The sequence below is a fragment of the Streptococcus mitis genome (assembly GCF_009496285.1).
Classification (GTDB): Bacteria; Bacillota; Bacilli; order Lactobacillales; family Streptococcaceae; genus Streptococcus; species Streptococcus mitis_BP.
In genome coordinates this window covers 1-57671 of the sequence record NZ_WIJK01000007.1, presented here as the reverse complement: position 1 = coordinate 57671, position 57671 = coordinate 1, and the positions used below count along the sequence as shown (strand labels likewise).

Genomic DNA, 57671 nt, shown 5'->3' with positions numbered 1-57671 from the left:
GCCCATCCGTGTTAAAACCTTGGGTCAAAAGCTTTATGTGGATAGTGTCAAGCAACACGATGTGACCTTTGGGATTGGGCCGGCAGGAACAGGTAAGACTTTCTTAGCAGTGACTTTGGCCGTAACAGCCCTCAAGCGTGGACAAGTCAAGCGAATCATACTGACACGTCCAGCAGTGGAAGCAGGAGAGAGCTTAGGATTTCTTCCAGGGGATCTCAAGGAAAAGGTAGATCCTTATCTTCGTCCAGTTTATGATGCCTTGTACCAGATTCTTGGGAAGGATCAAACAACCCGTCTCATGGAACGTGAAATTATTGAAATTGCTCCTCTAGCCTATATGCGTGGGCGTACCTTGGATGATGCCTTTGTCATTCTCGATGAGGCGCAAAATACGACTATCATGCAGATGAAGATGTTCTTGACACGCCTTGGATTTAATTCTAAGATGATTGTCAATGGGGATATTAGTCAGATTGACCTACCTCGGAACGTCAAGTCAGGTTTGATTGATGCTCAAGAAAAACTCAAGAATATTCATCAGATTGACTTTGTTCATTTCTCAGCCAAGGATGTGGTTCGCCACCCAGTTGTAGCTCAAATTATCAGAGCCTATGAACCTCTACCTGTCAAAGCTGAAGAAAGTGAAGAAGAAAGAGAATAAGGAAAAAGGACCTAGGTAAAAACTAGCTTCTAAATAAAACCACACAGTGATTCCAGTCTTGAATATAATCAAGCTGAAAGAAACACTGTGTGGTTTTTGAATAGTGGATGTTTTAGAGGCTAGATTCTTGGCCAACTTGGTGAGATTCATGCTCATAAAGATGAATCCTATCTCTGTTGCGACAGCTTGTTTACCTCTGACACGCACTCTGCGCACGCCAAAAACACTCTTCAATCTACCAAAAATGGGTTCAACATCGATTTTCTGTTTTGCATAGATTCGAGAGCCTTCTTCACTATGTAATGTTTGCTTAAGGAGTTCCTTAAAGTAATTCCAAGTTGGATTATAATGGATTTGTTTCTGATTTCCACTATCTGTTTTAGCTAACTGTTCTAACTCAGGAGTATCTTGAACTTTATCCGCCTCGTAAATCTTGAAATCACGTTGAAAGCCATCCTTATCAGTTCGACTAGAGTAGTTCTTAAAGGAATAAACTAGGCCATCGGGCTTTATAAACCGGTCCGTGTCTTCAAGATATTCCCAGTTCATTGGGTTATCTGTGCTCGTTTAGTACTTTTTAGTCAATTTTGATTAGGTTGTTGGCATGTTTACTGGAGCGGAAGTTATTAATCGTTTTATAGCTAACATAGGTATCTTGGCTGAACCATTTCATGGGAATGACTTCTTCGTTCATTTGAACGATTTTACGTCCAAAGAACACTTGACGAGCATAAGCGAACAGGATCATCTTCATGAGCATGGCTGGATGAAAGGCAGGGCGGCCAGTGTAGGAAGTCTCTTCCAATAGAACTTGACTAGGAATACTGTCCACAAAGAGGCTAATCATTCTCGCTTCGTGATATCGTAGGTAAGATTCACCTCCAAACTTAACTGAGTTTTTGGTGGTTTTAGTAGTGGTTCAACTTGATTGCTACTACTTTTGATGGTGTGAATGTATTTATAATGTATTCCAGTTAACCACGAAAGCTTTGGATTTTATAAAATTAACACACATTAATAAAAAAATTAACCTGTGTTAATTTTTTCTTGACTTAAATTTTTTTAATTGATATACTATTTTTCAGAGAGTTAACAATTATATATAAATGTACTACTCTATTTCCTAGATAATACTTATACTCAATGAAAATCAAAGAGCAAACTAGAAAACTATCTGCAGGTTGCTCAAGGCACTGCTTTGAGGTTGTAGATAGAGCTGACGAAGTCAGTAACATATATTCGGCAAGGCGACGTTGACGCAGTTTGAATTTGATTTTCGAAGAGTATTAGTAAAACTTTTTATAACAAAGGCTAGCAAAGTTAAAGTTTTCTATCTATCGGAAGTTAAATAAATATGTAAGGAATTAAAATGAAAAAAAGTACAGTATTGTCATTAACTACAGCTGCAGTTATTTTAGCAGCATATGTCCCTAACGAGGTAGTCTTAGCAGAAACATCTAGTTCTGAAGATGCTGTAACTATCTCTGATAAAGAAAAAGTAGCAGTAGATAAGGAAACAGAAAATAAAGAGAAACATGAAGATATTCATATAGATATGGAAAGTTCACAGGATTTTAAAGAGAAGAAAACAACAGTCATTGAGGAAAAAGAAGTTGTTAGTAAAAATCCTGTGATAGACAATAACACTAGCAATGAAGAAGCAAAAATCAAAGAAGAAAATTCCAATCAATCCCAAGGAGATAAAGCGGACTTGTCTGCAAGTAAAGACTCAGAAAGTCCCAAAAAAGAGGATAAACTTGTCTATATTGCTGAATTTAAAGATAAAGAATCTGGAGAAAAAGCAATCAAGGAATTATCCAATCTTAAGGATACAAAAGTTTTATATACTTATGATACGGTTTTTAATGGTGTTGCAATAGAAACAACTCCAGATAATCTGGACAAAATTAAACTAATAGAAGGTATCTCATCGGTTGAACGATCACAAAAAGTCCAGCCAATGATGAATCATGCTAGGAAGGAAATTGGAGTTGAAGAGGCAATTGATTACCTAAAATCTATCAATGCTCCATTTGGTAAAAATTTTGATGGTAGAGGTATGGTCATTTCAAATATCGATACCGGGACAGACTATAGGCATAAGGCCATGAGGATTGATGATGATGCTAAAGGCTCAATGAGATTCAAAAAAGAAGACTTAAAAGGTACTGATAAAAATTTCTGGTTGAGTGACAAAATCCCTCATGCTTTCAATTATTATAATGGTGGTAAAATCACTGTAGAAAAAGCTGATGATGGAAGCGATTATTTTGATCCACATGGAATGCATATTGCAGGGATTCTTGCGGGAAATGATACTGAAAAAGATATTAAAAACTTTAACGGAATAGATGGAATTGCTCCTAATGCACAGATCTTCTCTTATAAAATGTACTCTGACGCAGGATCTGGCTTCGCAGGAGATGAAACAATGTTTCATGCTATTGAAGATTCGATCAAACACAATGTCGATGTTGTTTCGGTATCATCTGGCTTTACAGGAACAGGTCTTGTAGGTGAGAAATATTGGGAAGCTATTAGAGCGTTAAGAAAAGCAGGCATTCCAATGGTTGTAGCTACGGGTAACTATGCGACTTCTGCTTCAAGTTCTTCATGGGATTTAGTGGCAAATAATAATCTGAAAATGACCGACACTGGAAATGTAACACGAACTGCAGCACATGAAGATGCGATAGCAGTTGCTTCTGCTAAAAATCAAACAGTTGAGTTTGATAAAGTTAACATAGGTGGAGAAAGTTTTAAATACAGAAATATAGGGGCCTTTTTCGATAAGAATAAAATCACAACAAATGAAGATGGTTCAAACGCTCCTGATAAATTGAAATTTGTATATATAGGCAAAGGTCAAGACCAAGATTTGATAGGATTGGATCTTAAGGGCAAAATTGCAGTAATGGATCGAATTTATACCAAGGATTTAAAAGATGCTTTTAAAAGAGCAACGGATAAGGGTGCACGCGCCATTATGGTTGTAAATACTGTCAATTATTACAATAGAGATAATTGGACAGAGCTTCCAGCCATGGGATATGAAGCGGATGAAGGGACTAAAAGTCAAGTATTTTCAATTTCAGGAGATGATGGTGTAAAGCTATGGAACATGATTAATCCTGATAAAAAAACGGAGGTTAAAAGAAATAGTAAGGAAGATTTCAAAGATAAATTGGAGCAATACTATCCAATTGATATGGCCAGCTATAATTCTAATAAACCGAATGTAGGTGATGAAAAAGAGATTGACTTTAAGTTTGCACCTGACACAGACAAAGAATTGTATAAAGAAGATGTCATAGTTCCAGCAGGATCCACATCTTGGGGACCGAGAACAGATTTGCTTTTAAAACCTGATGTCTCAGCACCAGGTAAAAACATTAAATCCACTCTCAATGTCATTAATGGGAAATCAACTTATGGTTATATGTCAGGGACTAGTATGGCAACTCCTATCGTGGCAGCTTCTACTGTTTTGATTAGACCAAAGTTAAAGGAAATGCTTGAAAGACCTGCCTTGAAAAATCTTAAGGGAGATGACAAAATAGACCTTACAAGTCTTACAAAAATTGCCCTACAAAATACTGCACGGCCTATGATGGATGCGACTTCTTGGAAAGAAAAAAGTCAATACTTTGCATCACCTAGACAACAGGGAGCAGGGCTAATTAATGTTGCCAATGCTTTGAGAAATGAAGTTGTAGCGACTTTTAAAAACACGGATTCTAAAGGTTTGGTAAACTCTTATGGTTCTATTTCTCTTAAAGAAATAAAAGGAGATAAAAAATACTTTACAATTAAGCTTCACAATACATCAAACAGACCTTTAACCTTTAAAGTTTCAGCATCAGCGGTAACTACAGACGCTCTAACTAATAGACTAAAACTGGATGAAACATACAAAGATGAAAAATCTCCAGATGGGAAGCAAATTGTTCCAGAAATTCACCCAGAGAAAGTAAAAGATGCAAATATCACATTTGAGCATGACACTTTCACTATAGCCCCAAATTCTAGCTTTGATTTAAATGCGGTTATAAACGTTGGGGAGGCTAAAAATAAAAATAAATTTGTAGAATCATTTATTCATTTTGAATCAGTGGAAGAAATGGAAGCTCTAAACTCTAACGGGAAGAAAATAAACTTCCAACCTTCTTTATCGATGCCTCTAATGGGATTTGCTGGGAATTGGAACCATGAACCAATCCTTGATAAATGGGCCTGGGAAGAAGGATCAAAATCAAAAACAATGGAAGGTTATGATGATGATGGTAAACCAAAAATTCCAGGAACCTTAAATAAGGGAATTGGTGGAGAACATGGTATAGATAAATTTAATCCAGCAGGAGTTATACAAAATAGAAAAGATAAAAATACAACATCCCTAGATCAAAATCCAGAATTATTTGCTTTCAATAACGAAGGGATCAACGCACCATCATCAAGTGGTTCTAATATTGCTAAAATTTATCCTTTAGATTCAAATGGAAATCCTCAAGATGCTCAACTTGAGAGAGGATTAACACCTTCTCCACTTGTATTAAGAAGTGCAGAAGAAGGATTGATTTCAATAGTAAATACAAATAAAGAGGGAGAAAATCAAAAAGACTTAAAAGTCATTTCGAGAGAACACTTTATTAAAGGAATTTTAAATTCTAAGAGAAATGATGCAAAGGGAATCAAATCTTCAAAACTAAAAGTTTGGGGTGACTTGAAGTGGGATGGACTCATCTATAACCCTAGAGGTAGAGAAGAAAATGCACCAGAAAGTAAGAATAACCAAGATCCTGCTACTAAGATAAGAGGTCAATTTGAACCAATTGCAGAAGGTCAATATTTCTATAAATTTAAATATAGATTAACTAAAGATTATCCATGGCAGGTTTCCTATATTCCTGTAAAAATTGATAACACAGCCCCTAAGATTGTTTCGGTTGATTTTTCAAATCCTGAAAAAATTAAGTTGATTACAAAGGATACTTATCATAAGATAAAAGATCAATACAAGAATGAAACCCTATTTGCGAGAGATCAAAAAGAACATCCTGAAAAATTTGATGAGATTGCAAACGAAGTTTGGTATGCTGGTGCCGCTCTTGTTAATGAAGACGGAGAGGTTGAGAAAAATCTTGAAGTAACTTATGCAGGTGAGGGTCAAGGAAGAAATAGGAAACTTGACAAAGACGGAAATACCATTTATGAAATTAATGGTGCAGGAGATTTAAGAGGAAAAATCATTGAAGTCATTGCATTAGATGGATCTAGCAATTTCACAAAGATTCATAGAATTAAATTTGCTGATCATGCTGATGAAAAGGGAATGATTTCCTATTATCTAGTAGATCCTGATCAGGATTCATCTAAATACCAAAAACTTGGCGAGATTTCCGAATCTAAATTTAAAAATTTAGAAAATAGAAAAGAGGATAGTCTTAAAAAAGATACAACTGAGGTAGAACATCATCAAGAAAATGAAGAATCTATCGAAGAAAAATCTAGCTTGACTATTCATAAAACGATTTCAACAATTAGAGAGTTTGAAAGTAAAGACTTGAAGAAACTCATTAAAAAGAAATTTAGAGAAGTTGATGACTTTACAAGTGAAACTGGTAAGAGGACAGAAGAATACGATTATAAATACGATGATAAGGGAAATATCATTGCTTATGACGATGGTAGTGCCTTAGAATATGAAACTGAAAAACTTGACGAAATCAAATCAAAAATTTATGGTGTTCTAAGCCCGTCTAAAAATGGACACTTTGAAATTCTTGGAAAGATAAGTAATGTTTCTAAAAATGCCAAGGTATATTATGGAAATAATTATAAATCTATAGAAATCAAAACGACCAAGTATGATTCCCACTCAAAAACGATGACATTTGATTTATACGCTAATATTAATGATATTGTGGATGGATTAGCTTTTGCAGGAGATATGAGATTCTTTGTTAAAGATGATAATCAGACAAAAGCTGAAACTAAAATTAGAATGCCTGAAAAAAATAAGGAAACTAAAGCAGAATATCCCTATGCATCAAGTTATGGGAATGTAATAGAATTAGGAGAAGGAGATCTTTCAAAAAATAAACCAAACAATTTAACGGATATGGAATCTGGTAAAATCTATTCTGATTCAGAAAAACAACAATATCTATTAAAGGATAATATCATTCTGAGAAAAGGCTATGCACTAAAAGTGACTACCTATAATCCTGGAAAAACGGATATGTTAGAAGGAAATGGAGTCTATAGCAAGGAAGATATAGCAAAAATACAAAAGGCCAATCCTAATCTAAGAGCCTTATCAGAAAAAATAATTTATGCTGATAGTAGAAATGTTGAAGATGGAAGAAGTACTCAATCCGTATTAATGTCGGCTTTGGACGGCTTTAACATTGTAAGGTATCAAGTGTTTAGATTTAAAATGAACGATAAAGGGGAGGCAATCGATAAAGATGGAAATCTTGTAACAGATCCTTCTAAACTTGTATTATTTGGTAAAGATGATAAAGAGTACACTGGAGAGGATAAGTCCAATGTAGAAGCTATAAAAGAAGATGGCTCTACGTTATTTATTGATGCAAAACCAGTAAACCTTTCAATGGACAAGAACTACTTTAATCCATCTAAATCTAATAAAATTTATGTACGAAATCCAGAATTTTATTTAAGAGGTAAGATTTCTGATAAGGGTGGTTTTAACTGGGAGTTGAGAGTTAATGAATCTGTTGTAGATAATTATTTAATCTACGGAGATTTACACATTGATAACACTAGAGATTTTAACGTTAAGCTTAATGTTAAAGACGGTGACATCATGGACTGGGGAATGAAAGACTATAAAGCAAACGGATTCCCAGATAAGGTAACAGATATGGATGGAAATGTTTATCTTAAAACTGGCTATAGCGATTTGAATGCGAAAGCGGTTGGAGTACACTATCAATTTTTATATGATAATGTCAAACCCGAAGTAAACATTGATCCTAAGGGAAATACTAGTATTGAATATGCTGACGGAAAATCTGTAGTCTTTAACATCAATGATAAAAGAAATAATGGATTCGATGGTGAGATTCAAGACAAACATATTTATGTAAATGGAAAAGAATATAAATCATTTGATGATATTAAACAACTAACAGATAAGACACTAAACATTAAGATTGTTGTAAAAGATTTTGCAAGAAATACGACCGTAAAAGAATTCATTTTAAACAAAGATACGGGAGAGGTGAGCGAATTAAAAGCTCATACGGTGACTGTGACCATTCAAAATGGAAAAGAAATGAGTTCAACGATAGTGTCGGAAGAAGATTTCATTTTACCTGTCTATAAGGGTAAATTAGAAAAAGGCTATCAATTTGATGGTTGGGAAATTTCTGGTGTCGAAGGGAAAAAAGACGTTGGCTATGTTATTAATGTGTCAAAAGATATCCTTATAAAACCTGTATTCAAGAAAATAGAGGAGAAAAAGGAGGAGGAAAATAAACCTACTTTTGATGTATCGAAAAAGAAAGATAAGGTGCAAGCAAATCATAATCAATTAGATGAAAGTCACAGAAAAGAGGATTTCCAAAGAGAAAATCATTCACACAAATCTGATTCAACTAAGGATGTCACAGCTACAGTTCCTGTACAAGTAAATTATAGTCAATTAGATGAAAGTCAAAGATCTGATTCAACTGAGGATGTCAAAGTTATAGTTCCTGATGAAAATGATAAAAACTTTGAAAATAAGAAGGAAGTTTATCTTAATGAACTAGAGAACATAGATAATAAACATACCAATATTGATAGTAAATCAACTACTAACAATGATAGGTTGCCAAAAACCGGAACAGTTAGCGAAGTCTTCACGTCATTGGTTGCCGGAATAATGTTTACTGTAGGTGCATTTCTTGGATTAAAGAAAAAAGATCAAGATTAAGAAAAAGCTATAGATAAAAAATTGGTTTACGTACTGAGATTAGCTAGTGTGATGATGAAACAGTTTTGTGAAAATAGCCATTTTTAACTCAAATAGTTAGTTTGCTTTGATATTGATACCCTTTTTGGATTTATGAATGGACTTAGTTTAGGTAAGTAATGAATTGATTGAAAGGGTTAGTGTTGACAAATATGGATCACGTTGATTAGAAAATAGAGTCTACCAAAATTTAAATTATAAACCATGACATCAGAAAACGAGCATCTCCAAGAACGGAAATGCTCGTTTTTGAGATTTAGAAGCTAGTTTTTACGTAGCATTCTATTTTTGTAGTTTAAATTTATAAATTATTTTAGACAAGTTCACTGATTGAAGTGAAGTCACGATCCAAGCCTTCTGCAACTGGTTGGCTGGTGAGATATCCTTGATAGGTTGTTACACCTTCAAGCAAGCCTGCGTCTTCAAGGATAGCTTTCTTAAATCCTTTACCTGCCAAGGCTTCGATATAAGGAAGAGTCACATTTGTAAGGGCAATCGTAGATGTGCGAGCAACAGCTCCAGGAATGTTAGCAACGGCATAGTGAAGAACACCGTGTTTTTCATAGACTGGTTCATCGTGAGTTGTCACACGGTCAGCTGTTGCGATAACACCACCTTGGTCAACAGCAACGTCAACAATGACAGAACCAGGACGCATTTGTTTGACCATTTCATCTGTTACCAATTTCGGAGCTTTGGCACCAGGAATCAAGACAGCACCGATAACAACATCTGCTTCACGCACACTTGCTTCGATATTAAATGGGTTAGACATGAGTGTTTGGATTTGGTGGCCAAAGACATCTTCTAGGACAGAGAGACGTTTAGCACTGATATCAAGAATGGTTACTTGAGCTCCCAAACCAAGAGCGATGCGAGCTGCGTGTGTACCAACGACACCACCACCGATAATGGTTACTTTTCCTTTTGGAACACCAGGAACACCACCCAAGAGAACACCAGAACCGCCAGCTTGTTTCGTCAAGAAATGAGCTCCGATTTGGACAGCCATACGACCAGCAACCTCACTCATTGGAACTAATAAAGGAAGTTGTCCTTGAGTATCACGGACTGTCTCATACGCAACACCAGTTGTTTTAGCTGCAAGCATAGCATCAGCCAATTCTGGAGCAGCTGCCATGTGCAAGTAGGTGAAGAGAAGTAAATCCTCACGCAAGAATTGATATTCACTAGCAAGGGGTTCTTTTACTTTGACAACTAATTCTGCAGCCCAGGCTTCAGCAGCAGTTGCGACAATTTCTGCTCCTTGCATTTCATAGTCAGCATCAGTAAAACCAGATCCAAGTCCAGCATTTGTTTCGATAAGGACACGGTGGCCACGACCAACGAGACTTTGTACACCAGCAGGTGTCAGAGCAACACGATTTTCATTATTTTTAATTTCCTTTGGAATTCCAATTAGCATAGGATAACTCACTTTCTATTACGCTGTTTCAATTTTTGTATCACATCATTCTTTAGAGTTTTTGTGATGACTTTATTGTATATGAAACCGTTTTAAAAGGCAAGGGAAATTATTGATTTGTATTGTATTTTTTGTTAAGCTTTTAGAAAATAAACTTAATTTAGTGAGGGACAAGCTGCGTGATTATTTATGAAGATGCCAATATAGATTCTTCTCTTATTCACTTTACATCCGCATTTAATATCTATGCGGGACGATGGGAGATTATTGGTGACTATAGAAGAAGGGAGGAGTATTTACAGTATTTGATTTCGCAATTATATGATTATTCAACTAAAAATAAATTTAATCTATATTTAGTATTAGGAGATGATTACTTTAATGATAATACTAGAATATCCCAATATTATAAACTTTGGAAATTGCTAAAAAAGCAACACCTAGAAGTTAGAAATTCAATTTATTCTGATGAGATTATGATTACGAAAAATCATAAAGTGAAATTTTTTGGTGGAATTCAAATATTAGGTAGAGAGTCTGTTCCAGATATTGTTTCAATCTTGCTAGCAAAACAAACGGCTCATTTATTATTGTTGCCAGAGGGACTTGAAGTTACAACTTTTTTACAGTCAGGTTTTTCAAAGATAATAGCTGAAAATAGCGAGTATATTGAAAATGTGGTTGGTAGTGGTGGAATAGTTTTATTTCGTGAAGGTTATTTTGACGATAGGAACACAGGCTTTATAGGTTTTGGAGGATTACCCTTAATTACTAAAGATTTATTTGGAAAATAGGTAACAATAATTGGAAGTTTATGAATGAAACTAAGAGAGTAACATTTTTATAATTAGAAAATATCTTTGAAAGAAGTGTTTTTTTCATTATCCACATGAAAAACTTGTAAACCTATTTCTTTTATGCTATTCTTTTAGCAACCTATTTTCGGAGGTGTAATCATGGAATCACTATTTATCAAACTAGCTAAGCATCCAATTATCGAAACAGAACGCTTAGTGCTTAGACCAGTAACGCTCGATGATGCAGAAGCTATGTTTGAGTATGCCTCAGATATAGAAAATACACGCTATACTTTTCCAACCAATCAAAGTTTAGAGGAAACCAAGAATAATATTGCCCAGTTTTATCTAGCCAATCCCTTGGGGCGATGGGGAATTGAACTAAAAAGTACTGGAGAGTTTATCGGAACTATTGACCTGCACAAGATGGACACTGTTCTTAAGAAGGCAGCCATTGGTTATATTATCCATCAAAAATATTGGAATCAAGGTTTGACGACAGAAGCCAACAGAGCTGTAATTGAACTGGCTTTTGAAAAGATTGGGATGAATAAGTTGACGGCCCTTCACGATAAGGATAATCCTGCGTCAGGAAAAGTCATGGAGAAATCAGGTATGCACTTCTCCCACGAAGAACCATATGCTAGAATGGACTATAAAGAACCAGGACGAATTGTAACACGTGTACATTACATTTTAACCAAGGAGGATTATTTTGCAAATAAGTAAGCAGTTGAAAAGATTTTTCAGCTGTTTTTTCTTTCTCTTACGAATAAGCTAAGAGAGGAGAAAATATGGAAGAACTTATTGAGAAAATCAAAGAATATAAAATTATCGTTATCTGTGTTAGTTTGGGTTTGGTCTTGGGTGGATTTTTCCTCCTAAAACCAGTCGCTCAAACACCTGCTAAGGAAAGTAATTTGCAGTCTGAAGTTATAGCTGTTCCAAAGGATTCGACGGATGAAAAGGAAGATGGAAATCAGAAGGAAGAAGTAGTGGAGCAAGATCTGATTACTGTCGATGTCAAAGGGGCTGTCAAAACACCAGGGATTTATGATTTGCCAGTTGGAAGTCGTATCAATGATGCTGTTCAAAAAGCTGGTGGACTGACAGATAATGCAGACAATAAATCTATCAATCTTGCTCAGAAAATTAGTGACGAAGCACTTGTCTATGTTCCAACTAAGGAAGAAGCTACCAGTCAAGCAACACAATCAAATGCTTCTAACAGCAAGGAAAATAAGAAAGTCAATCTCAATAAAGCCAGTTTAGAGGAACTGAAACAAGTCAAAGGCTTAGGTGCTAAACGTGCTCAAGATATTATTGACCATCGTGATTCCAACGGTAAGTTTAAGTCAGTTGATGAGCTCAAAAAGGTTTCTGGTATTGGTGCAAAAACGATAGAAAAGTTAAAAGAGTATGTTACAGTGGATTAGTCGCTTTCCAATTCCAAAAATCTATCTTAGTTTTCTTTTGCTATGGCTCTATTATGCAATCTTTTCAGCAAATTTCTTAGCACTTTTGGGCTTTGTCTTTTTACTAGTCTGCCTCTTTTTCCAATTTCCATGGAAGACGGTAACCAAGGTCCTCTTGATTTGCAGCATATTTGGGAGTTGGTTTATTTTTCAAAAATGGCAGCAAGAAGAAGCCAATCGGAATCTTGTAGACACGGTTGATACAGTGCGAATATTACCGGATACCATCAAAGTAAATGGAGATAGCTTATCTTTTCGTGGCAAGGCTGAGGGCAGACTCTTTCAGGTTTATTATAAACTCCAGTCAGAAGCTGAAAAGGAAAAATATCAAGAGTTGTCTGATCTGCATGAAATGGTTGTGAAAGGCAAGTTAGCTAGTCCTCAAGGAGCCAGTAATTTTGCGGGTTTTGATTATCGAAACTATCTCAAAACGCAAGGAATTTATCAGACCTTAACCATATCCGAAATTGTGGAATTAAAGCAAATTTCCAGTTGGGATATTGGAGAAAATCTATCTAGTTTGCGAAGAAAAGCAGTTGTCTGGATTAAACGGAATTTTCCTGACCCCATGCGCAACTATATGACAGGTCTTTTATTGGGACACTTAGATACAGACTTTGAGGAAATGAACGAACTTTATTCCAGTCTAGGGATTATTCACCTGTTTGCTTTATCTGGAATGCAAGTGGGATTTTTCATGGATGCTTTTAAAAAGTCACTCTTGCGATTGGGCTTGACACAAGAGAAGTTCAAATGGCTAACTTATCCCTTTTCTTTGTTTTATGCAGGCTTGACAGGATTTTCAGCTTCAGTTATTCGTAGTCTTCTACAAAAGCTATTGGCTCAGCATGGCTTTAAGTCACTGGATAATTTTGCTTTAACGATTCTTATTCTATTTTTAATCATACCGAACTTTTTCTTAACTGCTGGGGGAGTTCTTTCCTGTGCGTATGCCTTTATTCTGACAATGACTGGTGAGGAAGTAGCAGGGATAAAAGGTTTGATTAGAGAGAGTTGTATTATTTCCTTGGGAATTCTGCCAATTTTATCTTTTTACTTTTCTGAATTTCAACCGTGGTCCATTCTTTTGACCTTTGCTTTTTCATTATTATTTGATATGGTTCTGTTACCACTCTTATCGATTCTCTTCTGTCTGTCATTTATATATCCCATCACCCAGTTCAACTTTCTATTTGAATGGCTAGAAAACATCATACGATATATTTCTCAGCTATCTACGAGACCTCTTGTTTTTGGTCAGCCGAGTCTTTGGATTTTAATCCTTCTTTTGATTACTTTAGCTCTCATCTACGACTATCGAAAGAATGTGAAAAAAATATCTATACTTGTTATAGTTGCCATCTCACTCTTTTTAGTAACCAAGCATCCACTAGAAAATGAAATCACAGTCCTAGATATGGAACAGGGACGAAGCATTTTCCTAAGAGACATGACAGGAAAGACCATACTACTGGATGTTGGTGAAAAGCTAGCAGTTGAAAAGAAAGAAGTCTGGCAGGAGAAAGCTATTACCAGCAATGCCAAACGTAGTTTAATTCCTTATCTGAAAAGTCGAGGAGTGGCCAAGATTGATCAGCTGGTTTTAACGACTAGTGATACTAAGCAGTTAGATCATGTGTTAGAAATGAGTAAAGCCTTCGAGCTTGAAGAGATCCTAGTAACTGAAGAAACATTATCTAAAAGAGAATTTATGGATAAGCTGAAGGAGAGAAAAGTCAACCTACGTTCAATTAAAAAAGGAGACAGCTTATTTGTTTTTGGGAGTAGTTTGGAAGTAATCGAAACTCAAAATAAGGATAAAAATGATTCAATTACAATGTATGGAAAGTTACTAAACCAAACCTTTCTAGTTACTGGAAATATAGAGGAGAAGTTTTTAACGAGTCATTATCCAAAACTCCAAGCAGATGTAGTGATAACTCATCAGCAAGCATCGAAGAAAAAGACAGATATCGAAATCTTCAAAAATGTACACCCAAAAATCACGGTTATTTCGGTAGACAAGAAGAAAAAATTCAAAGAAAAAAATGGGGAAAGTAACCAAGAACTTGGGAATTCTATATACCAAACGAATCAAAAGGGCGCCATTCGTTTCAAGGGATGGACTACTTGGAATGTTGAAACTGTTCAATAACGTTTTCAGAGAAAACTAAACATTAAAATTGTCTAAACAATCATTCAAGGCTTGATTTTGAACCCTGTTTACTATAAAATAGTTAAGATTGGTGTCAAACTTTTATATTGCAAATAGGAGAAAAAATGACAAAAACTTTGAAACGTCCTGAGGTTCTATCACCTGCAGGAACTCTTGAAAAACTAAAAGTAGCTGTTCAATACGGAGCAGATGCTGTCTTTATCGGTGGTCAGGCCTATGGTCTACGTAGCCGTGCTGGTAACTTCACTTTCGAACAAATGGAAGAAGGAGTTCAGTTCGCGGCTAAGTATGGAGCTAAGGTATATGTGGCTGCTAATATGGTTATGCACGAAGGAAATGAAGAAGGTGCCGGAGAATGGTTCCGTAAGTTGCGTGATATTGGTATTGCAGCGGTTATCGTTTCTGACCCTGCCTTAATCATGATTGCAGCAACAGAAGCACCAGGACTTGAAATCCACCTTTCAACACAAGCTAGTGCGACCAACTATGAAACTCTTGAATTCTGGAAAGAACTTGGATTGACTCGCGTTGTTTTGGCGCGTGAGGTTTCCATGGAAGAACTGGCAGAAATCCGAAAACGTACAGATGTGGAAATCGAAGCATTCGTACATGGTGCGATGTGTATTTCCTACTCTGGTCGTTGTACGCTTTCTAACCATATGAGTATGCGTGACGCCAACCGTGGTGGATGTTCACAATCTTGCCGTTGGAAATATGACCTTTACGATATGCCATTTGGTAAAGAGCGTAAGAGTCTCAAGGGAGAAATTCCTGAAGAATTTTCAATGTCAGCCGTTGATATGTCTATGATTGATCATATCCCAGATATGATTGAAAATGGTGTGGACAGTCTTAAAATTGAAGGTCGTATGAAGTCTATTCACTATGTTTCAACAGTTACAAACTGCTACAAGGCTGCCGTTGATGCCTACCTCGAAAGTCCTGAAAAGTTTGAAGCTATCAAGCAAGACTTGATTGATGAAATGTGGAAGGTGGCCCAACGTGAATTGGCCACAGGTTTCTACTACGGGACACCATCTGAAAATGAACAACTGTTCGGTGCTCGTCGTAAGATTCCAGAATACAAATTTGTTGCTGAAGTAGTAGCTTATGATGATGCAACACAAACAGCAACTATTCGCCAACGTAACGTTATCAACGAAGGAGACCAAGTTGAGTTTTATGGCCCAGGTTTCCGCCATTTTGAAACTTATATCGAAGACCTTCATGATTCAAAAGGAAATAAAATCGACCGTGCACCAAACCCAATGGAACTCTTGACCATCAAGGTTCCTCAACCAGTACAAGCAGGTGATATGGTGCGTGCTTTGAAAGAAGGCTTGATCAATCTTTACAAAGAAGATGGAACAAGCGTTACTGTTCGTGCCTAGATAAGGGAAAATCATGGTTCAAGCTCAGGGATTACTGGTAGATGATGAAAGCAGATGTGTTCATTATCATACTGACAAAGATATCGTTGCGCTCCAGTGTTATGAGTGTCAGAAATACTATGCTTGTTATCAATGCCACAATGCATTAGAAACACACACATTTTCTCCCTACCCTTTAAGACTTAAACAGGATAAACCCATCTTATGTGGTTCCTGTAAGAAGACACTAACTTATGAGGAGTATAGAGAAAAGGGGAGCTGTCCTTATTGTGCAGCACTCTTTAATCCAGCTTGCCAGAGTCACCATTCCTATTATTTTAAATAAGAAACGATAAATCCAGGTTGTAAAACTTGGATTTTTGTTTTCAGAAAAACAGGAAAGATAAGGAAAACAATCTGAAAAGACATTAAAATTTTCTATAAAATTGACTTGAAAATCGTAAAAATAGAAATAAATGATTAGAAACGCTTTCAATGCTAGTAAAAAGTTGACAAAAGCAAATTTTAGGACTAAACTAGGGAAGTAAATTTATTTAAAAAAGGAGAATTCGTCATGAATTTAACATTTTTCGGTCTATGTCTTGCCTGTATGGGTGTATCTCTTGCAGAAGGATTTTTGATGAACGGTTTGTTCAAATCTGCAGCACGCCAACCAGATATCATCCCACAATTGCGTAGTTTGATGATCATGGGGATCGCCTTTATCGAAGGAACATTCTTTGTAACTCTCGTATTTTCATTTATCATCAAATAAAGAGAAGTATAAAATGGAAAAGGGAGGATTCTAGATGGAAGAAAGTATCAATCCAACCATCAATATTGGTCCTGTTACCTTTGATTTAACCTTGACAGCATTGACTTTGTTGTCTGTGGCACTTATTTTTAGCTTTATCTATTGGGCAAGTCGTAATATGACTGTAAAACCCAAAGGAAAGCAAAATGTACTCGAGTATCTCTATGACTTTGTAGTCGGATTTACAGAACCTAACGTAGGTTCACGGTACATGAAAGATTACTCACTCTTTTACTTGTGTTTATTTCTTTTTATGGTTATCGCAAATAATCTTGGTTTGATGGCGAAACTTCAAACTACAGATGGGACAAACCTTTGGACATCGCCAACAGCAAATCTCCAGTTTGACTTGGCTTTGTCATTCGGAATTATCCTGATGACCCATATTGAAGGAATTCGTCGTCGCGGTGTTAAAAAATATCTAAAAGGTTTTGTAACCCCAGGTTTCATGACACCGATGAATCTCCTTGAAGAAGTCACGAATTTCCTATCACTTGCCTTGCGGGTGTTCGGGAATATCTTTGCCGGAGAAGTGATGGCAAGCTTGCTGATTACTCTCTCTCATCAGGCACTTTATTGGTATCCAGTCGCATTTGTTACCAATCTTGTCTGGACGGCATTTTCTGTGTTTATTTCCTGTGTTCAGGCCTATGTATTCACAGTCTTGTCTTCTATGTATCTAGGAAATAAAATTAATGATGAAGAGTAGAAAGGAGTAAATGATGCACGTAACAGTAGGTGAATTGATTGGTAACTTTATTTTAATTGCTGGCTCTTTTATCCTTTTGATCGTCTTAGTCAAAAAATTCGCATGGTCAAACTTGACAAGTGTCTTCGAAGAACGAGCAGAAAAGATTACTGCTGATATTGATGGTGCTGAACAAGCTCGTCAAAAAGCAGAAACTCTTGCTCAAAAGCGTGAAGATGAATTAGCAGGTAGCCGAAGCGAAGCTAAAACTATCATCGAAAATGCTAAGGAGACAGCTGAAAAGAGCAAATCAGATATTCTGGCTGAAGCTAAGCTAGAAGCTGGCCGCTTGAAAGAAAAAGCTAACCAAGAAATTGCGCAAAACAAAGCTGAGGCTTTACAAAGCGTTAAAGGTGAGGTAGCAGATTTGACAGTTAGTCTAGCTGGAAAAATTATCTCACAAAACCTTGACGGTCATGCCCATAAAGAACTCATTGATCAGTATATCGATCAGCTAGGAGAAGCTTAATGGACAAAAAGACAGTAAAGGTAATTGAAAAATACAGCATGCCTTTTGTCCAATTGGTGATTGAAAAAGGAGAAGAAGATTCTATCTTCTCAGACTTGACCCAGATTAAGCAAGTCGCTGAAGAAACAGACTTGCCTTCTTTTTTGGCTCAGGTAGATGTTGATGAGTCTGACAAGGAAAAAACAGTCAGTTATTTCCAAGATTCTGCATCGCCATTATTACAAAACTTCATTCAAGTTCTGTTGTACAATCATCGATCAAATCTTTTTTATGATGTGATTGTAGATTGTTTAAACCGTCTTGAGAGAGAAACGAATCGTTTTGAAGTAACGATTATGTCTGCTCATCCTTTAACGGATGAACAAAAAGAACGTTTGCTTCCAATTATAGAGAAAAAGATGTCTTTAAAAGTGCGTAGCATTAAAGAAGAAATCGACGATAGTTTAATCGGTGGTTTTGTTATTATCGCCAATCACAAGACAATTGATGTTAGTATTAAACAACAACTTAAAGTTGTTAAGGAAAATTTGAAATAGAAAGTGGTGTTCTTTTGGCAATTAACGCACAAGAAATCAGCGCTTTAATTAAGCAACAAATTGAAAATTTCAAACCCAATTTTGATGTGACTGAAACTGGTGTTGTAACCTACATCGGTGACGGAATTGCGCGTGCTCATGGCCTTGAAAATGCCATGAGTGGAGAGTTGTTGATTTTTGAAAACGGCTCTTATGGTATGGCGCAAAACTTAGAATCAACTGATGTTGGTATTATTATCCTTGGAGACTTTACAGATATCCGCGAAGGCGACACCATTCGTCGTACAGGGAAAATCATGGAAGTTCCAGTTGGTGATAGCTTGATTGGACGTGTCGTGGATCCACTTGGTCGTCCAGTAGATGGGCTTGGTCCAATCGACACAAACAAGACTCGTCCAGTTGAAGCACCAGCACCTGGGGTAATGCAACGTAAATCAGTATCAGAACCATTGCAAACTGGTTTGAAAGCTATTGATGCCCTTGTTCCAATCGGTCGTGGACAACGTGAGTTGATTATCGGTGACCGTCAAACAGGGAAAACCACCATCGCTATCGATGCAATCTTGAACCAAAAAGGTCAAGATATGATTTGTATCTATGTAGCGATTGGTCAAAAAGAATCAACAGTTCGTACACAAGTAGAAACACTTCGCCAGTACGGAGCCTTGGATTACACAATCGTCGTGACAGCGTCAGCTTCACAACCTTCTCCATTGCTTTTCCTTGCACCTTATGCAGGGGTTGCTATGGCCGAAGAATTTATGTACCAAGGTAAGCATGTCTTGATCGTTTATGATGACTTATCTAAACAAGCGGTAGCTTATCGTGAACTTTCTCTCTTGCTCCGTCGTCCGCCAGGTCGTGAAGCCTTCCCAGGGGATGTCTTCTACCTTCATAGCCGTCTACTTGAACGTTCAGCTAAAGTTTCGGATGAATTGGGTGGAGGATCTATCACAGCCCTTCCGTTTATCGAGACACAAGCCGGAGATATCTCAGCCTATATCGCTACAAACGTAATCTCTATTACAGATGGACAAATCTTCCTTGGCGATGGACTCTTTAATGCAGGTATCCGTCCAGCTATTGATGCAGGTTCTTCCGTATCTCGTGTTGGTGGTTCTGCACAGATTAAGGCCATGAAGAAAGTTGCTGGTACACTCCGTATCGACCTTGCTTCATACCGTGAGTTGGAAGCCTTCACTAAATTTGGTTCTGACTTGGATGCGGCTACTCAGGCTAAATTGAACCGTGGTCGTCGTACTGTAGAAGTATTGAAACAACCTGTTCACAAACCATTACCTGTTGAGAAACAAGTTACTATTCTCTATGCTTTGACCCATGGTTTCTTGGATACAATTCCTGTAGACGATATCGTTCGTTTCGAAGAAGAGTTCCATATGTTCTTTGATGCTCAACATCCTGAGATTTTGGAAACCATTCGTGAAACAAAAGACTTGCCAGATGAAGCAGTCTTGGATGCTGCGATTACTGAGTTTCTCAATCAATCAAGCTTCCAATAAGAATAGAGGTGTCAGATGGCAGTATCTCTAAATGATATTAAAACAAAAATCGCCTCAACAAAAAATACTAGTCAAATCACTAACGCAATGCAGATGGTTTCTGCAGCTAAGTTAGGTCGTTCTGAAGAAGCAGCACGTAACTTCCAAGTTTATGCACAAAAAGTACGTAAACTGGTTACAGATATCCTTCACGGAGATGGCGCTGGCGGATCAACAAACCCAATGTTGATTAGTCGCCCCGTCAAAAAAACAGGCTATATCGTCATTACATCTGACCGTGGTCTTGTTGGAGGATATAATTCTTCAATCTTAAAAGCTGTCATGGAAATCCAGCAAGAATACCATCCTTCAGGTGATGATTTTGAAGTCATCTGTATTGGTGGTATGGGAGCCGATTTCTTCAAATCACGCGGTATTCAACCAATCTATGAATTGCGTGGACTTGCAAGCCAACCAAGTTTTGATGAAGTTCGTAAGATTATCACAAAAACGATTGAAATGTATCAAAACGAACTTTTCGATGAGCTCTACGTTTGCTACAACCACCACGTGAATACATTGACAAGTCAAATGCGTGTAGAACAGATGCTTCCAATCGTGGACTTGGATCCAAATGAAGCAGATGATAACTATAGCTTGACCTTTGACCTTGAAACAAGTCGTGAAGAAATCTTGGATCAATTGCTACCACAGTTTGCAGAAAGTATGATTTATGGTGCTATTATTGATGCCAAGACAGCTGAAAATGCTGCAGGTATGACAGCCATGCAAACAGCGACTGATAATGCAAAAAAAGTGATTAATGATTTGACAATCCAGTATAACCGTGCTAGACAGGCGGCGATTACACAAGAAATCACAGAAATCGTGGCAGGAGCTAGCGCTTTAGAATAAAGCCATCCTGCTCATATCAATGAACTTAGGACCTAGCAAAACTAGGAACCGACAGTATCTTATATAGAATAGGAGAAGGAGATGAGTTCAGGTAAAATTGCTCAGATTATCGGACCCGTTGTAGACGTTTTGTTTGCAGCAGGGGAAAAACTTCCTGAGATTAACAATGCACTTGTCGTCTACAAAAATGACGAAAAGAAAACAAAAATCGTCCTTGAAGTAGCCTTAGAGTTGGGGGATGGTATGATTCGTACCATCGCCATGGAATCAACAGATGGTTTGACTCGTGGAATGGAAGTATTGGACACAGGTCGCCCAATCTCTGTACCAGTAGGTAAAGAAACCTTGGGACGTGTCTTCAACGTTTTGGGAGACACTATTGACTTGGAAGCTCCTTTTGGAGAAGATGCAGAGCGTCAGCCAATTCATAAAAAAGCACCTACTTTTGATGAGTTGTCTACCTCTTCAGAAATTTTAGAAACAGGGATTAAGGTTATCGACCTTCTTGCCCCATATCTTAAAGGTGGTAAGGTCGGACTCTTCGGTGGTGCCGGAGTTGGTAAGACTGTCTTGATCCAAGAATTGATTCACAACATTGCCCAAGAACACGGTGGTATCTCAGTATTTACTGGTGTTGGGGAACGTACTCGTGAAGGGAATGACCTTTACTGGGAAATGAAAGAATCAGGCGTTATCGAAAAAACAGCCATGGTATTTGGTCAGATGAATGAGCCACCAGGGGCACGTATGCGTGTTGCCCTTACTGGTTTGACAATCGCTGAATACTTCCGTGATGTAGAAGGTCAAGATGTTCTTCTCTTTATTGACAACATTTTCCGTTTCACACAAGCTGGTTCAGAAGTATCTGCCCTTTTGGGTCGTATGCCATCAGCCGTTGGTTACCAACCAACCCTCGCAACAGAAATGGGTCAATTGCAAGAACGTATCACTTCAACTAAGAAAGGTTCTGTAACCTCTATCCAGGCTATCTACGTGCCAGCGGATGACTATACTGACCCAGCGCCAGCAACAGCTTTCGCCCACTTGGATTCTACAACCAACTTGGAACGTAAATTGGTTCAATTGGGTATCTATCCAGCCGTTGATCCACTTGCTTCGAGCTCTCGTGCTTTAGCGCCTGAAATCGTTGGAGAAGAGCATTATGCAGTAGCTGCTGAAGTTAAACGTGTCCTTCAACGTTACCATGAATTGCAAGATATCATTGCTATCCTTGGTATGGATGAACTTTCTGATGAAGAAAAAACTTTGGTTGCTCGTGCCCGTCGTATTCAGTTCTTCCTTTCACAAAACTTCAACGTTGCGGAACAATTTACTGGTCAACCAGGTTCTTATGTTCCAGTAGCGGAAACAGTTCGTGGATTTAAGGAAATTCTTGATGGAAAACACGATCATCTCCCAGAAGATGCCTTCCGTGGAGTAGGTTCAATCGAAGATGTTATTGCTAAGGCTGAAAAAATGGGATTTTAAGAGGTGATCTATGGCTCAGTTAACTGTCCAGATCGTGACACCAGATGGCCTCGTCTATGATCACCATGCCAGCTTTGTATCAGTTCGAACTCTGGATGGTGAGATGGGGATCTTGCCACGACATCAAAATATGATTGCGGTATTAGCAGTTGATGAAGTTAAAGTCAAACGTATTGATGATGATTCTCATGTCAACTGGATAGCAGTAAATGGAGGAATCATCGAGATTGCAAATGATGTGATTACTATCATTGCAGACTCAGCTGAGCGTGCTCGTGATATCGATATTAGCCGTGCAGAACGTGCCAAACTTCGTGCAGAACGTGAAATTGAAGAAGCACAAGACAAACACTTGATTGACCAAGAGCGTCGTGCTAAGATTGCATTACAACGTGCTATTAACCGAATCAATGTCGGAAATAAACTATAAAAAAATGAGGTTGGGACAAAAAGATCCCGACCTCATTTTTTATTAGCAATCAAACTTTGACGCGGTAGCTGATTGAACTTTTTGTTCGTCTTTTAGACTCCAAAAAGCTCCTAATCATCCTCGCGGGGCTGGGACTACAAAATCGAGACTTTGTCTATCGATTTCTGTCCCACCGCCATTTTTCTATGTTTAAAAAGTGACGCAAACCGCTTCAGGTACGTGAAAGTCATTGGAAAGTTCTGCAAGACGACCAGTCTCTGGATTACGTTTAAAGACAGTTGCATTATCAGAATCCTGATGAACAGCGATGAGAAATTCTTGGTCTGGTGAGAGAATAAAATCTCGAGGAGTTTTTCCGTTTGTAGGAACGAATTCCAACAATTCTAAACTACCATCAGCTAGAATAGTGTAAACTACAATAGAATCATGACCACGGTTTGATGCGTACAGGTATTTTCCATCTTGTGAGAGACGAATAGCAGCAGTTCCATTAAAGTCATTAAATCCTTCAGGAAGGGTAGAAATAACTTGCATTTTTTCAAATGCACCAACACCATCATAAATCAATACTTCAATTGTACTATTGAGTTCACAGATGAGATAAGCAATCTTGTAGTGGTTGTGAAAAACAAGGTGACGTGCACCAGCACCAGGACTGCAATTGTAGGTAATTATCTTATTTAGTTTTCCTTCTGGATTGACATCATAAGTAGTAACCTCATCAGTACCTAAGTCGCAAGTCACTAAATACTGATCTGGTGTTAAATCTGTAAAGTGTACATGTGGAGAAGTTTGATTTTCATGAGGACCATGACCGCTATGCTGAACTGTATCAGCCAATTCTAGACTACCATCTTCTTTACGTTTATAGACCAAAACTTGTCCCTTGTGATAGTTAGCCCCATATACTAGGCTACGTTTCTCGTCAACTGCAACATAACAGTGAGGAGCACCTTCTGTCACAACATGGTTTAGCAAAGTACCATCTGTTTGATAGGCAGCAATTCCACCTTGTCCATCTTTGCTACCGACAGTGTAGAGGTGATTTTCTTGATCAAAGGCAAGATAGGTGGGACTTGGCTCAGCTGCAAATAGTTTAAGATTGGATAGTTGCCCAGTTTCTGTATCAAAATCAGCTTGATAAATCCCTTGGGATAAACGACGTGTGTAAGTTCCGAAATAAATTGTTTCAATCATAGCTATACCTCTAAATAAAGATGTTTCTATTATATCATAAATTAGGAGGCCTGAAGAAAATAGTGAAAAAAGTATGAAACATCTAAGTATAAAATTAGTAAAATGCAAGGTAGCTTTGTTAAAGTTCTCAATCGTCACCTCAACACTTTAAAAACAGTTTATTCCCTATAAAAATGGTATAATGAAAGGACAAAGGAAAGGAAGTAGATATGGAACAAAAAGAGAAACATTTTAATTTATCTTGGTTTTTTAAATGGTTTTTAGATAATAAGGCTGTTACAGTTTTTTTGGTAGCCTTGTTACTAGGTCTGAATATTTTTATTTTAAGTAAGATTAGTTTTTTATTTATCCCTGTCGTTGATTTTTTATCAGTTGTCATGTTACCTGTTATTTTATCAGGATTGCTTTTTTATTTGTTAAATCCACTGGTAGATTTGATGGAGAAGTACAAGATAAATCGTGTCTTAGCAATTAGTATTATCTTTGTCATTATTGCCATACTCTTGATTATTGGTCTGGCAGTTGCGATTCCAAATCTTCAACGTCAAGTAGTTATTTTTGCGCAAAATGTACCAAATTATCTCGAAGATGCTGACAGAGTTATTGATGATCTTGTAACTAAGCGGTTACCAGATGACTTTAGACCTCAACTAGAACAGGTTCTGGCTCAATTCTCAACACAAGCAACTGCTTGGGCAAGTAATATTTCATCAAAAGCTGTGAACTGGGTGAGTGCTCTTATTAGTGGAACGTCACAAGTCATTGTTGCTTTGATTATCATGCCCTTTATGCTCTTTTATCTCCTTAGAGATGGAAAAGGTTTGAGAGATCATATCACACAATTCTTACCTAATAAATTGAGAGAACCAGTAGGTAAGGTTCTAACGGATGTGAACCAACAACTTTCTAACTATGTGAGAGGACAAATTACTGTTGCTGTTATCGTAGCGATTATGTTTATCATCTTCTTTAAAATTATTGGTTTGAGATATGCGGTGACTCTTGGTATTACTGCTGGGGTCTTAAATCTTATCCCTTATCTTGGAAGTTTCCTTGCTATGATACCAGCTCTGGTCTTAGGGTTAATTGCTGGACCAGTTATGCTCTTGAAAGTTATTATCGTTTTTATCGTAGAGCAGACAATTGAAGGTCGTTTTGTGTCTCCATTGATTTTAGGTAGTCAGCTAAACATCCATCCAATCACTATTCTATTCGTTTTGTTGACGTCTGGTTCTATGTTTGGTGTTTGGGGAGTCCTATTGGGAATTCCTGTTTATGCTTCAGCCAAAGTTGTTATTTCAGCGATTTTTGAATGGTATAAAAAAGTTAGTGGTCTGTATGAGTTAGAAGAGGAGGTTGAAGGTGAGCAATAGTCAAGAAATGCTTGAAGCTTTGGATCAGCAAGATTTAACAAGAGCTGATTACTATTTTCAAAAAGCATTGGTAGAAGACTCTGATGATCTTGTTCTGGAACTGGCTTATTATCTAGAAGGTATTGGTTTTTATCCACAAGCTCGTCAAATCTATGAAAAACTAGCTCCAATATTTCCAGAAGTAAATCTCAATCTAGCTAGTATCGCAAGTGAAGACGGACAAATCGAAGAAGCTTTTGCTTATCTGGAAGAAATTCAACCCAATAGCGATTCTTATGTATCTGCTCTTGTTTTAAAGGCTGATTTCTATCAAATGGAAGGATTGACGGATGTAGCTCGCGACAAGCTATTAGAAGCTCTTAATTACTCTGATGATCCTTTATTGATTTTTGGGCTAGCAGAGTTAGATAGTGAACTTGGAAATGATTTAGAAGCGATTAAGGGCTATGCTCAACTGGATAATCGTGAAATATATGAGCAGACAGGGATTTCGACCTATCAACGAATTGGAACTGCCTATGCTCGACTTGGAAAGTTTGAATCAGCCATAGAGTTTTTAGAAAAAGCTTTAGAGTTAGATTATGAAGATCAGACTGCATTTGAATTAGCAAGTCTTTACTTTGATCAAGAGGAATATCAAAAGGCAGTTTTATATTTTAAACAGCTGGATACTATTTCTTCAGATTTTGAAGGGTATGAGTATGGTTATAGTCAGGCTCTACATAAGGAACACCAGACTGAGCAAGCCTTACTGATAGCTCAACAAGGTTTGGAAAAAAATCCATTTGAAACACGTTTACTACTCCTTGCTTCACAATTATCTTACGAATTGCATCAACCTGAGCAGGCGGAAGCTTATCTTCTTCAAGCTCAAGAAGATGCGGAAGACCAAGAAGAAATCCTCTTGCGACTAGCAACCATGTATCAGGAGCAAGAACGGTATGAGGATATTCTAGCCTTAGAAGTATATGGGCCAGAAAATCTCTTGACTAAGTGGATGATTGCACGGAGTTACCAAGAAACTGAAGATTTGGATGTTGCCTATGAATCTTATCAGGCATTGGTTTCAGAACTCAAGGAAAATCCTGAGTTTTTAGAGCAATACATTCATCTATTACGCGAACTTGGAAGGTTTGAAGAAGCAAAAGAACAGGTCCAACACTATCTCAAGTTGGTTCCTGATGACATACAGATGCAAGATTTGTATGAACGTTTATGATGATACCAAAATAGTCGTCTTAGCAGGCGACTATTTTTATAAAATGAAAGATTTAAAAATATATAATTTCTATCATAAAAATGAATAGATACAGTATGAATTTTTAGCTTTTTTTTGATATAATTGTTATAGTTAAATTGAAAAAACTCACTCAAAAAGTGAAACATAGAAAGATTTGAATTATGACACAAGTAAAAATCGTAACAGATTCGTCAGTTACCATTGAACCAGAAGTGGTCAAAGAATTAAATATTACCGTCGTTCCGCTCTCTGTAATGATTGATAGTGTTCTTTATTCGGATGCTGATCTTGAAGAAGGGGAATTTCTTCGCTTGATGAAAGAGAGTAAAAATCTGCCTAAAACAAGTCAACCTCCAGTTGGACTCTTTGCTGAGATTTTTGATGAGTTAAGTAAAGACGGTAGTCAAATTTTAGCCATTCATATGTCTCATGCCTTATCAGGAACTGTCGAAGCAGCTCGTCAGGGTGCAAGTTTGTCAACGGCTAATGTGACCGTATTGGATAGTTCCTTTACAGACCAAGCCCTAAAGTTTCAAGTGGTTGAAGCAGCTAAGTTAGCTCAAGAAGGACAAAACATAGAAACAATTGTGGCTCATGTTGAAGAAGTCAAGAAAAACACAGAGCTCTACATCGGTGTTTCTACCTTGGAAAACCTTGTTAAAGGTGGCCGTATTGGCCGAGTGACAGGTCTTTTAAGCTCTCTATTAAATATCCGCGTAGTCATGCAGATGAAAGATGATGAATTGCAACCAATCGTTAAAGGACGTGGAGCAAAAACCTTTAAGAAATGGTTGGATGAACTAGTTTCAACACTGTCAGAGCGTTCTGTTTCTGAGATTGGTATTTCCTATTCTGGAACTAGGGACTGGGCAGAAGAGATGAAAGAAATCCTACAACCATTCGTTGAAAAACCAATCTCTGTACTTGAAACAGGTTCTATTATTCAGACCCATACAGGTGAAAATGCTTGGGCTATTTTGGTCAGATACGAGTCCTAAAAAAATAAAGAAAATAGCAAGAAATAGCGTTTTTGACTTGACCTACAAGAGAATTTAGGATATGATTGTAATTGTTAATTAGAAAATATTTGGAGGAATTATTAACATGGCAAACAAACAAGATTTGATCGCTAAAGTAGCAGAAGCTACAGAATTGACAAAGAAAGACTCAGCAGCAGCAGTTGATGCTGTATTTGCAGCAGTAGCTGATTACCTTGCAGCTGGTGAAAAAGTTCAATTGATTGGTTTTGGTAATTTCGAAGTTCGTGAGCGTGCAGCACGTAAAGGTCGCAACCCACAAACTGGTAAAGAAATCACTATCGCAGCTTCAAAAGTTCCAGCATTCAAAGCTGGTAAAGCTCTTAAAGACGCTGTTAAATAATGAATTTAGAAAAAGCCTATTGTATCAAGCTTTCTAGCTTGGTCGATAGGCTTTTTTGTAGTTTTTGGGCAAAAAGGGGGCAGGAGAGAACAGTATTTTCTATACCAGTCATAGATTTTAAGCTCTACTATTGGTAAGAATAGTGAGGCTGAGAAGCCTATCTCAAGTTAGGCTTGCAAAGAAAAGATTTAGGTCACCATCCATACAATTGGCACTAAATAGAGAGCAAACAAGGATGGTGAGAAGAGTTTCCTTTCAAGTATTGAGCCCCTTATAGTATTTATTGACAGAGTTAGTGAAAGGGTTTACAATTATATAAAAGAAGTTAGGAGGAAAGGAAGATGATTATTTCAACTACGGGAATTGAAGGGAAAAAAATCCTAGCCTACAAAGGAATTGTCTTTGGTGAAGTAGTTGCTGGAGTTAATATGTTCAAAGATATGGCTGCTGGCTTCCGTAATGTTTTTGGAGGTCGAGCGAGTAGTTATGAAGGTGAATTGACTCAAGCAAGAGAAGAAGCTATAGCAGAAATGATGGAGCGTGCAAGTGAACGTGGAGCAAATGCTATTATAGGTATAAAAATGGACTATGAAACCTTAGGTGCTGAAAATGGTATGCTGATGGTCACCTGTAGTGGAACAGCAGTGGTGGTTGACTTTTAATTTGAGGAACAAAAAAAGAACAGTCGGAACTGTTCTTTTTATGATTATTTGAGACCGTATTTTTTGTTGAAACGATCCACGCGTCCATCTGCTTGAGTGAACTTTTGACGTCCAGTGTAGAATGGGTGTGAGTCTGATGAAATTTCCACACGGATCAATGGGTAAGTTTCGCCTTCGAACTCAACAGTTTCGTTAGAGCGTTTTGTTGAACCGCTAAGGAATTGGTAACCAGTAGTTGTGTCCATGAAGACAACTGGGCGATATTCTGGATGGATATCTTTTTTCATTTTGCAATATTTCCTTTCTGCCATGGTCTCTTTGCGAGCCATAGATTGTTACCATACTAGTCTATCAGATTCTGATAAGTTTGGCAAGCTTTTTATCTATTTTTTCAGTAAGTTTTTTAATTTTTGATAGATAACTTCATTTTCCTCTAGGCTATAGGAGTTAGCACCACTTGCAAGTGGGTGACCTCCACCATCATGTTCTTTTGCAACACCATTGATTGGAACGAATTTACTGCGAAGTCGAACGCGATAGTGGCCATCTGCTTGTTCCACAAATATTCCCCAAAGATTAACTGTATCGATACGGCCTGGAGCTCCAACAATGGCTGCTGTTTCTGCATCTGTTACCTGATATGTTTTTAGAATTTCTTGAGTCAGTAAGACACGTGCGATACCATTTTCATCAACTTCTAGGTGATCATAGACATAACCTTGAAGTTTAGCAATTTTAAAGCTCATAGTGTCCATTTTACGTGTTAATTCAGCATAGTCAAAGTTATGTTCTCTTAGTTTACTAGCAATTCGAAGGGTACGAGCAGAAGTAGACGGATAAAGGAAACGGCCTGTATCGCCAATAATTCCAGCGCAGAGCATTTTAGCAGCGTAGTCGGATAATTCTAGGTTAGTTGCTTCAGCAAAGAGAGCAATCATCTCACTGGCACTGCTAGAGTTGGTATCTACCCAAACAAGATCTCCATAGACTTCGTCATTTGGATGGTGGTCAATCTTAATGAGAAAATCACCTTGACTATAGCGCTTATCATCAATACGAGCAGTATTAGCTGTATCACAGACGATGACAAGGGCTCCTTGGTAGGCACTATCTTCGACAGAATCCATTTCAGCCATCCAAGTAAGAGTTGGTTCATCAAAACCAACGGCTTTGATGGTTTTTTCTGGGAAATGATGTTCCAGCAAGGATTTCAATCCAGCCTGACTTCCCAAGGCATCAGGGTCTGGTTTCATATGACGATGAATGATAATCGTGTCGTATTCTTTGATTTTTTCTAAAATTTGGTGGCAAATTTCCATAAGTGACCTCAATTCTTTCTTATTTCATTTTAGCACAAGAGTTTTTATTTTTAAAATGAAAAAGATGTGATATAATGGAGAAAGATAAATTGAGGAGGACGATATGGCATTAGCAAAAATTGTATTTGCCAGTATGACCGGTAATACCGAAGAAATTGCAGATATTGTAGCAGATAAATTGCGTGAATTGGGCTTAGAGGTGGATGTTGATGAGTGTACAACTGTTGACGCATCTGACTTTCTTGAAGCAGATATCGCAATCGTTGCAACCTACACTTACGGTGATGGAGAGTTACCAGATGAGATGATGGACTTCTACGAGGACCTAGCAGATCTTAATTTGAGTGGTAAAATCTACGGTGTAGTAGGATCAGGTGATACTTTCTACGATGAGTTCTGTAAAGCTGTTGATGACTTTGATCGTGTATTTGTGGCAACAGGAGCTGAAAAGGGATCAGAGTGTGTCAAAGTGGATCTCTCTGCAGAAGAAGAAGATATCGAACGCTTGGAACAATTTGCAGAAGAATTGGCTGCTAAAGTAGGATAAGCATGAAGTTGCACTGATGAAAGTTGTCAGTGCAGTTTTTGTTAGATAACCCTAAGAATGTACTGGCCCATTTAGAAGCTTTTTGATACAATCATTCAAATAATGAAGGAGACTCTATGGATTTAGATATTATTAGACAAGAAATCGATCAAATTGATGACCAAATCGTAAAACTCTTAGAAGAAAGAATGCATCTAGTTGAGGGTGTAGTGGCTTATAAAAAAGCTTCAGGAAAAGCTATTCTCGATACTAAAAGAGAAGAAGCCATCTTTGAGAAGGTCAGAAGTCATGTCAGAAATAAAAAATACGAAGAGACAATCGTTGAGACTTTTTCTGATATTCTCAAACGTTCACGCGATTATCAGGATAAAAACATCAAATGAAAAAAGAACAATTTTACCCACTAGGAATCTTTCTAGCTGCCATGCTAGGAGGACTTATCCGATATCAGATTTCGAGATGGTTGCCAGCTAGTCCAGGCTTTCCATGGGGAACTCTCTTTGCTAACTATCTAGGAATTTTCTGCTTAGTCTATCTTGTCAAAGGTTATTTGGTTTATAAGGGAAGCAGTAAAGGTGTCATTTTAGCGCTTGGAACTGGCTTCTGTGGAGGATTAACGACTTTTTCAAGCCTCATGTTAGATGGCGTAAAATTGCTGGATAGAGGTTCTTACCTAAGTCTAGTAGTCTATCTAGTTCTGAGCATTGGTGGTGGACTTTTATTGGCTTATTATTTAGGGAGGAAGAAATGGTAGTATTATATCTAGCACTTGCTTGTGGATTAGGTGCTCTCGTGCGTTATTTCTTTTCACGTTATAATCAGGGTTCAGTACTGCCTCTAGGAACTCTCATAGCTAATCTACTGGGCTGTTTTTTGATCGGCTTATTTTACAATCATGTGGAGTCTAAAGAAGTATATCTTATCCTTGCCACAGGATTTTGTGGAGGTCTAACCACTTTTTCAACCTTGAATGACGAACTCCAAAGGTTGCTAAGCGATAAGAAGGTATTTTATTCTTACCTGATTTTGACCTACCTAGGTGGTTTAGTTGCGATTTTTTTAGGAATTCTGCTATAAATTTCTTTACTTTTTTGTGGAAATTTGGTAAACTGTATCTTGTGTGTAATGGACGCACAAAAATACAGTTTATCCGCTGAGGAAGATTCCTCAAGATTGACAAAGATAGGAGAATAAAATGAATCCATTAATCCAAAGCTTGACTGAAGGTCAACTTCGTACAGATATCCCATCATTCCGTCCTGGTGACACTGTTCGTGTACACGCGAAAGTTGTCGAAGGTAACCGTGAACGTATCCAGATTTTTGAAGGTGTTGTTATCGCACGTAAAGGTGCTGGTATCTCAGAAAACTACACAGTTCGTAAAATCTCTAACGGTGTAGGTGTTGAGCGTATCTTCCCAATCCACACTCCACGTGTTGAAAAAATCGAAGTTGTACGTTACGGTAAAGTACGTCGTGCGAAATTGTACTACTTGCGTGCACTTCAAGGTAAGGCAGCTCGTATCAAAGAAATCCGTCGTTAATTCGACTAAAGAACTCTGCTCATTCAGCAGAGTTTTTATCTAGCTCCCTTAGTTCAATGGATATAACAACTCCCTCCTAAGGAGTAGTTGCTGGTTCGATTCCTGCAGGGGGCAGTAATCAGACATCAAAAACCGCTCGGCTGAGCGGTTTTCATCTATTCTTTCCTTTTACAACACCCAAGTTCGAATGGCATGGGCTACGCCAGATTCATCATTTGTTTTGGTGATGTATTTGGCGATTTTTTTGAGTTCTGGATTTCCATTTTCCATAACAACTGGGTTACCTACTACTTCAAGCATAGCACGGTCATTTTCTTCGTCTCCGATAGCCATGGTTTCATCCTTGCTTAGTCCAAGTTTTTCAGCTAGGTGAGTGATAGCTGAGCCCTTGTCTACATTCTTTTTAAGGAGCTCAAGGTAGAAAGGAGCAGATTTGTTGATGGAGTAGCGCTCATAAAATTCTGCAGGAATCTTTTCAATAGCGGCATCCAGAATTTCAGGCTCATCGATAAACATACACTTGACGATTTCCTTGTCAGCCATTTCTTCAGGTGTACGGTAGAAAATAGGCATGCTGACGAGGGTTGATTCGTGAACGGTATATTTTCCGATATTACGATTGGCAGTATAGATGCCGTCCTTGGTAATAGCGTGCATATGGACGCCAAGTTTGCGGCTAAGGAATTCCATATCCAGATAATCCTCATAAGTCAAGGATTCGCTGATAATTTCATGTCCTGTAGCTGTTTCTTGAACAAGGGCACCGTTGAATGTAACAACGTAGTCACCTTGGTCTCTCAACTGCAAGTCATCCAGAAGTTTGGCAACACCTGCGATAGGGCGGCCAGTTGCAATCACGACTTTGACATCAGCTTTTTTGGCATCTTGGATGGCAGAAAAGACTTCAGGAGTGATTTCCTTTTGGCTATTGACTAGGGTTCCGTCAATATCGACGGCGATTAGTTTAATACTCATAAATTTCCTCTTCTAGTTTTTATTTGGAGTAAAATGATCATTCTCAATCAAGTGTAAAAATTGCTGGGTAATGCTTGCAAAAATGCTATTTTGGTCCAACATTTCTTTCGGGAAATAAAAACGATTATCTCCGTGGCGACTGCCAGCAAGGGATTGAACGATAGGCGAAAGGCTAGAAAGTTCTGCTAGTTCACCATTTTTCTGTAAAATCTCAATCTGTGTCCGTGGGTTTTCTGATTCGGGCCGATAGATATCATAAGGAAGGTCAAAGTTCTTATGAATAGCTGTGTAGTAGTCGGGATCAAAGCCGATGTCTTCTACTAATTTTCTCATAGATGCAAGCTGTTCTTGATCTTCTTGTGAAAAGGTAATGGATTTAAAGACTTTGCGATTGACAAAACGTTGTGACAGGTCTGCTAGTATCTTGTCAGGACTAGTCATCCAGAGCTGGAAGTAGGTATTCATCACACCATCATCCAGAGCCAGATAGTCAGCTAAGATAACATTTTTTTCGAAAAATGGCAGTAGATGCGGGGATGTAAGAGTAAAGAAGTCTTTGTTATCTGGATAAAGTTCTTTAGCACGTTTCAAAAGATTCTGCAGAAGAACTTCCATAGCACGTGTTGCAGGATGGAAATAAACCTGCATATACATTTGATAGCGACTAAGAACATAGTCTTCGATGGCATGCATCCCGTTTCGTTGAAAGGCAATTCCGTTCTCGATAGGGCGAATAACTCGTAAGATACGTGTTAGGTCAAATTCCCCATAAGAAGCCCCTGTAAAATAGGAGTCACGTAAGAGATAGTCCATGCGATCTGCATCGATTTGACTCGAAATCAGCTGGACCACCTGCTTATTTGGATAAGTGTGGTCTATAACGCTAGCTACCTTTTCAGGAAAATCTGGCGCTACTTGTAGCAGGACTTGATGAATTTCCGTCTCAGGACTTTGGATAATTTCCTGCGTAATCGCCTCATGATCGGTATCAAAGAGATTTTCAAAGGTATGCGAGTAGGCTCCATGGCCTAGGTCATGAAGGAGGGCTGCAGTCATGGTTAGGAGGGACTCCGAAGGATCCCATTCTTTAGGATACTTTTCCTCAAAAATCTCGGTGATGCGACGTGCAATCTCGTAAACACCTAGACAGTGAGAGAAACGACTATGTTCTCCACCATGAAAGGTGTAACTGGATGTTCCTAGTTGCTTGATACGACGCAAGCGTTGAAATTCTTTGGTATTGATTAAGTCATAGATAATCTGATTATCAACATGGATATAATTGTGAACAGGGTCACGAAATACTTTTTCATTCATAAAACCATTATAGCAAAAAGCTACAGTTTTTGGTAAAATAGTAGGATAAGAGTGTAGAAAGAGGACTTGAAGTGAAGATTCGAATGAGAAATACCATCCAATTTGATGAACAATTGGAAGTGATCGACCAACTTTATGATGTTGAGTTACGTGAGAAAGGTGATTTTTCCTATCTCCTTTTTTACAATGAAGAGAAGGAAAAAGTGGTACTCAAGTTTAATGATACAGAGTTGGTGATGTCTCGATTTTCCAACCCTAAGACCATCATGCGTTTTCTGAAGGAAGCTGATAGTTTAGCCTATATTCCTACACCAATGGGGATACAGGAGTTTATCATCCAAACAAGCCATTATCAAGTTGATCAGCAAAAGATTGAACTAGCCTATCAACTACAAAACAAAGAAGGAAATCCATTTGCGAACTATCGCTTAGAAATTACCTGGGGGTAATAAAGCCGGTGGAGGAGAAATCAGTAGATAAAGTTTCGATTTCGAAGTTCTAAATCAACTAGCAGGTCAAAGTTTTTTTGCTAATAAAAAATGAGGTTGGGATTTTTGTCCCAGCCTCTATTTGATATAGAGTTCTTGATTTTTCAAGACAATTTCACGTACACTTGCAAATTTCTTCAGCTTTTTAATGTCTTCGGGATGCGTTACAAGTGTGATTACATAGCCCTCTTTTCCCATACGTCCTGTACGGCCAGCGCGGTGAGTGTAAGTTTCCATATCTCTAGGAACGTCAAAGTTAACCACGCATTCCAAGCTATCAATGTCGATACCACGAGCTAGAAGGTCTGTTGCAAGAAGCAGTGTTAGTTGCTTGTCTTTGAGTTTTTCGAGAATAACTTTTCTGAATTTAACGTTGACATCGCTAGCTAGTGAAACAGCTAAAACATCGCGATACTGCAATTTTTCCTCAGCGCTTCCGAGGTCTGACAAACTATTAAAGAATACCAGTCCACGGAAGTCATCGACATGTGCTAGTTTACGAAGCATATCTACTCTGTGTCGTTGGTCTACTTGCATGTAGAAGTGTTGGATGTTATCGAGCTTTTGATCGGATAGATCAATCGTGCGCGTGTTAGGTGCAATCTTATCTTGGTCAAATTTGGTAGTGGCACTCATATAGATGAGTTGGTGGTCACGAGGTGCGTAGTGAGTGATTTTCTCAACAAAGTGAATTTGAGAATCATCTAGCAACTGATCGAACTCATCAAGAATGATCGTTTCCACATTCATCATCTTGATTTTTTTCAATTTGATCAGTTCAAAGATACGCCCAGGAGTTCCAATAAGGATTTCTGGGCATTTTTTAAGTCGTTCGATTTGACGTTTCTGACTCGAACCAGAAAGGAAGAGTTGAGCAGTCAAGCCAATTGCTTCACCCCAAGTTTTAGTTACCTCAAAAATCTGACCAGCCAGTTCAGTATTTGGTGCTAAAATCAATAGTTGCTGCGCTTTTTTCTTTTGGAGACGGAGAAGACTTGGTAGGAGATAAGCTAAAGTTTTTCCTGTACCAGTTGGACTGACTCCAAGGAGGGTTTGACCGTCTAAAATCGGATCAAAAATCTGAGTTTGAATGGGTGTGAATTCTTGAAAGCCGAGTTGTTCGGCTAGCTCTAGCCATTCTGTAGGTAGTTTGGTTTTCATTTTTCTGCCTCAAATCTAATGCCAGCAGTCTGGCGCATAGTGAAAATTAGGTTATGGACGTGTGACGCATCCTCTAACCAAGCTTGGTAAAGTTCTGGGTTTGGCTGCTTGATCATGTTAGCAAAAGCAGCGACCTCCTCAGTCATGGTATGAGGTGCCTGGTGAATAGGTAGATGTATTTCATTTCCTTGATGATCTGTGAAAATAGCTGAGCGGACATGTTCGATAGTGTTGAGCGTCAGTGTTCCATCTGTTGTATATATTTCGCAAGGCAGATTAGAAGTAATATTTTTACCAGCCTTGATGTGAACTTGATATTCAAGATAAGATAAGATACCATCTCCATTTAAGTCAATGGTGTTGTCAAGTTGCTGAGTTTGATAGGTCGCATCAAGTGCCTTTCCAAACAAGCGAACCGCAGCATAGATCGGATAAATTCCCAAGTCCATGAGAGCCCCACCAGCAAAACGGTCTGAAAAAACATTTGGAGTGTTTCCAGAAAGAAGGTCAGGCATCTTAGAAGAATACTTGGCATAGTTAAAATCTGCACCTAAAACTTGCTTGTCTGCTAAAAAGTTTTTAATAAGGGTGAAGGCTTCCTCATGATAGTTTCTTGCTGCTTCAAAGATGAAACGGTGATTCTCCTGAGCTATTTTAATTAATTCTTGCCATTCTTGTGATTGAGTCACCGCTGGTTTTTCAAGGATAACATGCTTAGCCGATGCTAGAGCAAGCTTGGCTTGAGTAAAGTGCAGAGAATTGGGACTTGCGATATAGACAATATCAAAATCAGACTGGAAGAAATCCTCTAAATTATCAAATAGACTAACATCTGTATAGGAACTAGCAAATTGCTGAGCAGTCGTGAGCTTTCTTGAATAAACAGCCACTAACTGGAATTCCTGACTAGCATGAGCAGCTTCTATAAAGTGGTAGCTGATTGCACCAGTACCGATAATACCGAGTTTAAGCATGAAATCTCCTTTTCTACAAGTAATGACTGCTTTCATTATATCACAGATAGACTAAACTAGCCAAAGGGAGACAATTCTTTTATTTGACACTTCGAATTTTTATCAAAAAATGGTACAATAGATTCAGAAAAAATAGGAGTGTAGTATGAGATTATTACCTATGAGAAAAATTTCTCGTCATTCAAAAAGATTGGCGCTTTTTTTGACTTTTTGTGCGGGTTATGTAGATGCCTATACCTTTATCATACGTGGAAATACTCTAGTTGCAGGCCAAACGGGAAATGTCGTTTTCCTTTCCGTTGGTCTCATTCAAGACAATGTTTCAGATGCCAGCGCCAAGGTAATGACCTTGATTTCCTTCATGGTGGGTGTCTTCCTTTTGACAGTCTATAAAGAAAAGTTGAGGATTGTAAGAAAACCAATTCTATCCCTTATTCCACTAGCAATTTTATCTTTGATAATAGGATTTGTTCCCTTGACGGTTGATAATATATACATAGTACCACCGTTAGCATTTTGTATGGGACTTGTAACAACAGCATTCGGAGAAGTTTCAGGAATTGCATACAACAATGCATTTATGACTGGAAATATCAAACGAACAATGTTAGCATTTGGTGAATATGTTCGCACAAAACATACACCTTTTTTAAGAGAAGGTCTCATCTTTGTTAGCTTGCTGTCGAGTTTTGTGCTTGGGGTTGTTGTATCAGCTTATCTGAGTATTTTTTATGAAGAAAAAACAATTTTAGGGATTCCAATCATGATGAGTATTTTTTATCTAAGTATGCTTTTTGCATCTTGGAGGAAAAAAATAAGAGAAAAAGTTTAAATTCGATGATAAATACTTGTCAAAAACTAGGAATCATGCTATACTTGAAGAGTTGACTATGCACGATCCTGTGCAACCGCACGAACATCGTTGCTTGATTTTCAAGTGTAAGTGGTTCGTCCCACGATGCTAGGCGAGTCTTCACAAAAATATGGGGAAACCCCAAAAAATCATAGGAGGTGCATAATGAGCACATACGCAATTATCAAAACTGGCGGAAAACAAGTTAAAGTTGAAGTTGGTCAAGCAATCTACGTTGAAAAATTGAACGTTGAAGCTGGTCAAGAAGTTACTTTTAACGAAGTTGTTCTTGTTGGTGGTGAAAACACTGTTGTCGGAACTCCACTTGTTGCTGGAGCTACTGTAGTTGGAACTGTTGAAAAACAAGGAAAACAAAAGAAAGTTGTTACTTACAAGTACAAACCTAAAAAAGGTAGCCACCGTAAACAAGGTCACCGTCAACCATATACTAAAGTTGTCATCAACGCAATCAACGCTTAATTTTAAGGAGAACACATGATACAAGCAGTCTTTGAGAGAGCCGAAGATGGCGAGCTGAGGAGTGCGGAGATTACTGGACACGCCAAAATTGGCGAAAACGGCTTTGACGTCGTGTGTGCATCGGTTTCTACGCTTGCCACTAACTTTGTCAATTCAATTGAGAAATTTGCAGGCTATGAACCAATCTTACAATTAAACGAAGATGAAGATGGTTATCTAATGGTGGAAATTCCTAAAGATATCCCTTCACATCAGAGAGAAATGACTCAGTTGTTTTTTGAATCATTTTTCTTAGGTATGGCAAACTTATCGGAGGACTCTTCTGAGTTCGTCCAAACCAGAGTTATCACAGAAAACTAACACGGAGGAAAACATTATGTTAAAAATGACTCTTACTAACATGCAACTTTTCGCCCACAAAAAAGGTGGAGGTTCTACATCAAACGGACGCGATTCACAAGCAAAACGTCTTGGAGCTAAAGCAGCTGACGGACAAACTGTAACAGGTGGATCAATCCTTTACCGTCAACGTGGTACACACATCTATCCAGGTGTAAACGTTGGACGTGGTGGAGACGATACTTTGTTCGCTAAAGTTGAAGGCGTAGTACGCTTTGAACGTAAAGGTCGCGATAAAAAACAAGTTTCTGTTTACCCAATCGCAAAATAAAAAGGTCCAGTGAACCTTTTTATCCCGAGCCTTGAAATGAAAAGGCGAGGAAGCTAGAAGTAGCATTAAATAAGGCTTTCCGAGTTTTCGGAGAGCCTATTTTTTTATTCCAAAAGAATATAAGAAATTAAAACCCTGTTCATTCGTATTTTATATATAAAACAAAGTATGAAAACGTAACGCAATTTTAAGACTTTTTGGTAAATTAAGAGTATAATCAAAGTGTAATGCCTTTTTTATAGATAATACACTAATATATTGAAGGCCTTCGTAAGATAAATATAAATTTTATTTCAAGGAGGAATAATGGAAAAGTACTTTGGTGAAAAACAGCAGCGTTTTTCATTTAGAAAATTATCAGTAGGACTTGTATCTGCGACGATTTCAAGTTTATTTTTTATGTCTGTATTAGCTAGTTCATCTGTAGAGGCTCAAGAGACTAAAGGTGTTCACTATAAATATGTGACAGAGTCAGAGTTATCATCAGAAGAAAAGAAGCAGCTTGTCTATGATATTCCGACATACATGGAGAATGATGATGAGACTTATTATCTTGTTTATAAGTTAAATTCCCAAAATCAACTGGGAGAATTGCCAAATACTGGAAGCAAGAATGATATGCAAGCCCTAGTTACTGGTGCTAGCTTAGCTGCTCTGGGAATTTTAATTTTTGCCGTTTCTAAGAAAAAAGTTAAGAATAAAACGGTATTACATTTAGTATTGGTTGCAGGAATAGGAAATGGTGTTCTTGTATCCGCTCATGCTTTAGAAAATAATCTTTTGCTAAATTACAATACTGACTATGAATTGACCTCTGGAGAAAAATTACCTCTTCCTAAAGCCATTTCAGGTTACACATATATTGGATATATCAAAGAGGGGAAAACGACTTCTGAGTCTAAAGTAAATAATCAAGAAAAATCAGTAGCCACTCCTACAAAACAACAAAAGGTGGATTATAGTGTTACACCAAATTTTGTAGAACATCCATCAACAGTACAAACTATGCAGGAACAAACATCTGTTTCTTCAACTAAGCCGACAGAAGTTCAAGTAGTTGAAAAAACTCTCTCTGCAGAATTAACCAATCCAAGAAAAGAAGAGAAACAATCTTCAAATTCTGCCGTTGTAAGCGCAAAAGGCGAACCTGCAACCCAATCTGCCTTACCAGAAGCAGTTGTAACTGACAAAGGCGAACCTGCAACCCAACCCGCTTTACCAGAAGCTGTGGTAAGTGACAAAGGCGAGCCTGCAGTTCAACCAGAGCTTCCCGAAGCAGTTGTAACTGACAAAGGCGAACCTGCAACCCAACCCGCTTTACCAGAAGCTGTGGTAAGTGACAAAGGCGAGCCAGCAGTCCAACCAGCGTTACCAGAAGCTGTTGTAACCGACAAAGGGGTGCCTGCAGTTCAACCAGAGTTGCCAGAAGCTGTTGTAACCGATAAAGGTGAACCTGCAGTTCAGCCTGAATTACCAGAAGCTGTTGTGAGTGACAAAGGTGAGCCAACTGTCCAACCCGCTTTACCGGAAGCTGTAGTAACTGAAAAAGGGGAACCTGCAATTCAGCCAGAGTTACCAGAAGCTGTAGTAACTGAAAAAGGGGAACCTGCAGTCCAACCTGAATTGCCGGAAGCTGTTGTAAGTGACAAAGGCGAGCCTGCAGTCCAACCAGAGTTTCCCGAAGCTGTAGTAAGTGACAAAGGCGAACCTGCAACCCAACCTGCCTTACCAGAAGCTGTAGTAACTGAAAAAGGGGAACCTGCAATTCAGCCAGAGTTACCAGAAGCTGTAGTAACTGAAAAAGGTGAACCTGCAGTCCAAGCAGAGTTACCAGAGGCTGTAGTAACCGACAAAGGCGAACCAGAGATTCACCCAGCGTTACCAGAAGCGGTTGTAACTGACAAAGGTGAGCCTGAACAGGTAGCCCCACTTCCAGAATACACTGGTGATATTGATCAAGTAAAGCCAGATATTCCGACTGAAAAAACGAAAGAGCAGGATCCAGAAAAAACACTCGAATTAAGAAATGTTTCGGATATTGAGTTGTACAGCCAGACGAATGGGACTTATAGACAACATATTTCATTGGATGGAATTCCAAAGAATACGGATAATTACTTTGTCAAGGTGAAATCTTCAGCATTTAAAGATGTCTATCTACCAGTAGCTTCAATAACTGAAGAGGAAAGAAATGGTCAGCCAGTTTATAAAATTACAGCTAAGGCTGAGAAACTCCAGCAAGAGCAGAACAATAAATATGTCGACAATTTCACCTTCTACCTCGATAAGAAGGCTACAGAGGAAAAGACAAACTTTACTTCCTTTAGTAATCTGGTCAAAGCTATAAACCAAAATCTCTCTGGAACCTATCATTTAGCAGCTAGCCTGAATGCTAACGAAGTGGAGCTTGGTCCTGATGAAAGATCCTATATCAAGGGAACCTTTACTGGTCAGTTGATTGGAGAAAAAGATGGTAAGAAGTATGCTATTTATAACTTGAAAAAACCTCTGTTTGAAAACTTGAGTGGTGCTACAGTAGAAAAACTGAGTCTAAAAAATGTTGCTATTTCAGGTAAAAATGATATTGCTTCACTGGCAAATGAAGCTACAAATGGCACAAAGATCAAACAAGTTCATGTCGATGGTGTTCTGGCTGGAGAACGTGGTATCGGTGGTTTGTTGGCTAAGGCAGACCAATCAAGCATTACAGAAAGTAGTTTCAAGGGAAGAATTGTCAATACCTATGAAACAACCGCTGCCTATAATATTGGTGGTCTGGTCGGTCATTTGACAGGAAACAAAGCTTCACTGACTAAATCAAAAGCGACAGTAGCCATTTCATCCAACACCAATAGTTCAGATCAGACTGTTGGTGGGCTAGCAGGTCTAGTAGATCAAGATGCGCATATACAGGATAGCTATGCTGAAGGTGATATCAACAATGTCAAGCACTTTGGTAGAGTCGCGGGTGTAGCTGGATATTTGTGGGATCGAAAAACGAATGAGGAACAGCATGCAGGAAGATTGACCAATGTACTAAGTGATGTCAATGTAACCAACGGGAATGCCATTACCGGTTACCACTACAATGGAATGAAGGTGAAGGACACATTCAGCAGTAAGGCGAACAGAGTATACAATGTCACCTTGGTTAGGGATGAAGTCATCAGCAAAGAATCCTTTGAAGAAAGAGGAACAATGCTAGATGCTTCTGAAGTGACTAATAAAAAAGCAGAAATTAATCCTCTCACTCCTCCAACAGTGGAACCCCTTTCAACAAGTGGTAGTAAAGAAAGTGATTTTTCTGAGGTGAAGCATTATCAAGCTAACCGTGCTTTGGTTTATAAGAACATTGAAAAATTGTTACCTTTCTATAACAAGGCGACCATCGTGAAATACGGAAACCTGGTTAAGGAGAACAGTCTCTTATATCAAAAAGAACTCTTGTCCGCAGTTATGATGAAGGATGACCAAGTAATCACAGATATTGTTTCTAACAAACAGACTGCAAATAAACTCTTGCTTCACTATCAGGACCATTCATCTGAGAAGCTCGATCTCAAGTACCAGACTGATTTTGCCAAGCTAGCAGAATATAGTTTAGGGGATACAGGACTCCTCTACACTCCAAATCAATTCTTGTATGACCAAGACTCTATCATTAAGCAAGTCTTACCTGACTTACAAAAGGTTGACTATAAGTCGGATGCCATCAGAAAGATACTCGGAATTTCTCCAGATGTCAAGCAAACTGAGCTCTATCTGGAAGACCAGTTCGTCAAAACAAAACAAAATTTGGCAAACAGTTTGAAAAAACTCTTGTCAGCAGATGCTGGACTTGCTGGTGACAACCCAGTTACCAGAGGCTATCTTGTAGATAAAATCAAGAACAATAAGGAAGCCTTGCTACTCGGTTTAACTTATTTAGAACGTTGGTATAACTTTAGCTATGGTCAAGTGAATGTCAAAGACCTAGTTATGTATCATCCGGACTTCTTTGGTAAAGGAAATACTTCACCATTAGATACTCTGATTGAGTTAGGTAAATCTGGCTTTAACAATCTTCTTGCTAAAAACAATGTCGATACTTATGCTATCAGTCTTGCCAGCCATCATGGAACGACAGATTTGTTTAGCACGCTAGAAAATTACCGAAAAGTCTTTTTACCAAACACTAGCAATAATGACTGGTTTAAAAAACAGACCAAAGCTTTCATTGTCGAAGAAAAATCCACTATTGCAGAGGTCAAAGCCAAGCAAGAGCAAGCAGGGACTAAGTATTCTATCGGTGTTTATGACAGAATTACTAGTAGTACTTGGAAATACCGCAATATGGTCTTGCCTCTCCTCACCTTGCCAGAAAGATCTGTATTTGTCATCTCAACCTTGTCTAGCCTAGGATTTGGCGCTTACGATCGCTACCGCAACAGCGATTATAAGGCTGGAGATGAACTCAATAAGTTTGTTGAAGATAATGCACGTGAAACAGCCAAACGTCAGCGAGATCACTATGATTATTGGTATCGTATTTTAGATAAAGAAGGACGTGAAAAGCTCTATCGTACAATTTTACTTTATGATGCCTATAAGTTTGGAGATGATACAACATCTGGAAAAGCTACAGTTGAGGCTCAGTTTGATAGTACCAATCCGGCGATGAAGAATTTCTTTGGTCCAGTGGGGAATAAAGTAGTTCACAATCACCATGGTGCTTATGCAACTGGAGATGGCGTTTACTATATGTCCTATCGTATGTTAGATAAGGATGGAGCTATCACCTATACCCATGAGATGACACATGATTCAGATCAGGATATTTACCTTGGTGGCTATGGTCGAAGAAGTGGCTTAGGACCGGAGTTCTTCGCAAAAGGCTTATTGCAAGCTCCTGATCAACCAAGTGATGCAACCATTACCATCAACTCTATCTTGAAACATAAAACATCAGATAGTACAGAAGGCCAGCGATTGCAAGTACTTGATCCAACTACAAGATTTAATGACGCAGCAGATCTTCAGAACTACGTCCACAATATGTTTGATGTCGTTTACATGTTGGAATATCTCGAAGGGCAATCTATTGTGAAACAGCTAGATGCTTATCAGAAAATGACGGCTCTGAGAAAAATCGAGAATAAATACGTGAAAGATCCTGCAGATGGAAATGAGGTTTACGCTACTAACGTTGTACAAAATCTGACAGAAGAAGATGCCAAAAAATTGACTACCTTTGATAGTTTAATTAAAAATAATATCTTGTCAGCTCGTGAATATAAGTCTGGGGAATATGAAAGAAACGGTTACTATACGATTAAACTCTTTGCCCCAATCTATTCGGCTCTGAGCAGTAAGGGAACTCCGGGTGATTTGATGGGACGTAGGATAGCTTATGAACTTCTGGCTGCCAAAGGCTTTAAGGATGGAATGGTACCATATATCTCGAATCAATATGAAAAAGATGCAAAAGCGGCGGGAAGTAAGATTAATTCTTATGGTAAAGAAGTAGGTTTAGTTACAGATGAACTTGTCCTTCAAAAAGTATTTAACGGTCAATATAAAACTTGGGCAGATTTCAAGAAAGCTATGTACCAAGAACGGGTGGATCAGTTTAGAAACTTGAAGCCGGTTACCTTCAACGATCCAACTAAATCTTGGGCAAGTTTTGCAAGAAAGACGATTCATAGTGTAGAAGAACTGCAGCGATTAATGGACGAAGCTGTCCGTAAGGATGCAGATGAGAATCGTTATTCTTGGGACAACTATAATCCAGAATATGATAGTGCAGTTCATAAGTTAAAGAGAGCAGTGTTTAAGGCCTATCTAAATCAAACTGATGATTTTAGAAGTTCAATTTTCGAAAATAAAAAATAGTGTTTACTATTAGGAAATAAAATTAAAGAAGGTGATTACGCTTGTCATTATTTAAAAAAGAACGGTTTTCAATCCGAAAAATCTGTGGGATTGTTGGTTCATTTTTACTCGGAAGTATCTTGGTTGCACCGTCAGTCATTCATGCTTCTACCTATCATTACATTGAAAAAAGCGCTCTTACAAAGGAAGAACAAAGAAAGATTCAAGCAGGAATTCCTACTGATAATGAGGTAATTTATGCTCTTATTTATCAGCAGGAAGCTCTTCCTGCAACAGGTTCATCTACTTCTGTGCTTACAGCTTTAGGACTATTAGCTGTTGGTAGTTTAGTCCTTTTGGTTCATAAAAAGAAAAAAGTTAGTAGTTTGTTCTTAGTTACTACTATCGGAATGATTAGTCTTTCTAGTATGCAAGCTCTCGATATAAGCAATCCTTTGAAAGCTCCAAGTAATGAAGGAATAGTTCAAATTGCTGGATATCGTTATATTGGATACTTACCGCTTGATGATGATGCAATTTCAGAAATTCAACATAAGAATGAGGGGACAAAAAATGTTCCAGTATCTGAAATTCAAAGTATTCCTAATGAAGCGCCTAAAGCAGAAAAACCAGAACATACAGCACCAGTTGGTGGTAATCTGGTTGAGCCCGAAGTTCATGAAAAACCAGAATATACTGCACCGGTAGGAACAGTTCCTGATATGGCTCCTAAAGCTGAGAAGCGAGCATACACTGAGCCTGTAGGTATGGCTCCAGACGAAGCACCTAAATCAGAGAAACCAGAGTACACTAAACCAGTGGGTACAGTTCCAGACGAAGCGCCTAAGGCTGAGAAACCAGAGTACACTCAACCTGTGGGTACAGTGCCTGACGAAGCACCTAAAGCAGACAAGCCAGAATACACTGAACCCGTAGGCACAGTCCCAGATGAGGCTCCTAAGGCAGAGAAGCTAGAATATACAGCACCAGTTGGTGGTAATCTGGTAGAACCTGAGGTTCAACCGGCATTACCCGAAGCTGTTGTAACTGATAAAGGTGAACCGGAAGTTCAACCAGCGTTACCCGAAGCTGTTGTAACTGAAAAAGGTGAGCCGGAAGTTCAACCGACATTACCCGAAGCAGTTGTGACTGACAAAGGGGAACCAGAAGTTCAGCCAGCCTTACCCGAAGCAGTTGTGACTGACAAAGGGGAACCAGAAGTTCAACCGACATTACCCGAAGCAGTTGTGACTGACAAAGGGGAACCTGAGGTTCAACCAGCCTTACCCGAAGCAGTTGTGACTGACAAAGGGGAACCAGAAGTTCAGCCAGCCTTACCCGAAGCAGTTGTGACTGACAAAGGGGAACCAGAAGTTCAACCAACCTTACCCGAAGCAGTTGTGACTGACAAAGGGGAACCAGAAGTTCAGCCAGCCTTACCCGAAGCAGTTGTGACTGACAAAGGGGAACCAGAAGTTCATGAAAAACCAGCATACACTGAACCGGTAGGCACAGTTCCAGAAGAAGCACCCAAGTCCGAGAAGTCAGAATACACGGAATCTGTAGGTACAACAGGAGTAGATGAAACAGGAAACTTAATTGATCCGCCGGTTATTGAAATCTCAGAGTATACCGATCCACTAGCTACAGTTCCTGACGTTGCTCCAGAGAGAGAAGAGCTTCCTGCTTTACATACTGATATTCGTACAGAGACTATTCCTAAAACTATCACAGAAGAATCTGATTCTAGCAAATTTATAGGTGATGATTCTATTAAACAAGTTGGTGAGGATGGCGAACGTCAAATTGTTACTAGCTATGAAGAGTTACATGGCAAAAAAATCAGTGACCCAGTTGAAACAGTAACTATTTTGAAAGAAATGAAGCCTGAAATTCTTGTAAAAGGTACCAAAGAAAAGCCCAAAGAAAAAACGGCTCCTGTTTTGACTCTGACCACTGTATCTAAGGATGTTTTAGCTAAGTCTGCTACAATTAACTACAATCTAGAAAATCAAGACAATGCTACAATTACACGCATTGTAGCGATTATCAAAGAAGGTGGAAAAATTGTAAAAACGCTTGATTTAAAAACCGATAACTTATCTCAAGTATTAGAGAACTTAGACTATTACAAAGATTATACGATTTCAACCACTATGACTTATGATGTAGGTAAGGGTGCAGAAGTATCGACTTTGGAAGATAAACCTTTACGCTTAGATTTAAAGAAAGTTGAGTTGAAAGATATTGCAAATACCAGTCTCGTACAAGTAAACGAAAGCGGTGTCGAAAGCGATAGTAATCATTTAACCTCTCTTCCAAGTAATGTTAACAACTATTACTTAAAAGTAACCTCCAGAGAAAACAAAGTGACTCGTTTAGCAATTGATAAGATTGAAGAGGTCATTGAGGAAGGTAAGCAGCTTTACAAGATAACGGCAAAAGCACCTGACTTAGTTCAACGTGATAAAGACGGTAAGTTAAGAGATACTTACACTTATTATCTTGAAAAACCGAGGGCTACCGAGGATAAGGTTTATTACAACTTCCATGATTTAGCAAAAGACATGCAAGCAAATCCTACCGGTGAGTTTAAACTTGGTGCAGATTTGAATGCAGTTAACGTTAAGCCAGCAGGTAAAGCTTATGTTATGGCTAAGTTTAGAGGTACTTTATCAAGTGTAGAGAATCATCAGTACACGATTCATAACTTAGAAAGACCTTTGTTTAATGAGGCTGAAGGTGCTACACTCAAAAACTTTAACTTAGGTAATGTAAATATAAACATGCCTTGGGCTGATAAAGTTGCACCTATTGGTAATATGTTTAAGAAGTCTACACTTGAGAATATCAAAGTAGTAGGTTCAGTAACAGGAAATAACGATGTAACCGGTGCTGTTAATAAGTTAGACGAAGCTAATATGCGCAATGTAGCTTTTATTGGCAAGATTAACAGTCTTGGAGATAAAGGCTGGTGGTCTGGTGGACTTGTCAGCGAAAGTTGGATAAGTAACGTTGATAAAGCTTACGTTGATGCTAAGATTAGTGCCAATAAATCTAAATATGGTGGTTTAATTGGTAAACTAGATCATGGTATTGACTCGATGACAGTAGGTAAAAAAGGATTTCTCCGAAATGCTGTAATAAAAGGTACTATGAATTTGATTCAGCATGGCGAAAGTGGAGGTGTAATTCATAACAACTTTAACTGGGGTGTTATTGAAGACGTCGTAACAATGCTTAAAGTAAATAATGGTGAAATTGTCTATGGTTCACCAGCCTTGAATGATAATGACCAATATTTTGGATTAGATAATATCAAACGTGTAAATTATGTAAATGGTGTTGCAAGTGGTTTATCTTCCTACAAGCATTCAAATCGTATTACTGGTATCTCTCAAGCCGAAGCAGACGCCAAAATCGCTAATATGGGGATTACTGCGAATACCTTCGCTATTCAAGATCCAGTTGTAAACAAGTTAAATCGTATCGTTGATAGAGATTCTGAATATAAAGCGATTCAGGACTACCAAGAAACAAGAAACCTAGCTTATCGAAACTTGGAAAAACTGCAACCATTTTATAACAAAGAGTGGATTGTAAACCAAGGGAATAAGTTAACAGATGATTCCAATCTTGTTAAGAAAACTGTTCTGTCTGTAATAGGTATGAAAGCAGGGCAATTTGTCACTGATTTATCAAGTGTGGATAAAATCATGATTCACTATGCCGATGGAACCAAAGAAGAATTTGGGGTATCTGCGGTTTCGGACTCTAAGGTAAAACAAGTCAAAGAATATAATGTAGATGGTTTAGGTGTAGTTTACACTCCTAATATGGTTTATAAGAACAGAGATTCCTTGATTACGAAAGTTAAAGAGAAGTTGAGTTCTGTTGCTTTAGACTCTGCTGAGGTTAAAGCTATTACAAATAACCCTTCATCTCTATACCTAGAAGAAAGCTTCGCTGAGGTTAGAGAGACGTTAGATAAGTTAGTGAAGTCCTTGTTAGAAAATGAAGACCATCAACTGAACAGTGATGAAGTGGCTGAGAAGGCGCTTCTCAAGAAAGTTGAAGATAATAAAGCTAAGATTATATTAGCCTTGACTTATCTAAATCGTTATTATGGTATCGACTATGATGGCTTGAACTTTAAGCATTTGATGATGTTTAAACCAGACTTTTATGGTAAAACACCAAGTATTTTAGATTTCTTGATTCGTATAGGTTCAGCAGAAAAGAATTTAAAAGGAGATAGAAGTTTAGAAGCTTATAGTGAAGTTATTGGTGGTACTATTGGAAAAGGTGAATTAAATGGCTTGTTAGGCTATAACATGCGTTTATTCACTAAGTACACCGACTTAAATGACTGGTTTATTCATGCTGCAAAGAACGTTTATGTTTCTGAGCCTGAGACGACTACAGAGGATTTCAAAGACAAGCGCCATCGTATCTATGACGGTTTGAACAATGACGTGCATAGTCGCATGATTTTACCGTTACTCAACTTGAAGAAAGCACATATTTTTGTCATTTCTACTTACAACACGTTGGCATTCAGTTCTTTTGAAAAATATGGGAAGAATACGGAAGAAGAACGAAATGCTTTCAAAGAGGAGATAAACAAAGTAGCGAAAGCTCAACAAAGATATTTAGACTTTTGGTCTCGTTTAGCTTTACCAAAAGTTCGTAATCAGCTCTTGAAGAGTCAAAACTCCGTACCAACGCCTGTTTGGGATAATCAAAATTATAGCGGTATTAAGAATGCTAGTCGCCGTGGTTATGGTTCAGATGGCAAGGTTGCAACTCCTATTCGTGAGCTATTTGGCCCAACTGATCGTTGGCATCAAGTTAACGGAGCGATGGGAGCGATGGCAAAAATTTATGAACGTCCATGGAAAGATGATCAGGTTTACTTCATGGTAACTGACATGATTAGTCAGTTTGGTATTTCAGCCTTTACACATGAAACAACTCACATAAACGACCGTATGGCTTACTATGGTGGAGATTGGCATCGTGAAGGTACTGACTTAGAAGCCTTTGCTCAAGGTATGTTACAAACCCCTGATAAATCTACTCCGAATAGTGAGTATAAAGCTCTGGGTATCAACATGGCTTATGAGCGTAAAAATGATGGTGAGCAGTACTACAATTATGATCCAGCTAAGTTAGACAGTCGAGACAAGATTGATAGTTATATGAAAAACTACAATGAGTCTATGATGATGTTAGATTACTTAGAAGCTACTGCCGTTATTAAGCAGAAGTTATCTGATAACTCTAAGTGGTTCAAGAAGATGGATAAAGAGTGGCGTACAAATGCGGATAGAAATCGTTTAATTGGAGAACCACACCAGTGGGACAAATTACGTGATTTGACGGAAGAAGAGAAGAAATTACCAATTGATAGCATTGACAAGTTGGTAGATAATAACTTTGTAACTCTTCATGGTATGCCAAATAACGGTCGCTTCCGTACGGAAGGTTTTGATAGTGCTTATCAAACGGTCAATATGATGGCAGGTATCTTTGGCGGGAATACGAGTCGAAGCACCGTAGGTTCTATTTCCTTTAAACACAATACTTTCCGTATGTGGGGTTACTATGGTTATGAGAATGGCTTTATCCCTTATGTTTCTAACAAGTTAAAAGGTGATGCCAACAGAGAAAATAAAGGGCTTTTAGGTGATGATTTCATTATCAAGAAAGTTTCTAATAATCAATTCCAAAACCTCGAAGAGTGGAAGAAACATTGGTATCATGAAGTGTATGCGAAAGCACAGAAAGGCTTTGTTGAGATTGAAGTAGACGGTTCTAAGATTTCAACTTACGCTCAACTTCAAAACTTATTTAACACTGCTGTTGAGAAAGACTTGAAAGAAGGTGGTTTCAAGCATACCGAAGGCCTCAAGTGGAAAGTTTATAAGAAATTATTACAAAACACAGATGGTTTCTTAAATCCATTGTTTAAAATATAAAAGGGACAAGTTTTTTGCTCCCTCTGAAAAGTGGCTCTTTTCTACCATTTGTCAAGTATATCAAGGGCCTTAAGTAAAAAAAGAGATAAGACAGTAGCTATTCTGAGGTTACTGTCTTATTTTTACCACTTATTGATCCATAAAAGGGCACGCTAAAAAACACCTCATCTGGTATTTTTTGTCAACTGTAGTGGGTTGAAGAAAAGCTAATCTCGAGAAAGGACAAATTTCGTCCTTTCTTTTTTGATGTTCAGAGCGATAAAAATGCGTTTTTTGAAGTTTTCAAAGTTCTGAAAACCAAAGGCATTGCGTTTAATAAGTTTGATTAGATTATTAGTGGCTTCCAGTTTGGCGTTAGAATAGGGTAGTTGAAGAGCGTTGACAATTTTCTCTTTGTCCTTTAGAAATGTTTTCAAGACAGTCTGAAAAAGAGGATGAACCAGCTTTAGATTGTCCTCAATGAGTCCAAAGAATTTCTTCGGCTCCTTATTCTGAAAGTGGAAAAGCAAGAGTTGATAGAGATGATAGTGGTGTTTCAAGTCTTCGGAATAGCTCAAAAGCTTGTTTAGGATTTCCTTATTGGTTAAATGCATACGAAAAGTAGGGCGATAAAAATGTTTATCACTCAGTTTACGACTATCCTGATTGATTCATAATTTGTACACGCACACGACTCATAGCACGGCTTAGATGTTGTACAATGTGAAAGCGATCCAGAACGATTTTAGCGTTTGGGAGTGAAACAGTCTCGTAGACTGTTTCAGCCTGAGCCTAGAAATTCGAAAGCGAAGTTGTCTAGTCAAGTCATAATAAGGGCTAAACATATCCATAGTAATGATTTTGACGCGACTTCGGACAGAACTCTCATATTTAAGAAAATGATTTCGGATGATAGATTGTGTTCTACCTTCCAGAACTGTGATGATATTGAGATTGTCAAAATCTTGAGGGTAATTTCTCAAAGTAACTTCCACTTTCCTGACCAAAGTGGAAATTAGTCTAAAACGGATTTTTATGGTGGAATTAAGTGTGAGACGTTTGTTAATTATTTTATAGGATTGGCTATTAGTAAGAAATATGGTATAATATAGGGTGAGACCTTCTTAATAAATAGTGAAAGAGCATAAAATGAAAAAAATTGTCATTAACGGCGGGAGACCATTGAAAGGTGAAATTACAATCAGTGGTGCTAAAAATAGTGTCGTTGCCTTGATTCCTGCCATTATTTTATCAGATGATGTTGTGATTTTGGATTGTGTTCCAGACATCTCTGATGTAGCTAGTCTTATTGAGATTATGGAGATCATGGGAGCTAGTGTCAAGCGTTATGACGATGTTCTTGAGATTGATCCTCGTGGTGTTCAAAATAAACCAATGCCTTATGGTAAAATTAATAGCTTGCGTGCGTCTTATTATTTCTATGGTAGTCTTTTAGGACGTTTTGGTGAAGCAACTGTAGGTTTGCCTGGAGGGTGTGACCTAGGACCACGTCCGATTGATTTGCATTTAAAAGCATTTGAAGCTATGGGAGCTAAGACAACCTACGAGGGAGATAATATGAATCTCTCAACCCAAGGATCAAGTCTACATGGTGCACATATCTATATGGATACTGTTAGTGTTGGTGCAACAATCAATACGATGCTAGCAGCAGTAAAAGCTAAAGGTCGAACAGTTATTGAAAATGCTGCTCGCGAACCTGAAATCATTGATGTGGCTACATTATTAAACAATATGGGAGCTCACATTCGTGGAGCAGGTACGGATATGATTACAATCGATGGTGTGGATAGCTTGCACGGAACACGTCACCAAGTCATCCCAGACCGTATTGAAGCAGGTACATATATTTCAATGGCAGCTGCAGTAGGTCATGGGATTCGAATTAATAATGTACTTTATGAGCATTTAGAAGGATTTATTGCTAAACTTGAAGAAATGGGTGTTCACATGACTATTTCTGAAGACAGTATTTTCGTCGAAGAGCAAACAAATCTAAAGGCTGTTAATATCAAAACAGCTCCTTATCCAGGTTTCGCAACAGATCTTCAACAGCCTATTACTCCTTTGCTATTAAAAGCAGAAGGTCGTGGCACATTGATTGATACAATCTATGAAAAACGTGTCAATCATGTTTTTGAATTAGCCAAAATGAATGCAGATATTTCAACAACAAACGACCACATCCTTTATAAGGGTGGAAATCCTTTGCAGGGTGCAAAAGTTAAGGCGACAGACCTACGTGCTGGAGCTGCCTTGGTTATTGCTGGCTTGATGGCTGAAGGAAAAACAGAGATTACCAATGTAGAATTCATCCTTCGAGGCTACTCGAATATTATCGAAAAATTGCGTAATCTTGGAGCAGATATTGAGCTAATCGAAGATTAGCACTTTGAGGATTGCAATGAATATCTGGACTAAATTAGCAAAATTTTCTTTCTATGAGACGGAACGTTTATATTTCCGTCCCTTCTTTTTTACAGATGTAGATGATTTTCATCAACTTGCATCAGATCCTGAAAATCTCCAATTTATCTTTCCTGCACAAGCAAGTATTGAAGAAAGTCAGTATGCTCTTGCCAATTATTTTATGAAATCACCTTTGGGGATTTGGGCTATTTGTGATAAAAAAGAGCAACGGATGATTGGAGCTATCAAGTTTGAAAAACTTGATGAAATTAAGAAAGAAGCAGAAATTGGCTATTTTTTAAAGAAAGACTATTGGTCTCAGGGGTATATGACTGAAGCAGTTACCAAATTACGAGATTTATCCATGAACGAGTTTGCCTTGAAGCAACTTTCGATTGTGACACATCTAGAAAATGTTGCTAGTCAGAAAGTAGCAGAAAAATCAAATTTTGTTCTTTATCGTCATTTTAAAGGTAGCGATCGTTATACCCGAAAGATGCGGGATTATCTAGAATTCCGTTATACAAAAGGAAATCTAAATGAGTAAACACCAAGAAATATTAGCCTACTTGGAAGAATTACCAGTTGGGAAGCGTGTCAGTGTTCGTAGTATTTCAAATCGACTAGGAGTAAGTGATGGTACGGCATATCGGGCTATCAAAGAAGCTGAAAATAGGGGACTTGTTGAAACACGTCCTCGAAGTGGAACAGTACGTGTAAAGTCAAAAAAAGTAGCTATTGAGAAATTAACGTTCGCAGAAATTGCAGAAGTTACAGGCTCAGAAGTTTTAGCTGGTCAAGCTGGATTGGATAGAGAATTTAGTAAATTCTCCATTGGAGCGATGACTGAAAAGAATATTCTTTCTTATCTTCATGATGGCGGCTTACTTATCGTAGGAGATCGAACACGTATTCAGTTATTAGCACTTGAAAATGAAAATGCTGTCTTGGTAACAGGTGGATTTGAAGTTCATGAAGATGTTTTGAACCATGCTAATAAAAAAAATATTCCAGTATTACGCAGTAAGCATGATACATTTACAATTGCGACTATGATCAACAGAGCTTTGTCCAACGTTCAGATCAAGACAGATATTTTGACGGTTGAAAAAATCTATCGTACCAGTCATGAGTATGGTTTTCTACAGGAAACAGATACTGTCAAAGATTATCTAGACTTGGTTCGTAAGAATAGAACGAGCCGTTTCCCTGTCATCAATCAACATCAGGTTGTTGTTGGTGTAGTTACTATGCGTGATGCTGGAGATAAATCACCTGGTACAACGATAGATAAGGTCATGACAAGGACAGTCTATATGACTGGTTTAGCGACGAATATCGCTAACGTTAGCCAGAGAATGATTGCTGAAGACTTTGAAATGGTACCTGTTGTGAGAAGTGATCAAACCTTACTTGGTGTCATTACTAGACGGGATGTCATGGAAAAGATGAGTCGCTCTCAAGTTTCAGCTTTACCAACATTTTCAGAACAGGTTGGTCAGAAGTTGTCTTACCACCATGACGAAGTTGTCATTACGGTTGAACCATTTATGTTGGAAAAAAATGGAGTCCTTGCAAATGGAGTTCTTTCAGAAATTTTGACTCATATGACTCAGGATTTGGTCGTTAATAGCGGACGGAACCTCATCATTGAACAGATGTTGATTTACTTTTTACAGGCTGTTCAGATTGATGATATCTTGCGGATTCAGGCTAGAATTATTCATCATACGAGAAGGTCAGCTATTATTGACTATGACATTTATATCAATCATCAAATCGTATCAAAAGCAAATGTTACTGTAAAAATTAATTAGAAACTAGGAGAAAACATGATTACATTAAAATCAGCTAGAGAAATCGAAGCAATGGATAAGGCTGGCGATTTTCTTGCAAGTATTCACATCGGTTTACGTGACATCATCAAACCAGGTGTAGATATGTGGGAAGTAGAAGAATATGTGCGTCGTCGTTGTAAAGAAGAAAATTTCCTACCCCTACAAATTGGTGTAGATGGCGCCATCATGGATTATCCATATGCGACTTGTTGTTCTCTTAATGACGAAGTAGCCCATGCCTTTCCTCGCCATTATATCCTCAAGGAGGATGACCTTCTCAAAGTTGATATGGTTCTAGGTGGACCAATCGCCAAGTCAGACCTAAATGTTTCTAAACTCAACTTTAATAACGTTGAACAGATGAAAAAATATACTCAAAGCTTTACTGGTGGCTTAGCTGACTCTTGTTGGGCTTATGCTGTTGGTAAACCGTCAGAAGAAGTTAAAAACTTGATGGACGTCACCAAGGAAGCAATGTATAAGGGTATTGAACAGGCTGTTGTAGGAAATCGTATTGGAGATATTGGAGCTGCTATTCAGGAATATGCTGAAAGTCGTGGTTACGGAGTTGTTCGTGATCTTGTAGGACACGGTGTTGGTCCAACTATGCATGAAGAACCAATGGTGCCTAACTATGGTATCGCAGGTCGTGGTCTCCGCCTTCGTGAAGGCATGGTCTTAACCATTGAGCCTATGATCAATACAGGTGATTGGGAAATCGATACAGATATGAAAACAGGCTGGGCACATAAAACTATCGACGGTGGTCTATCATGTCAGTACGAGCATCAGTTTGTTATTACAAAAGATGGCCCTGTAATCTTGACAAGTCAAGGTGAAGAGGGAACTTATTAATCAAAAAAAGGAGCTGAGCTCCTTTTTTTGATTCTTTCAAGTTGAAAATAAATTTGCGTAGCAGATATCTTACAAACGTTTTCTTTTATAGTAAAATAAAAGATGACTATATGAAAGAAGGTTCTTAATTGGAAAGTATTTTATTTTTTATTTCTGTCTTTATAGCTGGGGTCTTGTCATTCTTTTCTCCCTGTATCTTTCCCTTGTTACCAGTCTACGCAGGTGTTCTGCTAGATGATCAAGAGGAGTCAAGGACATTTCGTTTTTTGGGTAAAGATGTTGCCTGGTCAGGATTGATTCGGACACTCTGTTTCATTGCGGGTATCTCTCTCATCTTCTTTATTCTTGGATTTGGAGCAGGATTCCTTGGGAATTTACTTTATGCTGACTGGTTCCGTTATGTCATGGGAATCATGATTATTATACTGGGCTTGCATCAGATGGAAATTCTTCACTTACAAAAATTAGAGGTACAAAAAACAGTAACATTTAAGCAAAAACAGTCTAGCAAATATTTGTCGGCCTTTTTACTGGGTATCAGCTTCAGCTTTGGCTGGACTCCATGTATAGGCCCAGTTTTAAGTTCTGTTTTAGCACTGGCTGCCTCAGGAGGAAATGGAGCTCTTCAGGGGGCCTTATTAACCCTCATTTACACTCTCGGAATGGCGCTTCCATTTTTATTTCTTGCCTTGGCATCAGGTCTTGTCATGCCTTATTTTAGTAGAATCAAATCCCACATACTTTTATTGAAGAAAATTGGTGGTTTATTGATCATTCTCATGGGAATTTTATTAATGTTGGGACAGTTAAATGTCTTATCTGGAATATTAGGATAAAAGGAGTTATCTATGAAAAAAATTATCTATTTTGGGCTTAGTTTCTTGTCTCTCTTTCTTCTGATTGCTTGTGGCAAGGAAGAGAAAAAATCAAGTCAAGAAAATCAAACGACTCAGACACAGCAGCAAGCAACTGTGAAGCAAGTGGCTGTAGGAGCAGAAGCACCTGATTTTACGCTTCAATCAATGGATGGAAAAGAAGTGAAATTATCTGATTTTAAAGGTAAAAAAGTTTATCTTAAATTTTGGGCATCTTGGTGTGGACCATGTAAGAAAAGTATGCCAGAATTGATGGAGCTTGCTGCTAAGGAAGATCGTGATTTCGAAATTTTATCTGTCATTGCGCCAGGGCTTCAAGGTGAAAAAACGGTAGACCAATTTCCAAAGTGGTTTGAGGAACAAGGCTATAAAGATATCCCCGTTTTATATGATACAAAAGGAGCTGTTTTTCAAGATTATCAAATTCGAAGCATCCCTACAGAGTATCTAATTGATTCACAGGGTAAAATTGCTAAGATGCAATTAGGTGCAATTAGTAACGCAGATGCAGAAGCAGCTTTTGCTCAAATGAAATAAAGTAATGAAAATCATAACCACCCGTCTAACGGGTGGTTTGCACCAGGGCTATAAGCCCAAATTACCAGCCAGCGCCTAAAGACGCTGGCTTTCACGTTGTTCAAGCCGCATTGCTCTTGACTCGTCACTTGCCTCTTAAAGAGGCGTGAGTATTACTTGCCACTATCCCTAAAGGGATCCTCATATTCTTTTACACTTAATTTATCTAGTGCTATATCATGCTTTTCCTGACCTTGTATGTATTTCCTTATCGTGGCTTCATTAAGCCCTACTGTACTCACATAATAACCTTCTGCCCAGAAATGCCGATTCCCAAACTTGTACTTGAGGTTGGCGTGTTTGTCAAACATCATGAGTGC

The 57671-nt window shown here is 38.2% G+C and carries 48 protein-coding genes, 1 tRNA gene, 2 pseudogenes and 1 other annotated feature (1 of these 52 running past the window's edge); of the genes and pseudogenes, 40 read left to right on the top strand and 11 right to left on the bottom strand.

What is annotated here, in order from left to right:
- Positions 1-661 carry the 3' portion of a PhoH family protein gene (locus tag GEZ89_RS03600; RefSeq protein ID WP_153225011.1) on the top strand. 326 nt of this gene lie to the left of the window's left edge, so the window shows 661 of its 987 coding nt (coding positions 327-987); its start codon lies beyond the left edge, outside the window; the stop codon is at positions 659-661.
- Here GEZ89_RS03600 and GEZ89_RS09550 read toward each other — a convergent pair.
- Positions 620-1606: pseudogene (locus GEZ89_RS09550) on the bottom strand (transposase). The gene GEZ89_RS03600 and the pseudogene GEZ89_RS09550 overlap by 42 nt on opposite strands.
- Before the next feature lie 424 nt (positions 1607-2030).
- Here GEZ89_RS09550 and GEZ89_RS03585 point away from each other — a divergent pair.
- The gene (locus GEZ89_RS03585; protein ID WP_153224992.1) at positions 2031-8606 is read left to right on the top strand and encodes a S8 family peptidase; all 6576 of its coding nucleotides are present in this window, start codon (positions 2031-2033) and stop codon (positions 8604-8606) included.
- Between the two features lie 352 nt (positions 8607-8958).
- Here GEZ89_RS03585 and ald read toward each other — a convergent pair whose 3' ends face one another.
- Positions 8959-10071, bottom strand: a complete 1113-nt coding sequence (ald, locus tag GEZ89_RS03580; RefSeq protein ID WP_153224991.1) for an alanine dehydrogenase — start codon at positions 10069-10071, stop codon at positions 8959-8961.
- Between the two features lie 179 nt (positions 10072-10250).
- Here ald and GEZ89_RS03575 point away from each other — a divergent pair, with 179 nt between their 5' ends.
- From GEZ89_RS03575 to GEZ89_RS03510, 14 genes are all read left to right on the top strand, one after another.
- Entirely contained in the window at positions 10251-10865 is a 615-nt protein-coding gene (locus tag GEZ89_RS03575) for a hypothetical protein (protein WP_153224990.1), read from the top strand.
- A gap of 162 nt (positions 10866-11027) precedes the next feature.
- Entirely contained in the window at positions 11028-11597 is a 570-nt protein-coding gene (locus GEZ89_RS03570; protein ID WP_075231239.1) for a GNAT family N-acetyltransferase, read from the top strand.
- Positions 11598-11662: 65 nt separating this feature from the next.
- The gene (locus GEZ89_RS03565) at positions 11663-12304 is read left to right on the top strand and encodes a helix-hairpin-helix domain-containing protein (RefSeq protein ID WP_075231238.1); all 642 of its coding nucleotides are present in this window, start codon (positions 11663-11665) and stop codon (positions 12302-12304) included.
- On the top strand, positions 12288-14498 hold the full coding sequence (locus tag GEZ89_RS03560; RefSeq protein ID WP_153224989.1) for a ComEC/Rec2 family competence protein: 2211 nt from the start codon (positions 12288-12290) through the stop codon (positions 14496-14498). Before GEZ89_RS03565 ends, GEZ89_RS03560 begins: the two co-directional genes overlap by 17 nt.
- A 125-nt stretch (positions 14499-14623) precedes the next feature.
- On the top strand, positions 14624-15910 hold the full coding sequence (locus tag GEZ89_RS03555) for a peptidase U32 family protein (RefSeq protein ID WP_006150948.1): 1287 nt from the start codon (positions 14624-14626) through the stop codon (positions 15908-15910).
- A 13-nt stretch (positions 15911-15923) separates the two neighbouring features.
- Positions 15924-16235 (top strand): CHY zinc finger protein, encoded by a 312-nt coding sequence (locus GEZ89_RS03550; RefSeq protein WP_153224988.1) that lies wholly within the window; start codon positions 15924-15926, stop codon positions 16233-16235.
- 228 nt (positions 16236-16463) lie between these two features.
- A complete protein-coding gene (locus GEZ89_RS03545) occupies positions 16464-16664 on the top strand; it encodes a F0F1 ATP synthase subunit C (protein WP_001054552.1) in 201 nt (66 codons plus the stop codon).
- Between the two features lie 34 nt (positions 16665-16698).
- A complete protein-coding gene (atpB, locus tag GEZ89_RS03540) occupies positions 16699-17412 on the top strand; it encodes a F0F1 ATP synthase subunit A (protein ID WP_153224987.1) in 714 nt (237 codons plus the stop codon).
- Positions 17413-17425: 13 nt separating this feature from the next.
- Entirely contained in the window at positions 17426-17920 is a 495-nt protein-coding gene (gene atpF, locus GEZ89_RS03535) for a F0F1 ATP synthase subunit B (protein ID WP_153224986.1), read from the top strand.
- A complete protein-coding gene (locus GEZ89_RS03530; RefSeq protein ID WP_049549329.1) occupies positions 17920-18456 on the top strand; it encodes a F0F1 ATP synthase subunit delta in 537 nt (178 codons plus the stop codon). Before atpF ends, GEZ89_RS03530 begins: the two co-directional genes overlap by 1 nt.
- 14 nt (positions 18457-18470) lie before the next feature.
- Positions 18471-19976 (top strand): F0F1 ATP synthase subunit alpha, encoded by a 1506-nt coding sequence (gene atpA / locus GEZ89_RS03525; RefSeq protein WP_000996628.1) that lies wholly within the window; start codon positions 18471-18473, stop codon positions 19974-19976.
- Between the two features lie 15 nt (positions 19977-19991).
- Complete coding sequence (locus GEZ89_RS03520) at positions 19992-20870, top strand: F0F1 ATP synthase subunit gamma (protein ID WP_045763457.1); 879 nt, start codon at positions 19992-19994, stop codon at positions 20868-20870.
- An 81-nt stretch (positions 20871-20951) separates the two neighbouring features.
- The gene (atpD, locus tag GEZ89_RS03515; RefSeq protein ID WP_153224985.1) at positions 20952-22358 is read left to right on the top strand and encodes a F0F1 ATP synthase subunit beta; all 1407 of its coding nucleotides are present in this window, start codon (positions 20952-20954) and stop codon (positions 22356-22358) included.
- A gap of 10 nt (positions 22359-22368) precedes the next feature.
- Positions 22369-22788 carry a F0F1 ATP synthase subunit epsilon gene (locus GEZ89_RS03510; protein ID WP_049503620.1) on the top strand — a complete coding sequence of 140 codons (420 nt, stop codon included), beginning with the start codon at positions 22369-22371 and terminating at the stop codon, positions 22786-22788.
- A 189-nt stretch (positions 22789-22977) separates the two neighbouring features.
- Here GEZ89_RS03510 and GEZ89_RS03505 read toward each other — a convergent pair whose 3' ends face one another.
- Positions 22978-23985, bottom strand: coding sequence for a lactonase family protein (locus GEZ89_RS03505; protein ID WP_153224984.1), 1008 nt, complete (start codon positions 23983-23985; stop codon positions 22978-22980).
- 209 nt (positions 23986-24194) lie between these two features.
- Between GEZ89_RS03505 and GEZ89_RS03500 the strand changes: the two genes are divergently transcribed.
- The 5 genes from GEZ89_RS03500 to GEZ89_RS03480 all read left to right on the top strand — a co-directional run bounded on the left by GEZ89_RS03500 (position 24195) and on the right by GEZ89_RS03480 (position 28640).
- The gene (locus GEZ89_RS03500) at positions 24195-25358 is read left to right on the top strand and encodes an AI-2E family transporter (protein WP_153224983.1); all 1164 of its coding nucleotides are present in this window, start codon (positions 24195-24197) and stop codon (positions 25356-25358) included.
- A complete protein-coding gene (locus GEZ89_RS03495) occupies positions 25348-26577 on the top strand; it encodes a tetratricopeptide repeat protein (protein WP_322741475.1) in 1230 nt (409 codons plus the stop codon). The genes GEZ89_RS03500 and GEZ89_RS03495 overlap by 11 nt, the downstream gene beginning before the upstream one ends.
- A 182-nt stretch (positions 26578-26759) precedes the next feature.
- The gene (locus GEZ89_RS03490) at positions 26760-27596 is read left to right on the top strand and encodes a DegV family protein (RefSeq protein WP_153224982.1); all 837 of its coding nucleotides are present in this window, start codon (positions 26760-26762) and stop codon (positions 27594-27596) included.
- A 106-nt stretch (positions 27597-27702) separates the two neighbouring features.
- Positions 27703-27978, top strand: a complete 276-nt coding sequence (locus GEZ89_RS03485) for an HU family DNA-binding protein (RefSeq protein WP_001284633.1) — start codon at positions 27703-27705, stop codon at positions 27976-27978.
- A 341-nt stretch (positions 27979-28319) separates the two neighbouring features.
- Positions 28320-28640: a heavy metal-binding domain-containing protein gene (locus GEZ89_RS03480; RefSeq protein ID WP_153224981.1), complete on the top strand. Its 321-nt coding sequence runs from the start codon at positions 28320-28322 to the stop codon at positions 28638-28640.
- 44 nt (positions 28641-28684) lie between these two features.
- On the opposite strand, the gene GEZ89_RS03475 is transcribed toward GEZ89_RS03480, so the two are convergent.
- The gene (locus GEZ89_RS03475; protein ID WP_000710764.1) at positions 28685-28927 is read right to left on the bottom strand and encodes a type B 50S ribosomal protein L31; all 243 of its coding nucleotides are present in this window, start codon (positions 28925-28927) and stop codon (positions 28685-28687) included.
- Positions 28928-29023: 96 nt separating this feature from the next.
- Entirely contained in the window at positions 29024-29959 is a 936-nt protein-coding gene (locus GEZ89_RS03470; RefSeq protein WP_153224980.1) for a DHH family phosphoesterase, read from the bottom strand.
- A gap of 103 nt (positions 29960-30062) precedes the next feature.
- Here GEZ89_RS03470 and GEZ89_RS03465 point away from each other — a divergent pair, with 103 nt between their 5' ends.
- The 6 genes from GEZ89_RS03465 to GEZ89_RS03440 all read left to right on the top strand — a co-directional run bounded on the left by GEZ89_RS03465 (position 30063) and on the right by GEZ89_RS03440 (position 32163).
- Complete coding sequence (locus GEZ89_RS03465) at positions 30063-30506, top strand: flavodoxin (protein ID WP_001162134.1); 444 nt, start codon at positions 30063-30065, stop codon at positions 30504-30506.
- Between the two features lie 116 nt (positions 30507-30622).
- A complete protein-coding gene (locus tag GEZ89_RS03460; protein WP_153224979.1) occupies positions 30623-30889 on the top strand; it encodes a chorismate mutase in 267 nt (88 codons plus the stop codon).
- Positions 30886-31260: a fluoride efflux transporter CrcB gene (gene crcB, locus GEZ89_RS03455; protein ID WP_153224978.1), complete on the top strand. Its 375-nt coding sequence runs from the start codon at positions 30886-30888 to the stop codon at positions 31258-31260. Before GEZ89_RS03460 ends, crcB (GEZ89_RS03455) begins: the two co-directional genes overlap by 4 nt.
- A complete protein-coding gene (gene crcB / locus GEZ89_RS03450) occupies positions 31254-31583 on the top strand; it encodes a fluoride efflux transporter CrcB (protein WP_153224977.1) in 330 nt (109 codons plus the stop codon). The genes crcB (GEZ89_RS03455) and crcB (GEZ89_RS03450) overlap by 7 nt, the downstream gene beginning before the upstream one ends.
- A 118-nt stretch (positions 31584-31701) precedes the next feature.
- The gene (gene rplS, locus GEZ89_RS03445; protein WP_001068669.1) at positions 31702-32049 is read left to right on the top strand and encodes a 50S ribosomal protein L19; all 348 of its coding nucleotides are present in this window, start codon (positions 31702-31704) and stop codon (positions 32047-32049) included.
- Between the two features lie 42 nt (positions 32050-32091).
- A tRNA-Arg gene (locus GEZ89_RS03440) sits at positions 32092-32163 on the top strand.
- A 54-nt stretch (positions 32164-32217) separates the two neighbouring features.
- Here GEZ89_RS03440 and yidA read toward each other — a convergent pair.
- Complete coding sequence (gene yidA, locus GEZ89_RS03435) at positions 32218-33024, bottom strand: sugar-phosphatase (protein ID WP_153224976.1); 807 nt, start codon at positions 33022-33024, stop codon at positions 32218-32220.
- 12 nt (positions 33025-33036) lie between these two features.
- The gene (locus tag GEZ89_RS03430; RefSeq protein WP_153224975.1) at positions 33037-34341 is read right to left on the bottom strand and encodes an HD domain-containing protein; all 1305 of its coding nucleotides are present in this window, start codon (positions 34339-34341) and stop codon (positions 33037-33039) included.
- Positions 34342-34412: 71 nt separating this feature from the next.
- Here GEZ89_RS03430 and GEZ89_RS03425 point away from each other — a divergent pair, with 71 nt between their 5' ends.
- Positions 34413-34790: a DUF1934 domain-containing protein gene (locus tag GEZ89_RS03425; protein WP_322741474.1), complete on the top strand. Its 378-nt coding sequence runs from the start codon at positions 34413-34415 to the stop codon at positions 34788-34790.
- Between the two features lie 117 nt (positions 34791-34907).
- On the opposite strand, the gene GEZ89_RS03420 is transcribed toward GEZ89_RS03425, so the two are convergent.
- Positions 34908-35990 (bottom strand): DEAD/DEAH box helicase, encoded by a 1083-nt coding sequence (locus GEZ89_RS03420; RefSeq protein ID WP_153224973.1) that lies wholly within the window; start codon positions 35988-35990, stop codon positions 34908-34910.
- The gene (locus GEZ89_RS03415) at positions 35987-36964 is read right to left on the bottom strand and encodes a Gfo/Idh/MocA family protein (RefSeq protein ID WP_153224972.1); all 978 of its coding nucleotides are present in this window, start codon (positions 36962-36964) and stop codon (positions 35987-35989) included. The genes GEZ89_RS03420 and GEZ89_RS03415 overlap by 4 nt, the downstream gene beginning before the upstream one ends.
- A 145-nt stretch (positions 36965-37109) precedes the next feature.
- Here GEZ89_RS03415 and GEZ89_RS03410 point away from each other — a divergent pair, with 145 nt between their 5' ends.
- The 6 genes from GEZ89_RS03410 to GEZ89_RS03385 all read left to right on the top strand — a co-directional run bounded on the left by GEZ89_RS03410 (position 37110) and on the right by GEZ89_RS03385 (position 50798).
- Entirely contained in the window at positions 37110-37796 is a 687-nt protein-coding gene (locus GEZ89_RS03410) for a YoaK family protein (RefSeq protein WP_153224971.1), read from the top strand.
- A 64-nt stretch (positions 37797-37860) separates the two neighbouring features.
- Positions 37861-37947 (top strand) — a sequence feature (ribosomal protein L21 leader region).
- Between the two features lie 35 nt (positions 37948-37982).
- Positions 37983-38297, top strand: a complete 315-nt coding sequence (rplU, locus tag GEZ89_RS03405) for a 50S ribosomal protein L21 (RefSeq protein ID WP_000109137.1) — start codon at positions 37983-37985, stop codon at positions 38295-38297.
- A 15-nt stretch (positions 38298-38312) separates the two neighbouring features.
- Positions 38313-38657: a ribosomal-processing cysteine protease Prp gene (locus GEZ89_RS03400; protein ID WP_075229048.1), complete on the top strand. Its 345-nt coding sequence runs from the start codon at positions 38313-38315 to the stop codon at positions 38655-38657.
- 16 nt (positions 38658-38673) lie between these two features.
- Positions 38674-38967: a 50S ribosomal protein L27 gene (gene rpmA, locus GEZ89_RS03395; RefSeq protein WP_075229047.1), complete on the top strand. Its 294-nt coding sequence runs from the start codon at positions 38674-38676 to the stop codon at positions 38965-38967.
- 306 nt (positions 38968-39273) lie between these two features.
- On the top strand, positions 39274-44838 hold the full coding sequence (locus tag GEZ89_RS03390) for a ZmpA/ZmpB/ZmpC family metallo-endopeptidase (RefSeq protein WP_153224970.1): 5565 nt from the start codon (positions 39274-39276) through the stop codon (positions 44836-44838).
- A 41-nt stretch (positions 44839-44879) separates the two neighbouring features.
- Positions 44880-50798, top strand: a complete 5919-nt coding sequence (locus GEZ89_RS03385; RefSeq protein WP_153224969.1) for an SIALI-17 repeat-containing surface protein — start codon at positions 44880-44882, stop codon at positions 50796-50798.
- 206 nt (positions 50799-51004) lie between these two features.
- Here the strand turns inward: GEZ89_RS03385 and GEZ89_RS09545 are convergent.
- Positions 51005-51745: pseudogene (locus tag GEZ89_RS09545) on the bottom strand (transposase); the annotation flags it as partial.
- Between the two features lie 181 nt (positions 51746-51926).
- Here GEZ89_RS09545 and GEZ89_RS03370 point away from each other — a divergent pair.
- From GEZ89_RS03370 to sdbB, 6 genes are all read left to right on the top strand, one after another.
- Complete coding sequence (locus GEZ89_RS03370) at positions 51927-53186, top strand: UDP-N-acetylglucosamine 1-carboxyvinyltransferase (protein ID WP_153224968.1); 1260 nt, start codon at positions 51927-51929, stop codon at positions 53184-53186.
- Between the two features lie 16 nt (positions 53187-53202).
- Positions 53203-53754 (top strand): GNAT family N-acetyltransferase, encoded by a 552-nt coding sequence (locus tag GEZ89_RS03365; protein WP_153224967.1) that lies wholly within the window; start codon positions 53203-53205, stop codon positions 53752-53754.
- The gene (gene spxR, locus GEZ89_RS03360; protein ID WP_153224966.1) at positions 53747-55024 is read left to right on the top strand and encodes a CBS-HotDog domain-containing transcription factor SpxR; all 1278 of its coding nucleotides are present in this window, start codon (positions 53747-53749) and stop codon (positions 55022-55024) included. Before GEZ89_RS03365 ends, spxR begins: the two co-directional genes overlap by 8 nt.
- Before the next feature lie 15 nt (positions 55025-55039).
- Positions 55040-55900 carry a methionyl aminopeptidase gene (locus GEZ89_RS03355; RefSeq protein WP_153224965.1) on the top strand — a complete coding sequence of 287 codons (861 nt, stop codon included), beginning with the start codon at positions 55040-55042 and terminating at the stop codon, positions 55898-55900.
- Between the two features lie 128 nt (positions 55901-56028).
- Entirely contained in the window at positions 56029-56736 is a 708-nt protein-coding gene (gene ccdA2, locus GEZ89_RS03350) for a thiol-disulfide oxidoreductase-associated membrane protein CcdA2 (protein ID WP_153224964.1), read from the top strand.
- Between the two features lie 12 nt (positions 56737-56748).
- Positions 56749-57312, top strand: coding sequence for a thiol-disulfide oxidoreductase-associated lipoprotein SdbB (sdbB, locus tag GEZ89_RS03345; protein ID WP_153224963.1), 564 nt, complete (start codon positions 56749-56751; stop codon positions 57310-57312).
- A gap of 152 nt (positions 57313-57464) precedes the next feature.
- Here sdbB and GEZ89_RS03340 read toward each other — a convergent pair.
- Positions 57465-57671 (bottom strand): transposase (locus GEZ89_RS03340; RefSeq protein WP_194251827.1); only part of this gene is annotated, 207 nt, incomplete at its 5' end.

What these genes read in the sequence shown, in the direction of transcription:
- GEZ89_RS03565 (WP_075231238.1), top strand. Translation starts at nt 11,663, where the DNA reads ATGGAAGAACTTATTGAGAAAATCAAAGAATATAAAATTATCGTTATC.
- GEZ89_RS03510 (WP_049503620.1), top strand. Translation starts at nt 22,369, where the DNA reads ATGGCTCAGTTAACTGTCCAGATCGTGACACCAGATGGCCTCGTCTAT.
- GEZ89_RS03410 (WP_153224971.1), top strand. Translation starts at nt 37,110, where the DNA reads ATGAGATTATTACCTATGAGAAAAATTTCTCGTCATTCAAAAAGATTG.
- GEZ89_RS03470 (WP_153224980.1), bottom strand. Translation starts at nt 29,959, where the DNA reads ATGGAAATTTGCCACCAAATTTTAGAAAAAATCAAAGAATACGACACG.
- GEZ89_RS03530 (WP_049549329.1), top strand. Translation starts at nt 17,920, where the DNA reads ATGGACAAAAAGACAGTAAAGGTAATTGAAAAATACAGCATGCCTTTT.
- rplS (WP_001068669.1), top strand. Translation starts at nt 31,702, where the DNA reads ATGAATCCATTAATCCAAAGCTTGACTGAAGGTCAACTTCGTACAGAT.
- GEZ89_RS03500 (WP_153224983.1), top strand. Translation starts at nt 24,195, where the DNA reads ATGGAACAAAAAGAGAAACATTTTAATTTATCTTGGTTTTTTAAATGG.
- GEZ89_RS03475 (WP_000710764.1), bottom strand. Translation starts at nt 28,927, where the DNA reads ATGAAAAAAGATATCCATCCAGAATATCGCCCAGTTGTCTTCATGGAC.
- GEZ89_RS03420 (WP_153224973.1), bottom strand. Translation starts at nt 35,990, where the DNA reads ATGAAAACCAAACTACCTACAGAATGGCTAGAGCTAGCCGAACAACTC.
- GEZ89_RS03430 (WP_153224975.1), bottom strand. Translation starts at nt 34,341, where the DNA reads ATGAATGAAAAAGTATTTCGTGACCCTGTTCACAATTATATCCATGTT.
- crcB (WP_153224978.1), top strand. Translation starts at nt 30,886, where the DNA reads ATGAAAAAAGAACAATTTTACCCACTAGGAATCTTTCTAGCTGCCATG.
- GEZ89_RS03505 (WP_153224984.1), bottom strand. Translation starts at nt 23,985, where the DNA reads ATGATTGAAACAATTTATTTCGGAACTTACACACGTCGTTTATCCCAA.
- atpF (WP_153224986.1), top strand. Translation starts at nt 17,426, where the DNA reads ATGCACGTAACAGTAGGTGAATTGATTGGTAACTTTATTTTAATTGCT.
- GEZ89_RS03485 (WP_001284633.1), top strand. Translation starts at nt 27,703, where the DNA reads ATGGCAAACAAACAAGATTTGATCGCTAAAGTAGCAGAAGCTACAGAA.
- GEZ89_RS03480 (WP_153224981.1), top strand. Translation starts at nt 28,320, where the DNA reads ATGATTATTTCAACTACGGGAATTGAAGGGAAAAAAATCCTAGCCTAC.
- GEZ89_RS03370 (WP_153224968.1), top strand. Translation starts at nt 51,927, where the DNA reads ATGAAAAAAATTGTCATTAACGGCGGGAGACCATTGAAAGGTGAAATT.
- spxR (WP_153224966.1), top strand. Translation starts at nt 53,747, where the DNA reads ATGAGTAAACACCAAGAAATATTAGCCTACTTGGAAGAATTACCAGTT.
- GEZ89_RS03585 (WP_153224992.1), top strand. Translation starts at nt 2,031, where the DNA reads ATGAAAAAAAGTACAGTATTGTCATTAACTACAGCTGCAGTTATTTTA.
- GEZ89_RS03460 (WP_153224979.1), top strand. Translation starts at nt 30,623, where the DNA reads ATGGATTTAGATATTATTAGACAAGAAATCGATCAAATTGATGACCAA.
- GEZ89_RS03555 (WP_006150948.1), top strand. Translation starts at nt 14,624, where the DNA reads ATGACAAAAACTTTGAAACGTCCTGAGGTTCTATCACCTGCAGGAACT.
- GEZ89_RS03465 (WP_001162134.1), top strand. Translation starts at nt 30,063, where the DNA reads ATGGCATTAGCAAAAATTGTATTTGCCAGTATGACCGGTAATACCGAA.
- GEZ89_RS03560 (WP_153224989.1), top strand. Translation starts at nt 12,288, where the DNA reads ATGTTACAGTGGATTAGTCGCTTTCCAATTCCAAAAATCTATCTTAGT.
- ald (WP_153224991.1), bottom strand. Translation starts at nt 10,071, where the DNA reads ATGCTAATTGGAATTCCAAAGGAAATTAAAAATAATGAAAATCGTGTT.
- sdbB (WP_153224963.1), top strand. Translation starts at nt 56,749, where the DNA reads ATGAAAAAAATTATCTATTTTGGGCTTAGTTTCTTGTCTCTCTTTCTT.
- GEZ89_RS03520 (WP_045763457.1), top strand. Translation starts at nt 19,992, where the DNA reads ATGGCAGTATCTCTAAATGATATTAAAACAAAAATCGCCTCAACAAAA.
- GEZ89_RS03365 (WP_153224967.1), top strand. Translation starts at nt 53,203, where the DNA reads ATGAATATCTGGACTAAATTAGCAAAATTTTCTTTCTATGAGACGGAA.
- GEZ89_RS03390 (WP_153224970.1), top strand. Translation starts at nt 39,274, where the DNA reads ATGGAAAAGTACTTTGGTGAAAAACAGCAGCGTTTTTCATTTAGAAAA.
- crcB (WP_153224977.1), top strand. Translation starts at nt 31,254, where the DNA reads ATGGTAGTATTATATCTAGCACTTGCTTGTGGATTAGGTGCTCTCGTG.
- rpmA (WP_075229047.1), top strand. Translation starts at nt 38,674, where the DNA reads ATGTTAAAAATGACTCTTACTAACATGCAACTTTTCGCCCACAAAAAA.
- atpB (WP_153224987.1), top strand. Translation starts at nt 16,699, where the DNA reads ATGGAAGAAAGTATCAATCCAACCATCAATATTGGTCCTGTTACCTTT.
- rplU (WP_000109137.1), top strand. Translation starts at nt 37,983, where the DNA reads ATGAGCACATACGCAATTATCAAAACTGGCGGAAAACAAGTTAAAGTT.
- yidA (WP_153224976.1), bottom strand. Translation starts at nt 33,024, where the DNA reads ATGAGTATTAAACTAATCGCCGTCGATATTGACGGAACCCTAGTCAAT.
- GEZ89_RS03415 (WP_153224972.1), bottom strand. Translation starts at nt 36,964, where the DNA reads ATGCTTAAACTCGGTATTATCGGTACTGGTGCAATCAGCTACCACTTT.
- GEZ89_RS03545 (WP_001054552.1), top strand. Translation starts at nt 16,464, where the DNA reads ATGAATTTAACATTTTTCGGTCTATGTCTTGCCTGTATGGGTGTATCT.
- GEZ89_RS03570 (WP_075231239.1), top strand. Translation starts at nt 11,028, where the DNA reads ATGGAATCACTATTTATCAAACTAGCTAAGCATCCAATTATCGAAACA.
- GEZ89_RS03550 (WP_153224988.1), top strand. Translation starts at nt 15,924, where the DNA reads ATGGTTCAAGCTCAGGGATTACTGGTAGATGATGAAAGCAGATGTGTT.
- GEZ89_RS03355 (WP_153224965.1), top strand. Translation starts at nt 55,040, where the DNA reads ATGATTACATTAAAATCAGCTAGAGAAATCGAAGCAATGGATAAGGCT.
- atpD (WP_153224985.1), top strand. Translation starts at nt 20,952, where the DNA reads ATGAGTTCAGGTAAAATTGCTCAGATTATCGGACCCGTTGTAGACGTT.
- GEZ89_RS03400 (WP_075229048.1), top strand. Translation starts at nt 38,313, where the DNA reads ATGATACAAGCAGTCTTTGAGAGAGCCGAAGATGGCGAGCTGAGGAGT.
- GEZ89_RS03490 (WP_153224982.1), top strand. Translation starts at nt 26,760, where the DNA reads ATGACACAAGTAAAAATCGTAACAGATTCGTCAGTTACCATTGAACCA.